At 33.4% G+C, this 57,671-nt stretch carries 45 protein-coding genes, 1 tRNA gene and 1 pseudogene (2 of these 47 running past the window's edge); 21 read left to right on the plus strand and 26 right to left on the minus strand.

Annotated features, from left to right (window positions below; genetic code table 11):
* From CHB81_RS01010 to CHB81_RS01025, 5 genes are all read left to right on the plus strand, one after another.
* Positions 1-298, plus strand: partial view of a hypothetical protein gene (locus tag CHB81_RS01010; RefSeq protein ID WP_089350029.1) — the 3' portion only. 131 nt of this gene lie to the left of the window's left edge; the window shows 298 of its 429 coding nt (coding positions 132-429); its start codon lies off the left edge, out of view; its stop codon occupies positions 296-298.
* A 51-nt stretch (positions 299-349) separates the two neighbouring features.
* Positions 350-871 (plus strand): DUF6597 domain-containing transcriptional factor, encoded by a 522-nt coding sequence (locus CHB81_RS27080; RefSeq protein WP_254920916.1) that lies wholly within the window; start codon positions 350-352, stop codon positions 869-871.
* Positions 872-909: 38 nt separating this feature from the next.
* Positions 910-1,176 carry a helix-turn-helix domain-containing protein gene (locus tag CHB81_RS27085; RefSeq protein ID WP_254920917.1) on the plus strand — a complete coding sequence of 89 codons (267 nt, stop codon included), beginning with the start codon at positions 910-912 and terminating at the stop codon, positions 1,174-1,176.
* 324 nt (positions 1,177-1,500) lie between these two features.
* The gene (locus tag CHB81_RS01020) at positions 1,501-2,460 is read left to right on the plus strand and encodes a nitrilase family protein (protein WP_089350030.1); all 960 of its coding nucleotides are present in this window, start codon (positions 1,501-1,503) and stop codon (positions 2,458-2,460) included.
* Between the two features lie 81 nt (positions 2,461-2,541).
* Positions 2,542-3,048 carry an N-acetyltransferase gene (locus tag CHB81_RS01025; protein ID WP_089350031.1) on the plus strand — a complete coding sequence of 169 codons (507 nt, stop codon included), beginning with the start codon at positions 2,542-2,544 and terminating at the stop codon, positions 3,046-3,048.
* 59 nt (positions 3,049-3,107) lie between these two features.
* Here the strand turns inward: CHB81_RS01025 and CHB81_RS01030 are convergent, their stop codons facing one another.
* A complete protein-coding gene (locus CHB81_RS01030; protein WP_089350032.1) occupies positions 3,108-3,293 on the minus strand; it encodes a tetratricopeptide repeat protein in 186 nt (61 codons plus the stop codon).
* 615 nt (positions 3,294-3,908) lie between these two features.
* On the opposite strand from CHB81_RS01030, the gene CHB81_RS01035 reads away from it, so the two are divergent.
* Both CHB81_RS01035 and CHB81_RS01040 read left to right on the plus strand, forming a co-directional pair.
* Positions 3,909-5,390, plus strand: a complete 1,482-nt coding sequence (locus tag CHB81_RS01035; protein ID WP_254920918.1) for an ATP-binding protein — start codon at positions 3,909-3,911, stop codon at positions 5,388-5,390.
* Positions 5,391-5,471: 81 nt separating this feature from the next.
* Positions 5,472-5,564: pseudogene (locus CHB81_RS01040) on the plus strand (transcriptional regulator); the annotation flags it as partial.
* 16 nt (positions 5,565-5,580) lie between these two features.
* On the opposite strand, the gene CHB81_RS01045 reads toward CHB81_RS01040, so the two are convergent.
* The 10 genes from CHB81_RS01045 to CHB81_RS01090 all read right to left on the minus strand — a co-directional run bounded on the left by CHB81_RS01045 (position 5,581) and on the right by CHB81_RS01090 (position 13,067).
* A complete protein-coding gene (locus CHB81_RS01045) occupies positions 5,581-6,171 on the minus strand; it encodes a hypothetical protein (RefSeq protein WP_089350267.1) in 591 nt (196 codons plus the stop codon).
* Between the two features lie 18 nt (positions 6,172-6,189).
* A complete protein-coding gene (locus CHB81_RS01050) occupies positions 6,190-6,630 on the minus strand; it encodes a hypothetical protein (RefSeq protein WP_089350033.1) in 441 nt (146 codons plus the stop codon).
* Between the two features lie 84 nt (positions 6,631-6,714).
* Positions 6,715-7,131, minus strand: coding sequence for a hypothetical protein (locus tag CHB81_RS01055; RefSeq protein WP_089350034.1), 417 nt, complete (start codon positions 7,129-7,131; stop codon positions 6,715-6,717).
* A gap of 62 nt (positions 7,132-7,193) precedes the next feature.
* A complete protein-coding gene (locus CHB81_RS01060) occupies positions 7,194-7,775 on the minus strand; it encodes a hypothetical protein (RefSeq protein WP_089350035.1) in 582 nt (193 codons plus the stop codon).
* Between the two features lie 65 nt (positions 7,776-7,840).
* A complete protein-coding gene (locus CHB81_RS01065; RefSeq protein WP_089350036.1) occupies positions 7,841-8,434 on the minus strand; it encodes a hypothetical protein in 594 nt (197 codons plus the stop codon).
* A gap of 326 nt (positions 8,435-8,760) precedes the next feature.
* Positions 8,761-9,339, minus strand: a complete 579-nt coding sequence (locus CHB81_RS01070; RefSeq protein ID WP_089350037.1) for a hypothetical protein — start codon at positions 9,337-9,339, stop codon at positions 8,761-8,763.
* 299 nt (positions 9,340-9,638) lie between these two features.
* The gene (locus CHB81_RS01075; protein WP_089350038.1) at positions 9,639-10,241 is read right to left on the minus strand and encodes a hypothetical protein; all 603 of its coding nucleotides are present in this window, start codon (positions 10,239-10,241) and stop codon (positions 9,639-9,641) included.
* A gap of 6 nt (positions 10,242-10,247) precedes the next feature.
* Positions 10,248-11,663 carry a hypothetical protein gene (locus CHB81_RS01080; RefSeq protein WP_089350039.1) on the minus strand — a complete coding sequence of 472 codons (1,416 nt, stop codon included), beginning with the start codon at positions 11,661-11,663 and terminating at the stop codon, positions 10,248-10,250.
* Positions 11,664-11,889: 226 nt separating this feature from the next.
* A tRNA-Ser gene (locus CHB81_RS01085) sits at positions 11,890-11,976 on the minus strand.
* 218 nt (positions 11,977-12,194) lie between these two features.
* The gene (locus CHB81_RS01090; protein WP_089350040.1) at positions 12,195-13,067 is read right to left on the minus strand and encodes a LysR substrate-binding domain-containing protein; all 873 of its coding nucleotides are present in this window, start codon (positions 13,065-13,067) and stop codon (positions 12,195-12,197) included.
* A gap of 91 nt (positions 13,068-13,158) precedes the next feature.
* Here CHB81_RS01090 and CHB81_RS01095 point away from each other — a divergent pair, with 91 nt between their 5' ends.
* Positions 13,159-14,391 (plus strand): MFS transporter, encoded by a 1,233-nt coding sequence (locus CHB81_RS01095; RefSeq protein WP_089350041.1) that lies wholly within the window; start codon positions 13,159-13,161, stop codon positions 14,389-14,391.
* Between the two features lie 119 nt (positions 14,392-14,510).
* Here the strand turns inward: CHB81_RS01095 and CHB81_RS01100 are convergent, their stop codons facing one another.
* From CHB81_RS01100 to CHB81_RS01120, 5 genes are all read right to left on the minus strand, one after another.
* Positions 14,511-15,542, minus strand: a complete 1,032-nt coding sequence (locus CHB81_RS01100; protein ID WP_089350042.1) for an asparaginase — start codon at positions 15,540-15,542, stop codon at positions 14,511-14,513.
* Positions 15,532-16,668, minus strand: a complete 1,137-nt coding sequence (locus CHB81_RS01105) for a 1-acyl-sn-glycerol-3-phosphate acyltransferase (RefSeq protein ID WP_089350043.1) — start codon at positions 16,666-16,668, stop codon at positions 15,532-15,534. The genes CHB81_RS01100 and CHB81_RS01105 overlap by 11 nt, the downstream gene beginning before the upstream one ends.
* Positions 16,669-16,731: 63 nt before the next feature.
* Positions 16,732-17,511 (minus strand): TatD family hydrolase, encoded by a 780-nt coding sequence (locus tag CHB81_RS01110; RefSeq protein ID WP_089350044.1) that lies wholly within the window; start codon positions 17,509-17,511, stop codon positions 16,732-16,734.
* Positions 17,512-17,790: 279 nt separating this feature from the next.
* Positions 17,791-18,516 (minus strand): tetratricopeptide repeat protein, encoded by a 726-nt coding sequence (locus tag CHB81_RS01115; protein WP_089350045.1) that lies wholly within the window; start codon positions 18,514-18,516, stop codon positions 17,791-17,793.
* Positions 18,517-18,518: 2 nt separating this feature from the next.
* Complete coding sequence (locus CHB81_RS01120; RefSeq protein WP_089350046.1) at positions 18,519-19,103, minus strand: RNA polymerase sigma factor; 585 nt, start codon at positions 19,101-19,103, stop codon at positions 18,519-18,521.
* A gap of 248 nt (positions 19,104-19,351) precedes the next feature.
* Here CHB81_RS01120 and CHB81_RS01125 point away from each other — a divergent pair, with 248 nt between their 5' ends.
* The 6 genes from CHB81_RS01125 to CHB81_RS01150 all read left to right on the plus strand — a co-directional run bounded on the left by CHB81_RS01125 (position 19,352) and on the right by CHB81_RS01150 (position 32,286).
* Positions 19,352-19,651 (plus strand): hypothetical protein, encoded by a 300-nt coding sequence (locus CHB81_RS01125; protein WP_089350268.1) that lies wholly within the window; start codon positions 19,352-19,354, stop codon positions 19,649-19,651.
* 201 nt (positions 19,652-19,852) lie between these two features.
* On the plus strand, positions 19,853-20,839 hold the full coding sequence (locus CHB81_RS01130; RefSeq protein ID WP_089350047.1) for a hypothetical protein: 987 nt from the start codon (positions 19,853-19,855) through the stop codon (positions 20,837-20,839).
* Between the two features lie 232 nt (positions 20,840-21,071).
* Positions 21,072-23,024, plus strand: coding sequence for a PKD domain-containing protein (locus tag CHB81_RS01135; protein ID WP_089350048.1), 1,953 nt, complete (start codon positions 21,072-21,074; stop codon positions 23,022-23,024).
* Between the two features lie 146 nt (positions 23,025-23,170).
* Complete coding sequence (locus tag CHB81_RS01140; protein ID WP_089350049.1) at positions 23,171-25,831, plus strand: CHAT domain-containing tetratricopeptide repeat protein; 2,661 nt, start codon at positions 23,171-23,173, stop codon at positions 25,829-25,831.
* Positions 25,783-26,223 carry a retropepsin-like aspartic protease gene (locus CHB81_RS01145; protein ID WP_089350050.1) on the plus strand — a complete coding sequence of 147 codons (441 nt, stop codon included), beginning with the start codon at positions 25,783-25,785 and terminating at the stop codon, positions 26,221-26,223. Before CHB81_RS01140 ends, CHB81_RS01145 begins: the two co-directional genes overlap by 49 nt.
* Positions 26,224-26,358: 135 nt before the next feature.
* On the plus strand, positions 26,359-32,286 hold the full coding sequence (locus tag CHB81_RS01150) for a T9SS type A sorting domain-containing protein (RefSeq protein ID WP_089350051.1): 5,928 nt from the start codon (positions 26,359-26,361) through the stop codon (positions 32,284-32,286).
* 445 nt (positions 32,287-32,731) lie between these two features.
* On the opposite strand, the gene CHB81_RS01155 is transcribed toward CHB81_RS01150, so the two are convergent.
* The 5 genes from CHB81_RS01155 to CHB81_RS01175 all read right to left on the minus strand — a co-directional run bounded on the left by CHB81_RS01155 (position 32,732) and on the right by CHB81_RS01175 (position 39,631).
* Positions 32,732-35,908 (minus strand): efflux RND transporter permease subunit, encoded by a 3,177-nt coding sequence (locus tag CHB81_RS01155; RefSeq protein ID WP_089350052.1) that lies wholly within the window; start codon positions 35,906-35,908, stop codon positions 32,732-32,734.
* 71 nt (positions 35,909-35,979) lie between these two features.
* Positions 35,980-37,047: an efflux RND transporter periplasmic adaptor subunit gene (locus CHB81_RS01160; RefSeq protein WP_089350053.1), complete on the minus strand. Its 1,068-nt coding sequence runs from the start codon at positions 37,045-37,047 to the stop codon at positions 35,980-35,982.
* 10 nt (positions 37,048-37,057) lie between these two features.
* Complete coding sequence (locus tag CHB81_RS01165) at positions 37,058-38,392, minus strand: TolC family protein (protein WP_089350054.1); 1,335 nt, start codon at positions 38,390-38,392, stop codon at positions 37,058-37,060.
* Positions 38,393-38,402: 10 nt separating this feature from the next.
* Positions 38,403-39,002, minus strand: coding sequence for a TetR/AcrR family transcriptional regulator (locus CHB81_RS01170; RefSeq protein ID WP_089350055.1), 600 nt, complete (start codon positions 39,000-39,002; stop codon positions 38,403-38,405).
* 107 nt (positions 39,003-39,109) lie between these two features.
* Complete coding sequence (locus tag CHB81_RS01175; protein ID WP_089350056.1) at positions 39,110-39,631, minus strand: YceI family protein; 522 nt, start codon at positions 39,629-39,631, stop codon at positions 39,110-39,112.
* A gap of 256 nt (positions 39,632-39,887) precedes the next feature.
* Here CHB81_RS01175 and CHB81_RS01180 point away from each other — a divergent pair, with 256 nt between their 5' ends.
* Entirely contained in the window at positions 39,888-40,862 is a 975-nt protein-coding gene (locus CHB81_RS01180) for a polyprenyl synthetase family protein (protein WP_089350057.1), read from the plus strand.
* A gap of 144 nt (positions 40,863-41,006) precedes the next feature.
* Here CHB81_RS01180 and CHB81_RS01185 read toward each other — a convergent pair whose 3' ends face one another.
* The 3 genes from CHB81_RS01185 to CHB81_RS01195 all read right to left on the minus strand — a co-directional run bounded on the left by CHB81_RS01185 (position 41,007) and on the right by CHB81_RS01195 (position 46,823).
* On the minus strand, positions 41,007-42,872 hold the full coding sequence (locus tag CHB81_RS01185) for an alpha,alpha-trehalase (protein ID WP_089350058.1): 1,866 nt from the start codon (positions 42,870-42,872) through the stop codon (positions 41,007-41,009).
* Positions 42,862-44,082, minus strand: a complete 1,221-nt coding sequence (locus CHB81_RS01190) for a sugar MFS transporter (RefSeq protein WP_089350059.1) — start codon at positions 44,080-44,082, stop codon at positions 42,862-42,864. Before CHB81_RS01190 ends, CHB81_RS01185 begins: the two co-directional genes overlap by 11 nt.
* A gap of 101 nt (positions 44,083-44,183) precedes the next feature.
* The gene (locus CHB81_RS01195) at positions 44,184-46,823 is read right to left on the minus strand and encodes a TonB-dependent receptor (protein ID WP_089350060.1); all 2,640 of its coding nucleotides are present in this window, start codon (positions 46,821-46,823) and stop codon (positions 44,184-44,186) included.
* Positions 46,824-46,987: 164 nt separating this feature from the next.
* Between CHB81_RS01195 and CHB81_RS01200 the strand changes: the two genes are divergently transcribed.
* The 3 genes from CHB81_RS01200 (at position 46,988) to CHB81_RS01210 (ending at position 49,607) form a co-directional block, all read left to right on the plus strand.
* Positions 46,988-48,013, plus strand: coding sequence for a LacI family DNA-binding transcriptional regulator (locus CHB81_RS01200; RefSeq protein ID WP_089350061.1), 1,026 nt, complete (start codon positions 46,988-46,990; stop codon positions 48,011-48,013).
* A gap of 41 nt (positions 48,014-48,054) precedes the next feature.
* Positions 48,055-48,408, plus strand: coding sequence for a hypothetical protein (locus tag CHB81_RS01205; protein WP_089350062.1), 354 nt, complete (start codon positions 48,055-48,057; stop codon positions 48,406-48,408).
* Positions 48,409-48,494: 86 nt separating this feature from the next.
* Positions 48,495-49,607 carry a SprB repeat-containing protein gene (locus CHB81_RS01210; RefSeq protein WP_089350063.1) on the plus strand — a complete coding sequence of 371 codons (1,113 nt, stop codon included), beginning with the start codon at positions 48,495-48,497 and terminating at the stop codon, positions 49,605-49,607.
* A gap of 61 nt (positions 49,608-49,668) precedes the next feature.
* Here the strand turns inward: CHB81_RS01210 and CHB81_RS01215 are convergent, their stop codons facing one another.
* Positions 49,669-50,181: a DUF4149 domain-containing protein gene (locus CHB81_RS01215; protein WP_089350064.1), complete on the minus strand. Its 513-nt coding sequence runs from the start codon at positions 50,179-50,181 to the stop codon at positions 49,669-49,671.
* A 138-nt stretch (positions 50,182-50,319) separates the two neighbouring features.
* A complete protein-coding gene (locus CHB81_RS01220; protein WP_089350065.1) occupies positions 50,320-50,871 on the minus strand; it encodes a hypothetical protein in 552 nt (183 codons plus the stop codon).
* 116 nt (positions 50,872-50,987) lie between these two features.
* On the opposite strand from CHB81_RS01220, the gene CHB81_RS01225 reads away from it, so the two are divergent.
* The 3 genes from CHB81_RS01225 to CHB81_RS01235 form a co-directional block, all read left to right on the plus strand.
* A complete protein-coding gene (locus CHB81_RS01225; RefSeq protein WP_089350066.1) occupies positions 50,988-53,762 on the plus strand; it encodes a 2-oxoglutarate dehydrogenase E1 component in 2,775 nt (924 codons plus the stop codon).
* Between the two features lie 72 nt (positions 53,763-53,834).
* Complete coding sequence (gene odhB, locus CHB81_RS01230; RefSeq protein WP_089350067.1) at positions 53,835-55,079, plus strand: 2-oxoglutarate dehydrogenase complex dihydrolipoyllysine-residue succinyltransferase; 1,245 nt, start codon at positions 53,835-53,837, stop codon at positions 55,077-55,079.
* A 217-nt stretch (positions 55,080-55,296) separates the two neighbouring features.
* Positions 55,297-57,671, plus strand: the 5' portion of a protein-coding gene (locus CHB81_RS01235; protein ID WP_089350068.1) for a TonB-dependent receptor. Its footprint extends 121 nt past the window's final position; 2,375 of the gene's 2,496 nt are visible here — the first part of the coding sequence; the start codon lies at positions 55,297-55,299; its stop codon lies off the right edge, out of view.

Consider the following 57,671-nt stretch of genomic DNA (forward strand, 5'->3'; position numbering starts at 1 on the left):
TAAATTTATCGTTCCCGCACAATCAAAACAAGAATTTTTAGAAAGAGTAAACATCAACAGAAAATTCATTAAAAACTTAAACGGTTTCATAAAAGACGAGGCTTATGAACGTACTGACGAACACGGAAATTTCATTTTTATGACTATTGCCATTTGGGAAAATGAAGCTGTTTTGAAAAAAGCAAAAGAAGCGGTTCAAGCTTCCTATAAAAAAGAAGGTTTTGATATTGCCGAAATGTTTGCGAGATTAAACATCACGATGGATAGAAATATCTACAAAGAATCTGCAAAACCATAATCGAAAAAATATACTTAATTTTGCAAAAGCTGGCTTTTTAAGATTTAAACAATGCAAGTTTCACCATCAGAAGAATTATCGCCTTATATCAAACATTATCTTTTTTTAGATAATGCGGCAACTGATATTCAAAAACTTCGACTGTTTTCTGATGGAAATACTGGCGTTGTATTTTCTTTTAAGAGTAAACTTATTTCCGAAATCAGCAATTACGAAGTAAAAAACTATTTGCCGAATTCTTTTTTATATGGACAACTCAATGGTTTTAAAGACATTTATTCTAACGATGAAATCGCTTTAATCATTGTCGTTTTTCAGCCTAACGGAATTCATCAATTGCTAGGTATTCCTGCCAATGAGTTTCTGGATGCTATTGTTTCTATTGATGCTGTATTTGGAAAAAACGGAGAAATTCTACAAGATAAATTATCTGAACAAAGCAATAATCAAACAAGAATTGAACTTTTAAATCAGTTTTTCAGAAATCAAATCTCTAAAAAATCACAAACAAATCAAGTCATTATAAATAGTTCATTAGATTTTATAATTTCAAACAAAGGACATTTTCTGTGACGCAATTGGTTAAATATACTGGTTATACTGAAAGACATTTGGAAAGAAAATTTAAAGAATCTATTGGGTTAAACCCGAAGAAATTTGGCAACGTTGTAAGGCTACATCATTTTTTAAAGTTATTAAAAGATAAACCTGTTGATGCAAATTTTACAAGTATTTGTTATGATGCGGGATTCTCGGATCAATCGCATTTGATCAAAGATTTTAGAAAACATACTGGAATATCTCCAACAGAATATTTGTACAATAGTAGAAAATTAGCCAACAATCTTATCAAAACACTTCCTGCTACTATATCTTAAATGGAATCAATAAGAAAAACTGTAGAGAGAGAAAAAAAAAATTACCACGGAGAACGCAAAGTTTTTTAAATATGCTAAGTTTAGTAAAACACAAAGTTCACAAAGCTTTGCGGACTTAGATTTTGTAAGCACAACTTAAATCTTAGTGAACACTGCGAATCCCGATAGCTATCGGGATTGTGTTCTCTGCGTTAAAAAATAATTAGGAGTATAATTTTTTAATGTTTCTCCACAACTTTAGGATTGATCCCTTAAATGTCGGTTTTGTACAATTTATAGAATATTCCCAATGCTACTTTTGATTCCAATTAATAGCTTCAAAAAATGGAAAATCTAAAAATAGCCACCGCTCAGTTTGAGAATAAAAGTGGCGATAAAAAGTACAACTTATCTGTAATCGAAACGCTTTCGCGAAAAGCTGCCAGTGAAGGTTGCGATGTGATTTCGTTTCATGAATGTTCGATTACCGGATATACATTTGCAAGGCATTTATCGAAAGAACAAATGTTGGATTTGGCAGAAGTTATTCCGACTGGAGAAAGCATTCTAAAACTTATCGAAATTGCCAAAAACAATGATATTGTAATTCTCGCCGGTCTTTTTGAAAAGGATCAAAACGACAATCTTTTCAAAGCTTATGTTTGTGTCGACAAAAATGGTTTGGTTGCAAAATATCGAAAACTTCATCCGTTTATAAATCCATATTTAACTCCGGGAGATCAATATTGTATCTTTGAAATTAAAGGCTGGAAATGCGGAATTCTAATTTGTTACGACAACAATATTATTGAAAATGTCAGAGCAACAAAACTTCTGGGAGCGAATATTATTTTTATGCCGCACGTTACTATGTGCACGCCTTCGACCCGACCTGGTGCTGGTTTTGTTGCACCTCAGCTTTGGGAAAACCGCGAAGCCGATCCAACTTCTTTAAGATTAGAATTTGACGGAATGAAAGGTCGTGACTGGTTAATGAAATGGTTGCCTGCAAGAGCTTATGACAACGCAATTTATGCCGTTTTCTCCAATCCGATTGGTATGGACGACGATCAATTAAAAAATGGCTGTTCGATGATTATTGATCCTTTTGGAGATATTCTGGCCGAATGTCGAACTTTTGACGATTCTTTTGCAACAGCAATAATTACTCCTGAAAAATGTATTCAGGCGGGAGGAAATCGCTACATAAAAGCTAGAAGACCAGAATTATACCGCGATATTATTGGACAAAATCACCAATCAGAGCAAAATGTAGTTTGGTTAAACTCTGCTGAAAAAAGTTAAAAGTATTACAATTCATTCCGTTTTAAGCCTCTGAAAATTTATCTTTACAGGATTGATTAATCTACAGAATACATCCCAATAATGGAATTTTTTAAAACTACAAATGAAGATATCGATGCTGTTTTCGATATTTATAATGAAGCTACGTCTTATCAAAAAACCGTCAACAATAAAAGCTGGAGAGGTTTTGAAAGAGCTCTTATAGAAACAGAAATTGCCGAAAATCGTCATTTTATAATCAAAGAAGGAAATGAAGTTGCCTGTACATTTGTACTAACCTTTAATGATTTAATTATCTGGAAAGAAGCCAGTAAAGACCCCGCTGTTTATTTGCATCGTATTGCAACGAATCCAAAATTCAGAGGACAATCGTATGTCAAAAAAATCATTGAATGGGTTAAAATATACGCCAAAGAAAACGGAAAATCATACATTAGACTTGATACACATAGCGGAAATGAAAGAATAAACAAATACTACACTAGTTGCGGTTTTGACTACAAAGGAATTAGCGTAATCGAATGGACAAGCGAATTACCGGAACATTACAAAGAAGGTTCTTTTAGTTTGTTTGAGATAAAGCTTTAAAACAAAAACCCTTGTGAATAAATTTCACAAGGGTTTTTGTTTTTAATAGAAACATTGTTTTATATACTTTCCAGTTTCTTTACTTGTTCCTGAGCATTTGTATTTTTTGGATTCAATTGGAATGCTTTTTTATAATTTTTTATAGCCTCCTTTTTATTACCCAAACTAGCCAGTGTTTCGGCATAACTATCATATGTGTTTCCGCTTTGTGGATAAAGATCTACATTTAACTTGAAGATCTTCAAGGCGCTAGCCTGTTTATTTTCTGCTAATAATTTGTATCCAAAATCGTTTAATTCATTTTACGTATTGAACTACGGCAAGCTGAAGCGCCGGAATATGGAGTTTTTGCATTTTCTCTTTCAGAAAAAGATCGATACTATCGTTAATTTGTTGGCTTTTGCGAACTAACTGTAAAACTCATTGAACCTATTAAAACAAGTATTATTACTGATTTGGAAAATAAATTTCTCATGATTGTGATTGACGTTTTTTGATTGATGATTGTTTGCTAAGTCTTTTTACTTTTTTGGCCATTTTTGCAAATCAGACAATTCGAGCATTTTAAATCAAGACGATGATAAACTAAAAATGCTACATTGTTTTTGAAATTAAGTTCAGAAGTAAAATCGAAAAAATTATATAATCCCAGCAAAAATGGTGTTTAATACTCTGTTTTTCTTAAATATAAATTTTTAACAAAAACCTTAACTATTTTAAAAAAATAAGAAAAAACTTATTTTTACAAAATAAAGATCCTGAGCATTAGCGTTATTTATCGATTATATTTTCACTTATTAGATTCAAAACAAAGCGATTAAATCCAGTTAGATTATATTTGAATAAATGCGCTGGAAATCATGAGCAAAAAAAAGATTATTCAACCTGAAAATACCACTTTTCCAGAACGGGCTAAAGCAAATCATAATGACGAATTGCTACTCGTTAACAAAAGGTTGGCGCAACAAATAGAAGAACGGAAAAAGCGTGCCGCAGAGTTAATTATTGCCAATGCGGAACTGGCTTATCAAAATGAAGAAAAGGAAAAACGTGCCGCAGAATTAATTATTGCTAATACTGAATTGGCCTATCAAAACGAAGAAAAAGAAAAACGTGCCGCCGAACTTGTGATCGCTAACAAGGAACTTGCTTATCAGAATCAGGAAAAAGAAGACCGCGCTGCCGAACTTGCTGTTGCTAATAAAGAGCTAACCTTTCAGAATAAAGAAAAAGAAAAACGTGCTGCCGAATTACTCATTGCAAACACAGAACTCGCTTATCAAAACCAGGAGAAAGAAGATCGTGCTGCCGAACTTGTTATTGCCAATAAAGAACTAACCTTTCAGAATAAAGAAAAAGAAAAACGTGCTGCCGAATTACTCATTGCAAACACAGAACTCGCTTATCAGAATCAGGAGAAAGAAGATCGTGCTGCCGAACTTGTTATTGCAAATAAAGAATTAACCTTTCAAAATAAAGAAAAAGAAAAACGCGCTGCTGAACTTCTTATTGCAAATACAGAACTCGCTTATCAGAATCAAGAAAAAGAAAAACGCGCCGCCGAACTTCTTATTGCAAATACAGAACTTATTTTTCAGAACGATGAAAAAGAAAAACGCGCTGCCGAATTAGTTCTTGCGAATAATGAATTGGAAGCTTTTACCTATATATCCAGCCACCATCTTCAGGAACCTTTGCGAAAAATACAGGTTTTCTCAGATCGTATTTCGACAGATGAACATCAGAATCTAACAGAAAAAGGAAAATATTATTTCGACCGTATAGGAGTTTCTGCTTCTCATATGCAAACACTTATAAATAATTTATTGACTTATTCCCGTACGAATGTTACAGAAAAGAAATTTGAAAATTTGAATCTTAATCATCTTATAAATAAAGTTCTGGAAGATTTAAATGAAGAAATAATATCTAAAAAAGCGGTTATCGAAATATTAGGAAATTGTACAGCTTTTATAATTCCTTCTCAGTTTGATCAGCTTATATGCAATTTAATAAGCAATTCACTAAAGTTTTCGAAGCTGGATGTAGCGTTGCATATTACAATAGAAAGCCAGTATACGAAACCCAATTCTAAAAATCTTCCATCAGAGAATGATTATTGTCACATTACGGTTAGTGATAATGGTATTGGATTTGATCCGCAATTTGAAAATCGTATTTTCGAAATGTTTCAGCAACTTCACAGTAAAGCAGAATACAAAGGAACAGGAATTGGTTTAACGATTGTGAAAAAAATTGTAGAAAACCATAAAGGGGTTATTACCGCAACTGGTAAATTGAATCACGGGGCAAAATTTGATATTTATATTCCGGTAGCATAAATGAAAACCGTATCTTACAAAAGCAAGTCTGTTTTTTACTAAAAGCTATTTTTCTCTAAAAATTTTAAATACCTTTGATGTATGAGCGCAACAATCAAACCATATCATATAGGGCGAAAAATAAGCCGTATTCGTGAACTGAAAGACATGAAACAAGAAGCATTGGCACAGGCTTTTGTTGTTTAGATAATTAGCTATAAATATAATCTCCAACTATTTTAACCACAACCCATTTATTGTTCTCTTTTTTCATAATAACAACTTGAGACGTTCCGCTACTATCAAAATATACTTTTAGATAATAAAACATAATGTATTTTTTATTCCTGTAATACATTGGTTCTGAAAGAATAATCATTTCATTAATTCTACTGTTCATATACTTTGTTAGAAAAGATCCTTTTAATGTTAAACCAATTCCTTTTTCTAAAATGAAATTGTAATGAGGAAAATCTTCTTTTTTCCAATACTTCTTTAGAGTATCACCGGCATATTCGGTATACATTTTTTTCCAGTATTTCTCAACAAACAATCCTCCTGTATTATATTCCAAAGGACCATAAGGGTCAATTATATGCTCACTCCCTTCTTCACCATTAAAAATTCTTAATGCTTGCTTATTTAATTCCTTATCACTCTGTAAGATATATTCTTTATTCTTATCCAAATTTTGCGTATCTAAAAATGCGTTTATTGGTTCGTAACTTTCTATATATAGTTTACTAGAACACGATAAAATGAAAAAAGGAATAACTAAAAATATTTTTTTTAAGTATCTCATAATATTTACCATACTAAATTAGTATGTAATAAACAGTCCCTCATCTCCTTTAAGAATATAGTCAAATGAAAAGATCTTATCATTTAATAAATAAAAATACGTTACAGGATTATTTTTACTAACCAAAATAAAAATACTATCTGGTGATTTGTTAAAAGTAACTTTAGTTCCTTCATAATCCTTATATTCTATAATGGAATAATTAGCTGAATCTATTAAAGAACTTTTTTCCTTTTTTATTTTTTTTAAATGTTTATCGAGAATCTTTACTCGATAAGCAATAGTGTATTTTGCATTATCAATTGATTCAAAGTACATATAATTATCAGCAATAAATTTCGCTTTACTTTTTTCAAAAAAAACTGATTTTACAAAATTATTTACAATTGTTTCGGGTGTTTGGGCCTTGCAGCTTGTTAATACGATGAACAATAAAATTGGTGTTATAATTTTTTTCATTTATAATAAAATAAATATCCCTGATTATTTTACTAATCAGGAATTGTTTTCTGTTTTCTATTGTTTGATTATGAGTAATTTTTGTTAATCTTTACCACTGACCCTAATTCTAATTACAGTAAAGTTACCATATTTCTCCGCATCCTCTTTCGTCCATGTAAACTCTTTTTCTTTTGGTCTTGTACCATGACTCCATTCTTTAACATCTTCTTTTACATAAACATAGAGTCCTAAAATATTCCCGTTTAATGTCTTACGACTCATTTCTTCTCGACTAATGAACCTAAAAGAAAAATAAGATGGATAATCTAATGTTCCATAAGCAATTTTAATCTCAGGTTTTATTTCTTTAAGAAGATTTTTCAATGGTTTATTAAGAAATTGCTGTTCATTTGCTTTTAATTTATAAATATCTCTAGGTGTTTGCACCATTTGTTGTCCTCTACAACTAGTGCCAATAAATAAAAATAGAATTGCGAATGTTTTTAATATAATTTTCATGATTCGATGTTTTTTGTTACTAGCCAAAAATCTAATATCATCTTTTATTTACAACAAAATTCTTAATAATAATTTCCGTCATTTATTTCTTGTACGAATTTCCATTTTTTATTTTCCATTTTCATTATAACTATACAAGTAGGTTCATTAAATTGTTTTTTAGTAGTAGTTTCAGATTTTGCAAATATTGCATATCCACCATTTTCATAAAAAATTGGATTAGAGAATGCGAAGACAATAACTTCAGCTTTTTTTTCCGTCATATATTCATCATAAATCCAAGGTTTAAGAAAATCAACTTCTTTTATAAATTTAATTTTAACATTTTTAAAATCATTTTGATTCCAAAAATCATTTTTTAACCAAATTTCATTTGTTTTATCATTGTGATATTTTTTAGCCATCACACTCCAATATTTTTCATTGAATTTCGGATCTTCTAAAAGAATGCTATTCTCAAGGGTATTCGCAGTTACTGGAATAAGAGATCTTGTTTTAAAAAGTTCTATTGCATAATTATTATTTATTTTATTTGCAATGACAATGATAGTGTCATTGTTTTTAATTCTGGAACTTACATATATATTTACAGGAGATTGTAAGCTTTCTTTGGAAGAAGAACATCCATATATTGATAAATTCAAAATTATTAATAGAATGATATATTTTTTCTTGATGTTATAATTGCTGAATATTAAATTGCTGGTATTTAATTATATATACCATTTACAGCTCCTTCTATAACCACCCATTTTCCATTCTTTTTTTCTAAAACTAATATCGAAGTATTCCCAAGAACCATATCGTTTGTATTTGTTTTTTGCAAGGTAAAAACAGCATATTTTTTATCATAATATATCGGATCAGAAAAGGAAAAAACAGTATAATAATCTTCAAAACCAAATTTTTCATATTTTCCTGGATTCGGAAACTTAGCACGTTCAAAAAACAGAATATTTTGAAGTTTAAAATCTTTAGAAGTCCAATTATTATTCCGAATCCAAAAATCTGTAATATACTTACTTTCATATTTTGATTTCATTTTTCCCCATTTTGCCTTATCATATAATGGTTCTTGTATACCTTCATCACGTTCGTATTTATTTGATAACGGCTCAAAATAAAATTTACCTTTAAAAATATCAATGGTAGTATTGTTATTTATTTTTTCTTGAATAATCATTACTTTTTGATCCCCTAGTTTTTGAGATTCCAAATAATCATTTATTGGAGCATTATTATTTTTTGTAACTGAGCAGCTACAGTATAAAATAATCAAAAACAAATATTTAATTTTTTTCATAGTAAAAATTAATTACAAGGTTTACCAATTGGGTTTTGAGGCTGTCCGGTACTATATCCAACAGCATTTCCTGTTTGTTCTGTATTAATTCTAGCGAAGATTATTAAACTGTCTTTATAGTTTTTATTGAAAATGTAAGTTTCATTAAGACCACTCCGGTACTAAGAAAAAGCTTCAGAGAAAACTGAAGCTTTTTCTTAGTATGGTTTTAATTCTTTGTCTATTCACTTTGTGTCACACGAAAGGATTCGTGCGGGATCTGGACCTTAAAAATGTGCTATTTCTTCACTTCTTCCAATAATTGTCTTAAAGCTTTCTTTTACATTTTAATTGATTTCCATAACGTTATTGTAATGATTCAATTCTACCCAAATACCATTTACTTTTTTTAACAATACCGCTTTTTCATCAGAAAAGCCTATCTCAACCGCAAAAGACCTATAAAATAAAAATGCATGTTTTTTATCTGTAGTTATTAAAGGTTTTGATAAATAAATTCCATTTTCTCCTAATTGACGGCTTCCTCGCTTTTTAATTGTTTTGTAAGGTATAATTTTTAATTTTTGGTCTTTAAAATCTGACTCTTTCCAATGATATGTAATTGTATCCTTTAAAACTTCTTTTTTTAAAACAGCTATTTCTATTGAATCGATTTCCCAAGTGTATGGAGGGTATCCATTTGGCGCAAAACGTATTTCACCTTCATAAAGATTTCGTTCATTGTAAGCATTTTCATAATATTGCAAAGCTTTAATTTTAGGTAACGATTCTTCAACTAAAACAACACTAGATTTATCTGTTTTTAATTCTTTATTTAAAAAATCATTTATTACTTTCATTTCTGTTTTTGATGATGAACAGGAAATAAAAGTTGTAACCAAAATTAACCATATTATTTTTTTCATAATTTCAATTATTTGCAAGATTTTCCTTTTGGAGTATACGCAGGGTCATTACTACCGTTGTTTTTCTCAGTCAAATAGTTATTTGAGATCCTTAGGATAGTTTTTATTGAAAATGTAAGCTTCATTAAGTCTCGCTACTAAGAAAAAGCTTCAGATTTCTCTGAAGCTTTTTCTTAGTAGGGTTTTAATTCTTTGTTTATTCACTTTGTGTCACATGAAAGGATTCGTGTGGGGTCTGGGTAGCTATAAGTACATATATTCCTAGGTGGAAGAATAAATAAACTAGATTTATTAAAATTTTATTGATATATTCCATTCCCGACTTTTTCAATAACAGTCCACTTGTCTTTGATTTTAACCATAATTAATATTGAAGTTTCATCAATATTTTTATAGTCAGTTGTAGTTGATTTTATCGAAAAAACAGCATATTTATTATTCTTATAATAAATTGGATCTGAGAAAGAGAAAACTTTGTAATTTTCTTGAAAATCAAACTTTTCATACTTCCCGGGATTAGGAAATTTTTCCTGTTTTATAAAAATGATATTCTGATGCTTGAAATCGTTTAAAGTCCAATAAATACCCTTAATCCAATAATCTTTAATGTATTTATCTTCATATTTAAACTTCATTTTCTCCCAATTTTTTTCGTCAAATAAAGGTTTATCAACTCCTTCATTTCTTTCGTACTTATTGGTTTGGGGCTCAAAATAAGTCTTTCCCTTAAAGATATCAATTGTCACATTATTATTAATTTTTTCTTGAATAATCATAATTTTATCTGATTCTTTCAAATTTAAACTAGACATATAATCATTAATAGGAGCTTGCTTATCCTTATTTATTGAACAATTAAATAAAAATTGAGAAACAATAAATATATACAATATTTTTTTCATATACGTTTAATTACAAGGTTTACCTATCGGGGTTTGTTCTTGCGGAGTACCTGCTCCTACTGTGTGACTAGTTTGTTCAGAAGCCAATCTATTATCAATTCTTAATCTTTCAGCAGTTCCTTGTGGAAACTTCTTGTCAAATATTGGCGCATCTCTTAAGCCTCCCCATGCTAAATCAGTATAAATCTGGTTAGGGGGTACTCCATTCTTTACAGGAACTCCCGTCTGAAATTCTTGCAATGCTGCTCCTATTGAATTTACATAAGTATTTGCCATTTCTTCATGTTGAGCATCTTCCTTACTTCCTGGGTATTTTGTATCTACATACTTCTGAAAAAGCGTTGGAAACTCACCAAAAACTGCTGGATTTTTCGATGCGGTATAATCATCCACTAAACTCATAAAAAAAGCGTGTCCTATCTCATGAAGCAAAATAGAAGCTTTGAATAATTGAGAGGAAGAAGTATAACTATCATTACTTAAAATTATGCTATAATTATTGTTACTAGTTCGTACAGTAGATGCAGGCACATTTCCTGAATTTCCAGAAGTAACTTTTACATTATATGTTTTGTTTGCATTCAGTTTAGTTAGAATATTTGCTATATCACAATTTGTTGCATTTTTTAACTGTTCTAAAACAGCTTTAGGACAAGGATCTAGCGCAGTACCGTCAATTTGCTTTTCTAGTGCTGCTATAATTTGATCATTTGTTGGTGCTGTAATACCACTACCGCCACCGCCACCTGTAGCATCCCAAGTCACTCCTGATACACCACCCACAGGAGTCCAACCCATACTTGAACCTGCACTTCCCCATATCGCGTCCCAATCAGTAGCATTTACGGCATTTACGGGTTTTTTGTAATAATTTATAATAAGTACTCCTCCTTCTCCGTCCTGAGGATTTTTACTTGTTTTTGAATTACTCTTTTCCTTTAGATATTGACCTATATAAATTCCATCTTTTGCTCCGTACCCAGTAATAAAATCACCCTCAAGGGAGTAAATAAACACTTTTCCAGAAAAATGATCTTGAGTAGAATTCTCCTCAGGTTGCATACTAAGAATAACACTTCTAATTTCATCATCTATCTTCACTACCAAAACACGATCATTTCGAACTTCGTTATTTGTTGCAAAAGGGATTACGGTCAATAACTGATCGCTTCCATTTAATTTTTCAAGTGTTGCTTTATCAAATTCAAGATCGCCTATTTCATTACTTGCTAATTTAGCCGTAGGATTATTAGTTGATCTTGTTAAGAATGTTTTAGCATCATTGATACTTACGGTCTTAATCCTGCTTTGTTCCTGTTCTGTTGAATTTTCACTATCCTGACAATTGGTTAGTGCCAATGTTAAAACAAAAAGAAATATTCTTTTTGTTATTTTTAATTTCTCCAGTTTGGTAGTTCTCATGGTTATATTTCAGTTTTTTCTTTCGAAAACCAAAAGTATACATTTTAGATATTTAAAAACAACCTTTTAGATATTTCTTACTAAATTTAAAAAAATAGACAAACGCACTACAATCTATTGACTATCAATATTAATTAGTTTGTACTGATTTGGTAATTGGAAAAAGTCAATAAAAAAACCCCGAAATACAGATTCCGGGGTTTGGTATTATTTAAGTTGAAATTTGCAGAGAGGAAGGGATTCGAACCCTCGATACAGTTGCCCATATACTAGCTTTCCAGGCTAGCTCCTTAAACCACTCGGACACCTCTCTAATTTGGTTTGCAAATAACACAAAAAAAATTGAGTTAGAAAAACAAAATCAACAATAGTTTAGAAGACTTTTCATTCTCTTGAGTATTTTGATCTTTCGCCACGAATTCCACTAATTTGCACTAATTTTTGCAAGCGTAAAAATATAGATAATTATAATTCGAGTAAATTCGTGACATTCGTGGCCAACTTTTTTCATTTAATTCTGCTACCACTAGTTTACATACTTTTTCTAAATTCTTCCATAAACAGTTTTACAGCCTTTTTTTGATACGCCCCTTCAATCGTTAACATAAACGATTCTCTTTGTGTGGGAACTCCTGTAATGGCTATTGCTTTCAAATTATCCCAGCCTTTTAAAGCTTTCTCGGTTACAATTGTAACCCAATCACTTTCTTCTACCAATTGCAAAAGAGCGTGAACGGCGTTTAATTCTATTGAAACTTTTGGTTTCATATTATTTTTCAAGAACAATTCATCTAAGAATTCCCTCGAACTAAATCCTCTTACAGGCAAAACAAGCGGATGTTCTCCTATTTTTCTAAAGGAAATTTTATCTAAAACCGCTAATGGATGTGTTTTTGCAACTGCCATAACCAGATTTGAAGTAAATAATGGGATTTTCTGAATGGTTTCTTTTATTTCTTTAGAAGAAATTACCAAAACCAAATCTAATTCGTTATTTAATAATTTATGTTCTAAAGGTTCTGTTGAGCCATATTCTACGACAATTTTTAGATTCGGATATCTTTTTGCGAACAAATTGACAATTGGCAAAACCAAAAGTCCGAAAATATAAGTTACGCCTATTCGTAATTCTCCACCAATCATTTCGTTCAAATCCTCAATGGCTTGTTTCCCACTCTGAACATTTTCGATGACTTGTTTGGCATGAATCAAAAAAACAGATCCAGCTTCTGTAAGCTGAACTTTCTTGCCAATCCTGATAAACAAAGGCATTCCGAGTTCTTCTTCTAGTTTTTTTATTTGCTGCGATAGCCCGGATTGCGTTACAAAACACAATTCGGCAGCTTTAGTAAAATGAAGGACCTCAGCTGTTTTGATAAAATATTCTAATTGATAAATTTCCATATCGATAAGTTTTACTACTCATTATAAGTAAAATTATTAATTTTTCTAATGAAATCATAATCCCGAACTTTGTAAAAAAATATCAGGCATCATGTTTAAAGCGTTAAAATCAAAAAACTTCAAGTTATTCTTTTACGGACAATCTGTTTCAGTAATTGGAACCTGGCTTCAAAAAACAGCTGTGAGTTGGATGGTTTACAGCGTTACGGGTTCTGTTTTCTTACTTGGCTTAGCCACATTTTTAAGTATGATTCCGTCTTTATTTCTGGCTCCTTTGGCCGGAAGTATTATTGGACGTTATGACAGACACAAAGCCATGATATTATTACAATCTTTGGCGATGCTTCAAGCCGGAGCTTTGGCTTTATTGATTTACTTAAAAATTTACAACATCAACTATATTCTGGCATTAAGTCTTTTTCAGGGAATTATAAACTCTTTTGATATGACTTGCCGTCAAACTATGATGATTGATATTGTCGATAATAAGGAGGATTTACCAAATGCAGTTGCCCTAAACTCAACCTTAAATAATTTTGCCCGAATTGCCGGACCCGCTTTGGCAGGAATCATTTTACATCAATATGGCGAAGACATTTGTTTTATTGGAAACTTCTTAAGTTATATTCCGGTTTTGATTTCTTTATTGATGATGAAAATTACACCGCATATTAAAGCAACCGACAAAATGAAAATGCTAGACGATTTTCTTGAAGGTTTGGATTATGTGAAAAAAGAAACCGAAATGGCGAAAATGCTTTTAATGCTTATGTGCAGCAGTTTATTCGTAATCTCTTTTAATACTTTAATGCCGGTTTTTGCCAAAGATATCTTTAGCGGAAACGCTCAGACTTTTAGCTGGTTCGAAAGTGCCGCCGGAATTGGTTCAATTCTATCTGCTATTTATCTTGCTAATCTTAAAAAAGCCGACAATATGGGCAAAATAATGATTTCTGCGAGTTTATTATTAGGTTTTAGCATTATCATACTTGCTTACTCTAATAGTTTGACTGTAGCACTTATTTGTATGGCTTTGAGCGGTGTGGGAATGATGGCACAAACCTCATCGATAAACATTTACGTTCAGACGCAAAGTACTGTAAAAATGCGTTCCAGAAGTATTAGTTATTATTTGATGGCATATCAGGGAATGATTCCTGTGGGAAGTTTGATTATCGGTTATGTTTCTCACATTATAGGAACCCGAGAAACTGTGGCAATTCAAGGTGTTATTTGTATTATTTCGGTAATTGTTTATGTGTATTACAAAAATCGCAGTTCTCAGGAAGAGTTTGGAACTTGTGAAGTTCGTTATAAAGATTAAGAAAAATTAAAATTCCAAATTCCAATCATCCACAATCTTGTCATCCTGAACGAAGGATGATAAAACTAGTCGTTTTTGCCTTTTTAATATGAACTTATATCACTTATATGGTGAAAAGATTAAAGTGAAATCTCCCCGCGTAAAGCAGTTTCAAAAACATTTTTAAATTCTGTTTGAGGAATATTGTGACCCAACAAATACATAAGTTTTGTAATTGCGGCTTCTGTAGTAATATCTTTTCCTGAGATAACTCCCAAGGATTTTAAAGCTGTACTGGTTTCGTATTGTCCCATATTGACACTTCCGCCGGAGCATTGTGTTACATTTACAATATGTAAACCAGACTGAATTGCTTTCTGAATTAAATTCAAAAACCAATCTTCTGTTGGTGCATTTCCAGAACCGTAAGTTTCTAATACAATTCCTCTTAAATCTTTAATTGCCAGAATTGACGATAAAACAATTTCGCTCATTCCCGGAAACATTTTTATGATGGCAACATGATTGTCTAAGTTTTTATGAACGATCAGTTTTGCATCTGTATTTACAGGAAGAAATAAATGTCTGTTTAAGGTAAGATGAACTCCGGATTCTACCAATTCAGGATAATTTGGTGCCGTAAATGCTTTAAAATGCTCGGCATTTACTTTTGAAGTTCTATTTCCTCGGTACAATTTATATTCAAAATACAAACAAACTTCGGTGATTACCGGTTTTCCATTTTCCTGCAATGAAGCAATCTGAATTGCTGTAATCAGGTTTTCTTTAGCATCGGTACGTAAATCACCAATAGGCAATTGAGAACCTGTAAACACAACTGGTTTGGATAAATTCTCTAACATAAAACTCAATGCCGAAGCCGAATATGACATCGTATCTGAACCATGAAGCACTACAAATCCGTCGTAAGCAGCGTAGTTTTCTTCAATGATTGTGGCAATTTTTGTCCATTCTTCAGGATTCATGTTTGAAGAATCGATTGGGTTTTCGAACGAAACCGATTCGATCTCACAATCTAGTTGCTTAATCTCAGGGATTTTTTGCAATAATTTACTAAAGTTGAACGCTTTGAGTGCGCCTGTTTCAAAATCCTTACTCATACCAATGGTTCCACCGGTATAAATCAGCAATATTTTAGCTTTAGATGACATCTTGGTATTTTAATTTATTGACAACTGGATTTGCATACATACATAGAAATCCTTGTCTTGTAACTGGATTATCACTTCCGATACGCATTTCTAAACGGCGTTCAAACAATGATTTCTCATTTTCTTTATACAAATGAGCGAATCGATCTGTTTCGTTTAAGATGTCGTATGCAATAAAATTAGTTGGCCATAATTGGTAATTCTTCAAAATCGAATCGTCGATTACTTGTGCCAGAGCCTGAACTTGTTTGTTGGCATTGTCATTTTCGGCAACAATCTGATCAATTTCGGTATCCAGAACATCTCCAACCGAAATGTGTATTCTCTTTTTAGTTCCCATGATACCACTTATGATGGTCATGAAATCTTCGTTTTTATCTTTTACGTAAACTTCGTTGTTTGCTTCTGCCATTAATTGTGGCATTTTTAAAACATCTGTAGGATCATACTCGTATGAAATTGAAACCGGAACGATCTTTAATTTCTTAAAATAATCCATCAAATTTGGCTCATCAGAACCCATTCCGATCATTTTTAAAACGCCTGGATTGGTTTCGTCATTTCCGTCTTTAGTACGTCCTTCTCTTTGAGCAATCCAAACCGAACGATTTTCGCGAAGCAATAATTGCCCCATATATTCAGCAAGCAATTTCGAACTTTGTAACATTTCTCTTGGTGTTAAACCTCTTAGAACCAAAAAGTTTCTATTTAGCTTTGCCAATGTGCTCAGGAATGCTTTTTTAACTAAATTATCACCAATTGCAGATGCTGTCATAACTAAACCATGTTCGAACAAACAAACATTTAGTAAAGTTGTATCTAAAAGAATATCTCTGTGATTGGAGATAAACAAATAAGAAGTGTTTTTTTCCAGTTTATCAAATCCCGAAGTTGTAAGTCCTTCAGAGCTTTTTTCTAAAACCCTTTGTATAGTATTATAAATAAAGTTGCATTGAAAATCACGAATCGAATGTGTTTTCTTAAGTTGCTCTTTCCAAACCTCATCTTCTACTTCCGGAAAAGTAAAGTTCATCATGGTTTTCATCATCGGATGATTAACAACATCATGAAGTGCTTCATTTATTTCGGAATCATAAAACGGTCGAATGGCATCAAATTTCTGCATTATAAATATCTATTTTAGTGGGCAAATGAACAAAAAAAAAATCAAAGTATTGTAAGGTATGGGTTAAATCCCAAAAACGTCTTTTGAATTTTGTGTCGTAATTGTCGTTATTTCCTCTTCAGAAACGTCATAAATATCGGCTAATTTGCTAATAACATTTACTAAATAACTGCTTTCATTGCGTTTACCACGATACGGAATTGGTGCTAAATAAGGAGAATCTGTCTCCAAAACAATATGTTTTAGATCGATTTGATTTAAAAACTGATCAATTTTTCCGTTTTTAAACGTCACTACTCCACCAATTCCTAACTTCATATTGTAAGAAATCGCCTGAAGTGCCTGCTCATGTGTTCCCGAAAAACAATGAAAAATTCCAAACAAATCATCTGATTTCTCTTCTTCCAGAACTTCAAAAATTTCGTCAAACGCCTCGCGACAATGAATCACGATTGGCAATTTGTATTGTTTTGCCAACTGAATTTGTCTCTTAAAAGCAATTTGCTGTTCTTTAAGATGGGTTTTATCCCAATACAAATCAATTCCGATTTCGCCAACGGCATAAAACTTTCGTTTTGCCAATTCAGTTTCTACATGTTTCAACTCTTCTTCGTAATTATCTTTCACGTAAGTGGGATGTAAACCCATCATCAAAAATACATAATCAGGATAATTTTGTTCTAAATCGTACATTGATTGTGTTGCAGCGGCATCAATTGCAGGAATAAAAAAACGTGTTACTCCGGCATTTATGGCTCTTTGCATCATTTCGTCACGATCCTGGTCAAATTCTTCTGAATATAAATGTGTGTGCGTGTCGGTAATTATAGGTGTTGAATTCAATTTTTGTAATTTTTAAAGGGTCAAAATTACGATAATATTAAAAACTTTCCCAATTTGAAAAAAATGGCACGCGGATGGTACGGATTCACTTCGTAAAAACGTGGATGAAAACGGATTTTTTGTCAGACTAAGCGTAGTCGAAGTCCCGTAAAGATTACACACCGTAAACCCGACAGGTTTTTAAAACCTGTCGGGTTTGAATACGCATAAAAAAATTCGCAAAGCTTTTAAAACTCTGCGAATCTTTGTGTAATTCTTTATATATCTCTACGAATATATCTAATCTAACTCGTCCAGAAGATCCTGAACATCATCGTAGTTTTCATAATCTTCAGATATAGTCCCCAAGATTTCTTTACATCCTTTATAATCTTTTTGCTTTAATTTAGATAAAGCAAGATTCCATTTGGCTTTGTCTTTATAGACAGAACTTCCGGATATTAATTCGTTAAAAACCGTTTCAGCTTTTTTATACTGGCTTTCTTCTAATAAAGAAACGCCGTAAAAATATTGAACTTCGGGTGTTTTCTTTTCTTTTAAAATTGCTTCAAAAAACGGAATTGCTTCTGCATATTGTCTTTCATTAAAGGCAATTTGTGCTTGTTGCAAATTTTCCTGTTCTTCTCCTCGCTCAGTAAAAGAAGCTTGTTCCGGATGATTATAATCTTCAAAATTTGGATTCTGATTGTAATTAAAAAAGAACAATCCAAATAAGATTATTACAGAAGCCGCAGCAGCAAAATACCAGGCATTTAAGCCTATAACTTTTGGTTTAGTGGTGTTGAAATGTTTGTCTGAAATGGTTTTCAAATTTGCTTTAAACGCTTCTCTTTCTTCTTCATGTACAAATTTATTTTCCAGTTGAACATGCAGATTCTTGAAAGTCTCAAATTCCGCTGCCATTCCGGGATCTTGAGTCAGTTGGTTTTCAAAACTATTTCTTTCATCAACCGTTAGTTCGCCTTGAAGATATTGATCGAATAATATGTAGCGTTCTTCGTTCATGACTAATTATTTTTTAGAGATTTAAAATTTTTGGCTTCCTGAATCCACTGTGTTAATTGACCAACGCATAACGATTTTTTCTTGCGGACATAGCCGTACGTTACGTTTAGTTTTTCGGCAACTTCTTCCATTGATTTAATGGTAAAACTCAACTTCAACAATTCCTGACATTTATCGCCCAATTTCTGGAACATCGTATCAAAAAGCTGTTGTTTTTCGTCAAATTCTTCTGTTTGCCCAATTAATTCCAGTGCAGATTCATTCATAGATACCGCATCTTCATTTATTGTTACCCCTTTATTTGATGTTTTTTTCAATTCGTTGAGCCATTTTCTTTTACACAATAGAAAAAAGTAAGCATCAAACGGACAAGTTAATTGTAGTGTATTGGCTTTGGCCTGATTAAAAAGTAAAATCATGACTTCCTGAACCACATCCTGCGCATGTTCTTTGTCGCCAGAGTTGTTCATAATGAACATAACGACCTTAGGAACAAACTTTTTGTAAATCGTCTGAATGATTGCCGAGTCATTTGCGGCAAGTCCTTCAATATACATTTGATCAGGATGAATTTTAGTTTGACTCATAAAAAAACATTTTGTTAGCTAATTTAAGAAAAAGAATCTGAAATAAATTTTAAACAATGGGGTAACAATTATACAATCAAGTTGATATAACGTTACAAAAGTCTTTTAGCATTAGTAAAAGTGCAAAAGAAAAGAGCACACGGGTTAGACGGATTAAACAGATTGGCACTGATTCTTGATTTAATAATTCGCGCTAATTAGTGCAATTAGTGGCAAAAAATCTTTCTGAACAATTAAAATTAAGAGAAATGGAAACGTATCAATTTACAAACGAGAAAACCTTAGATCAATTTAACGAAATGATTGCAGCAAAAAAACGCAATGGTTTTGTAATTATTGAGCACAATGAGAAGCTGCCTTATGTGGTTTTATCCAAAGAAAAAAAATCCATTAACCATTTCCTTCATCTCTTTCTTACCTGCATCACCTTTGGGCTTTGGGCAATTGTTTGGGTTTATTTAATCGTTACGCTTTCGCGGAAAAAAAACATTCTTGTTGCCGTAGACGAAGACGGAAACTTGTTTGAAGACAAATGCCTTTCAGCATAAATTAAAAAAAAATAAAAATCAGGGGTAACAATTTTATAAGCAAGTTGATATAGCATTATAAAACACGTTCAAAAAAATAATTGCAAAAACAAGGGTAACAATATCAAACCTTAATTGATATAACAACATAAATATAATTAACAACCAAATCTGAAAAACCACTTGATACTAATCAGGACAGATTTATAAAAACTAGAAATCATGAACACACACTTTAAGAAAATCGGACTTTTATTTTTATTAGTGATCACTTTTGCAAGTTGCAGTACAAGCGACGAAGGTGACAACAATCTTGTTTTGCCTCCAACCGCAGCAGCATTTAAAAGCATCAGCTCAAAAGGAGTTAAGAAAAACACCCAAAACTTTACCATTACAGCCGGAACTGGTGTTGTAACGATAACATCTGCAAAAGGAGTTAAACTGAACATTCCCGGAGATTGTTTAACCAAAAACGGAGTTGCCGTAACCGGAGCTGTTGATATCGAATACATCGAACTTTTTGACAAAGGAAATATGTTGATTACCGACAAACCAACAATGGGAATCACGCCTGACGGAAAGAAAAACTTACTAATTTCTGGCGGAGAATTCTTTATCAAAGCCACGCAAGGCGGAATTGAACTTAAAACATCCTGCTACATGACCATGGTAGTTCCTGCAGCTTTAACAGATGGTGTAGACAATACAATGACTTTATGGAATGGAGTAATTAACGACAGAGGCGATCTTGCCTGGGAACAGCCTAAACCAAACGCTGACGGTGCCGGAGGAAAAGGAGGCGTTCAAGGCGAAGGAACTAATTATTATGTAACGTTTGGAAACTTTGGATGGACAAATGTGGACCGTTTTTACAGTGATCCAAGACCAAAAACAACGCTTCTTGTGGATGCTCCTGATGGTTACGACAACAACAATAGCGCTGTTTACCTATCATACGATGGTGAAGGAACAAATGCACTTGCTAAACTCGACACTTATACGCCTGCTGGATTATTCAGCGAACACTACGGTCAAATCCCGATTGGTTTAGCTTGTCACGTGATTTTTGTAACCGAAGATAATGGACAATGGCGCTATGCAATTAAAGCTGTAACCGTTGCGGCCAACGATGTTTACACCTTTACACTTGCCGAAACAACAGTCGGCACAGAAGCTCAACTGGTAGCAGCAATCAATGCTATTCAGTAACTTACAAAATACTTTTTAAGAAAAAGTGGTGATTTGCTCATCACTTTTTTTTACATTTAATCCAGTTTTCAAATTAATTCTGATGATTTTCAGAAGCTAATCCTGCTATTCGTTGCAAACGAAGTTCACTGAACTCCGATTAAATATGAATTAAGTGAAGTAATCTTTTCTGTCCGCCGCGGCGGACAGAAAAAGGATTTCCACTACTATCAGGGCTAAAAAACCTCTAGTTATGAAACCACTATCATCTATCTTCTTTCTTCTATTTTCTATTTTCGCAATAGGACAAACCAAAGTAAAAGACACCATAACCCGAAGAGCCAATATTGGTTTTATCCAAAACGGAAACGTTGTTACTTATAAACCGGAAACTCCACCATTAATTCCGATTGCGGGTGCACCAAAACCAAGTTATTCTTATTTATGGGAACTTGGAGACGGACATTACAGTAAAGAAGCCGAACCCAAACATGTCTATAAAAACAAAGGAACATACACCACAAGACTTGCCGTAACCAACAATTACGACAACGGAAAACCTCCTGCAACGCGGCCAAAAAAAGTTGCCATAAACGACATTACCGACACCAATTATAAAGACATTGCATCAATCGAAGATCAAAATGGATTTGCGATCCTAAAAAACTGCGATCCCATTCCGGATCAGGAAATGGTAGTCGTAGTAAGTTATCAAAATCTGGAGAATTATGTAGCAAGCGGAAAACTCTATCTTTTTTATAATGAGAAACAATTTAAAAGCAATAACTTCGAATTAGTCGATTTTAGAACCTATGCAAATGAACGTGAAATACAAGAAAAAACCGTCGCTTCTGTAGACGATTTAGACGACACAAACTCTTATTTGGCTTCTGCCGAAAACAATTTCAAAACCAAAAAATACAGAAACACAACTACCGAAGAAGATCTTGACGCTTCATTATTAGAAGCCAATAAGCTATATCATAATGTATCAGTTCTGGAATTTGACGATGCAAATCCAAGCGAAACCCGAAATGTGTTTTATACTTTTAAAACTACTCCGGAAATGATCAAAGATACCAGCGCAACAGTTACAATGCGTGGTATTTTTGTCCCAAACAGAAGTTACAAAAACCACAAAATAAAAAATCTCGAAATGGAAATCGTAACTTCTCATGATCCTAATAAGATGGGCTCTAACGGAAGTTTTATCAATTATAGATTAGTTCGTTTTAAAAGAGTGAATTTTAAAACTCGTTTCCAAAACAATGGCGAAGGTCCGGCAAGAATGATCAGGCTTGAAACTGATATTCCGGATATGTTTGACAAAAAAACATTTCAGATCGAAGATATGTATCCCAAATGTCCAATTTGTCCAAAAGGCGAAGAACCAACCGTAAGTTGTCTCGATACGATTATCAAACAAAAACAGATTTTCTTTACCTTCAAAAATATTTACTTACCCGGAAGCGAACAAAAAAATGTACACGAAAAAGACAGCACAAAAGGTTTTGTCAAATATTCCATGAAATTTAATGAAGACTTTCATAAAGTAAAAACCAGAAGCCGAACCGCCATTATTTTCGATAAAAACGAACCTATAATTACCAATTATGCCACTACCCGATTCTTACCCGGAATTTCGATTGGGGCAAAAGCAGGTTATAACCTATATCCTGATTTAGAAAAATCGACGAGTTATTTTGTGGGTGCAACTATCTCGCCTTTTAAATCGTATCGTTTTTATTGGCAAGCCGAATGGTTAAATGCGCTGAACAAATACGATAGTGGCACAACTGTAGTTAGTCAGAACGTGGTAAGCCCAAATGGCGTAAAACAATTTCAACGCACTACAACAACAATCGAAAATAAAAATGTAAACTGGGAAGTTCCCGTTTTACTGCGATATAATATTAATACTTATATAGGAATTGGCGCGGGAATTCAGGCGAATTTTGATGTTTCATCTGAACAAACTCAAACTAAAAAAATTGAAAGTTTTGAAGGCGGAACAGATCAGTTTTTAATAGATACCCAGACAAAATCAAACTCAGTTAAAAACTCATTTGGTAATTTAAAAACGGGAGTTTTATTTGATTTAACAGCTGGTTTTGCCAGAATTGGTCCAAGTTTAGGCGCACGTTATGTGATTAATTTTGAACAGAATTTTAATTATTTCCAATTCTACGGAATCTGGAAGTTTTAGGACTTAAACCGTAGAGATTCACAAAGAAAAAAGTTTGCCACGAATTGCACAAACTTTCACAAATACAGGACGCAAAACAATGTGCAAATTAAATTAAAAAATAATTCGTGCAAATTCGTGCAATTCGTGGCAGAAAAAACTTTAATATGATAAAACTATATTGCTACATTTTCTTCTTCTTCACTCTGATTTCATTCGGACAGAAATCGGTATCTCAAGAAGATAGAATATACAATGCAGTTGATATTTTTGTTGCGAATCCTTCAGCGAAAGCGTTGCAAAATTTAACGAGTACAGAAACTGATTTTTGGAAAAATCCGAAACCAAAAACCAAAGATGAACTATTGGCAATTGTGGTTTTAAACTGCAATAAAGCTTATTATGAAAATCAATTCGGGCAAACCGACAAAGCAATTGCGAGTTACGAAAAAGCCTTGCAAATTTATCAAAAAAAGAAACTTTCAAATTACGATATTATTGAATTTTGCCTAAAACCTTTAGGCAATTTATATACTGTTTTGGGTGATTATGACAATGCCGAAAATACGATAAAGCAATACTTTTTTATTGTAAATACTTCTAAAAATTATCCTGAAGCGCAGAAACTAAAGTTTGCTGCGATTCTTAATCTTTCGAATGTATATCAAAGTTCCGGCAAGGTTTCTTTGGCAATTGAATTATTAGAAAGCACTTTAAAAACGGAGAAATTATCCAATTCTCAAAAGGGAATTTTATGGAATAATTTGGGGAATAATTATTTGTTGAGTTCAATAGGAAATTTGATGCGACCGGAGATTTATGAAAAAGCCAAAACTTCATTTGAATTGGCTGTTCAATATTTGAAAAATGAAAAAGATCAATCCGAATCTTTATCAAATTGTTATCGTAATCTGGCAACATTAAGTCGCAAAAGAGAAAAATTTGACCTTGCTAATTCTTATTTGGTAAAAGCAGAAAAGTTGCTTTCAGAAACGAACTTTCAACCTCGTAAAATGGCAAAACTCTATTATGATAAAGCTTTACTGTTTTTTGATGAGCAAAAATATGATGAAAGTGAAAAGCAAATAAAAGGCATTTTTAAAATTCTAATCCCGAATTATAATTCAAAAAACATTCTTCCAAACCAAAATCAATTGTATGCGGAAACGGTTTTAGTTGATGCGCTCGATTTAGAGGCAGAAATTCTGCGACTTCAGAAACCAAAAAATGCACTCACAGCTTTTGAACTTTCTTTTTACATTGAAGACTTATTGATGAATTCTTTGGTTTACGAAAATTCAAAAATTATTGCACAATTACGGGCGCGTAATCGTACTGAAAAATGCATTTCGATTTATGAAAGTTTATACAACAAAGAAAGAAAAATTACTTATTTGGAAACTGCTTTTCAATTATCTGAAAAAACAAAATCAGGAATTTTAAAAGGCTATCGCTTGAATATTAAAAATGCTACTTCAGAAGAACAACAGCTTTTTCTTGAACTTCAAAATGTAAATAATGCGATTTTAAAAGAACAGCAAAAAGGAAATTCGGCAGATATTTCAGAAATAAATGCTTTTATTAAATGGCAGAATAAATTAATGCTTGCACTTAAGGAAACTCAATCACAAAATCAAGATTATATTCCCGAAAAATGTGATTTAAAGGTGTTGTTTTCAAAATTAAAAAATGACAAAGCCATTATGGTTTTTTATTTTATGGGATTTGAGAATCAATATTACTTTACTTTGCAAAACAACTTAATTAGTTTAAATCGCCTTAATACGTCTCACGTATCAATTTCAAAAATTGCACAGTTTGTCGATTTTTTTGATTCGGCTGATGCCATTACAAATGATATTCCTGGCTATAATAAATGTGGTAAAGAAGTTTTTGATATTTTAAAATTGCCAAATAATTCTGTGTATAAAAACCTCATCATTGTTCCGGATGGAATTTTGAATTTCCTGCCTTTTGAAGCTTTAATTACGCAGGAATCTTCTACAACTAATTTTGTCAAAATGCATTATTTATTGAATGATTTCAAGATTGGATATAATATTTCGGCTAATATTTATCTGAATTCTAAACCTAATTCAAAATCAGAAAAAACAGTTTTGGGCGTTTTTCCAATTTTCGAAAAAACACCTTTTGAATTGGGTTTTTCTAAGAATGAACTGGAATCGATCCGAAATAACTTTAAAGGAAAATATTTAGAAAATTCAGAAGCAACTTTTGGTAATTTCAAAAATAATGCAAGCAAATATTCGATTTTGCATTTAAGCACACACGCTTCTTCGGGAGATATTGAAACTCCGGCAAGCATTAAGTTTTACGATCAGGAAATCTTATATTCAGAATTGTATAATCTTAATATAAATCCTGATTTAGTAGTTTTAAGTGCCTGCGAAACCGGAATTGGAAAATTGTACAAAGCAGAAGGTGCGATGAGCGTTGCCAGAGGTTTTCAGTTTGCGGGAGCTCAGAATCTATTATTTTCGTTATGGAAGGTAAATGATTACACAACATCTGTATTTATGGATGATTTTTATAAAAACATTAAAAAAGGTCTTCCTTATTTTGAAGCGAACGCCAATGCTAAACTTGATTTCCTGAACGACAAATCGATTCCAAATGCCAAAAAATCGCCATACTATTGGAGTTCATTTGTGTATTACGGATCTATTTCGGCAGAAGAGAAATCAACAAATTATATCTTTTACATCATTAGTTTATTGACTGTAATTGGTTTATTTTTGGTTTTCAATCATTATCAGAAATGGAAAATCTTCACGAGGTTCTCAAAAAAGAGAAATACAAAAAAATAAAATTCAAAGTTACCAAGACGCAACACCTTTTAGTAAAAGCCAAAATCAATGGTATTTCGGGAAACTTTATTCTGGATACCGGAGCATCAAATTCCTGCGTTGGATTTGAAAGCATTGAACGTTTTGAATTAAATGCAAAAAAATCAAAAACCAAAGCTTCAGGCGCTGGCGGAACCGGAATGAAAACACAGATTTCGGCACATAATAAGTTAGAACTCGGAAGTTGGAAAAACACGGACTTTGGTATCGTGATTTTTGATCTTTCGCATGTCAATGAAGCTTTAGAATCTTTTAAGGCAAAACCTGTTCATGGTATTATTGGCGCCGATGTTCTTCTTGAAGGGAAAGCAATTATAGATTATTATAATCATTATTTGTATCTTAAATTATAATTACAAATTCAATATACATTTGGTAATTAAGGCTTCAAAACTGAATTCCTTACTTTTTAACAATAATTATTTTATATTTATCGTAATTGAGTTTTTTACATATATTTGTTAAAACATTTTAACAATCCTATACGTATGAAAAAAACTTTACTTTTTTTTCTTTTACTGTTTACCAATTATTTTTATGCTCAGGTCAATGATATAGAGCATTGCTTCAGAGATACCCAATTTGATTTAACGGTTAATCAGTCCCTTTTACTCGGTAATTTAAACCCTGCTGAAACTACAATTAGTTATCACTTAAGTGCTGAAGATGCAACTGCCAACATAAATGCAATTGCACAACCAACAGCCTATACTAGCTCGGCATTGTCTAAAACTATTTATGCCAGAATAGATAATCAAGGAACTATTACAACAAAGTTTTTTAATATAAAGGTATATCAAGATTTAACTTTAACAACTGTTACATCACCGGCTCGCTGTAATGGGCAAAATGACGGTTCTTTAACTGTAGTTCCTTCCGGAGGTAAAACTCCTTATGCTTATAGTTTAGATGGAGGTCCTTTTACTGTTTATATTGGTAATCCAATTGGTGTTTTTAATAATTTACCAGCGGGTACTCACACGATAATACTAAAAGATGCTTTGGGTTGTCCATCAATGCAACAAGCCTTTCAAATAACAGAACCAACTGTTTTAGTTGCAACTAGTACGGTTTCTAATCAAAATGTAATTGTTACCGCTACAGGAGGAACTGTGCCTTACCAATACTCTTTAGACGGAATGAGTTATTCAGCTAGCAATGTTTTTCAGGTTATCACTCCTGGAAATTATGCTCCCAGGGTGCGAGATGTTAATGGCTGTATAGTAATGGTTCCAGTTACTGTTCTGCCTCCTTTGAATGCTACAGTTGCTGTTACTAAAGAAGTTGATTGTAATAGCGGTGCTGTATTTACTGTTACTGCATCCGGAGGGCAACTCCCTTATCAATATTCTATAGATGGAGGGGCTACATTTCAAACAAACAATGTTTTTGGTAATCTGCCTGCAAGAACTTATAATATAGCGGTAAAAGATGCTGTAAATACAGTCTCAAATGGAACTCCAATTGTAATATATCCACCTTTTCCAATAGGTGTAAATACTACAGTTTCACCTATAACCTGTTCTAATAATGCAATTATAACTGTTATCGCTACCGGAGGACAAGGCCCTTATCTTTTTTCTCTCGATGGCGGAATAAATTATAGCTCTAACAATACTTTTTCTAATCTTCTTGCCGGTACTTATAGTGTCGCTGTAAAAGATCAGAAAAATTGTGTTTCTTCAATTTTTAATGTTACAATAGATCCGTTTTTGCCTTTAAGTGCAACTGCTTCAAATACTTCAATATTATGCAACGGCGATTCTGGCTCTGTAACTGTTAATGCTACTGGTGGAAAAGCTCCGTATCAATACTCTATAAACGATGGTGCTTATGCAACTAGTAATACATTCGACGGACTTACTGCCGGGACTTATACGCTAAAAGTAAGAGATGCTGTCGATTGTGTGTCAACTATTAATCACATCATCAATCAGCCAACAACTGCTTTAACTGCACTTTTATCCATTTCAGGTGCGGATATAACCTTAACTCCCTCTGGAGGAACTGCTCCTTATCAATATTCTTTAGATGGCGGTCCTTATCAGACTAGTAATATTATTAAAGTTTTAACTTCAGGGAATTATACGGTACAAGTAAGAGATTTTAACGGCTGTATAAAAACATTCGCAACATCAATTACAGTTCCAAATCCTTTAACTTGTTCTACAATTATCACTAAAGCAATGGATTGTATTAGTGGCGCTTCAGTAACTGTTAATGCTGCAGGTGGTAAACCTCCATACATATATTCAATAAATGGAGGAATATCCTATCAATCGACTAATACTTTTACTAATATATCTGCCGGAACCTACACTATAAAAGTAAAGGATGCTGAAAATACGATTTCAAATTCAAATACAATTACATTACAAACACCTAGTCCAGTAACAGCTTCTTTTATTTATACAAATGTAAGATGTATAGGATCTAATGACGGATCTGTACAAATAACGGCAACGGGTGGAAAAGCTCCTTACACTTACTCCTTAAATAATAATCCTTATAGTTCAAGTAATGTAATCAATAATTTAGCAGCTTCAAATTATACTATAAATGTAAAAGATGATAATGGATGTCTCTTTACATTTATGGTAACAATATCACAACCAGATGCTTTATCAGCTTCTACAGTAGTTAAAGCTGCTTCTGCGAATGGTAATGATGGAGAAATAACGGTGAATCCTTTCGGAGGAGTTGCTCCATATGTCTATTCAATTGCAGCCGATCTTGGATTACCAAGTGGCCCTTTTCAATTATCTAATGTTTTTATGGGACTACAAGCCGGATCCTATATTGCTAAAGTAAGAGATGCAAATGGATGCGAGTTTAATTCTGTTACAATAATTGTTAAAAATCCAAGTCCTTTAACTTCTACAGCAGTTATTACAAAAACGTTAGATTGTATTAGTAATGCAACAATAACTGCAACAGCTATCGGAGGACAATCTCCTTATACTTATTCTATAGATGGGGGAGCAACTTACCAATCTGGCAATGTTTTTACTAATGTCGTTGCGGGAACCTATAATGTAATTGTAAAAGATGTTGCAAATACATTTTCAAACACGAATACAATTGTAATAAATCCGCCTGTTCAATTAGTTGCAACTCTTGCTATTACTAAACCTTTGGATTGTAACGGCAGTGCCAGTATTAAAGCTACTGTAACTGGCGGAACTGCTTCCTATCAGTACTCAATAAATAATGGAGCTTATAGCGCTATAAATGTTTTTTACGTATCTGCTGCCGGAAATTATATTATAAACATTAGGGATTCAGCTGGCTGTATCGTTCAAAAAGTAATCAATATTCCGTCATATAATCCTATATCTATAAGTAATATGATTACAAATGTAACTTGCTTCGGCGGCAATAATGGATCAATAAGAGTTTTAGCAAGTAGTGGAGTTTCTCCTTATACGTATTCCATTGGCACTACATACCAAGCAAGTAATCTCTTTACTAATTTAGCTGCAGGTAATTATGTAGTTTCAGTAAAAGACAAACAAGGATGTGTTCGTATTTTACCTGCAGTAATTACACAACCTGCAGCCATAGCTATTGTTACAAATATTACCAATGCAACCTGTTATGATTCCGCAACAGGAGCAATAACGGTAAATGCTTCTGGTGGTACATATCCATATACTTATTCTATAGATGATAGTAATTATTCAGCAAATAATACTTTTTCTAATTTAGCTGTCAGAGTTTATACTTTATATGTTAAAGACAACAAAGGATGTGTCGCTTCATCTTCTGCAACGATCTCTCAACCGAATGCTTTAGTACTTGATGTTGATGTAAAATCTATAAATAATGATGGATCAATTGGCGGACTTATAAAACTAAATGCTTCCGGAGGGAAAGCTCCTTATCTTTATTCTGTAAGAAATGACACAAGAGGTGTACAAGTATCCTTAAATCAAAATATCAGAATCTATAGCGGTATGGCCGAAGGCTATTATACAATTAGCGTTACAGATGCAAACGGATGTAAAGTGACTAATAGTAATGTAAATGTTACGATAACAAATCCAATTGTATTGAATGCTGCTAAAACACCTATTAGCTGTATAAAAAATGCTTCATTGGTTGTAACTGCTTCCGGAGGTGTTGCGCCATATCTTTATTCGTATGATAGTGGTGTTACTTATACAACTAACAATCCGGGACTAACCAATTTAACTGTGGGCACTTATTCAATACTATTAAAAGATGCGATTGGTAACGAAGCTCAATCTTATTTTATTGTCAAACCATATGTTCCTGTAAAAACAACTGCTACTGTTTCATATGAAACTTCTGAAGGTTATGTTGCCGGAGTAATAACAATGAGTTCCAGTAATGGTGTTACTCCATATACCTATAAAGTTAAAGATAGTGCTACAGGTAAAGTAATATTTGACAATTCACTTTCAATAGGCTATATCGGATTGCCTGAGGGAACTTATTCTATAACTGCTAAAGATGCTAATGGTTGCGAGTCTGAAAGCGTAGATGCGACACTCGTACTTCCGGAACCAATTTTAATAAGCATAAGTAATGTTACTCCTATTACTTGCGAAAATACGGGAGAAAGCTTAAATATTAGCGCATCGGGAGGTGTACCGCCTTATCTTTATTCGGTTGATTTAGGTGAAACCTATAGATCAATTACTGGCGTTGCAAATTTAAAATCAGGCTTGAATTATATTTTTTATGCAAAAGATGCTATTGGTAATACAAGTAAGTTTTATTATAAAGTAAAAACATACGTTCCATTAACACTCGATTTGACTAAAACTGATGTAAATTGTAACGGAGCTCAGGATGGGACAGTAGTAGCGGCTGCAACGGGAGGAAATGCTCCTTATACTTATTCAATAGGAAACGGATTTACATCCTCTAAAGTTTTCAGTAATCTAACTGCCGGACAATACAATGTAACGGTAAAAGATGCTGTTGGATGCACTACTACCACAACAATAACAATACTACAACCTACTCTTTTAGCAGTAACTACAAGTGTTATAAATGCAACTACTACTAACGGCGGAAACATAACTGTTACAGCTTTTGGAGGAACTTTTCCTTATTCTTATTCTCTTCAAAATAATAATGGATCAATTGTAGTCCCGACACAAACTTCTAATGTATTTACAGATTTAACACCGGGATCATATTCCGTAAAGGTGACTGATTCACGTGGATGTATAATTTTACAATCTGGAATTAATATCTTAGTAACATCACCTCTTGTGGCAACCTATACCGTAATTCCTGTGGGTTGTAGCAACCCGGCAATTATAACGGTAATTGCGATTGGAGGAACTGCTCCTTACACGTATTCTTTTGATAATGGAATTACTTATACAACTTCCAACATATTTTCTACTTTCACTTCTGGAAATTATGAAATAAAAGTGCGTGATGCTCAAAACAACATCACATCAATTGTTGCTGTTTTGTCTCCGTTAGATCCTTTAAGTTTAGTGGCGACAGTTGTCTCGTCAATAACTTGCTCTCAAAACGGAACAATAGAAGCTACTGTTTCCGGTGGTCGTGCTCCATATGACTATTCCTTGAATAGCGGTCCATTTCAAGTTAGTAATACTTTTATTGTCCCTGCAGGTACTCATACTATATCTGCCAGAGACATTAATGGGTGTCTCGTAATGGTAGCTGTAGAATTAAAACAACCGGAACCTCTTATTGCTTCTGTGGATGTAGAAGGTCATACAGCGACAATTACTGTTGCTGGTGGTTTAGGTTCTTATTTATATGCTATTTCACCTAATTTTAATGTATTTACATCAAGTAATACATTCACAAATTTAGAAGTTGGTAATTACAGTGTAATTGTTCAGGATCCAAGCGGATGTTATATAACATTAAGTTTTGTTATTGAACCTCCAGCACCTTTGGTTGAAGGAAAAGAGGCAACAACTATTGAATTTAAACCTGGACAAACCCTGGCAGACTTAATCGTTGAAGGAGAAAATATTCAATGGTATAGCAGTCAAAATCCTTCTGGTGGAAAAAATAACAAAACAAATGAAACTCCATTGCCATTAACAACTGTTCTTGTGGACGGTGTGACTTATTATGCTTCTCAAACCATAAACGGAGTGGAAAGCAAAGAACGTCTTGCTGTTACGGCTAAATCAAATGGATCACTTTCGACACCGGATTTTGTACTTCCTAATTTCAAGTATTATCCAAATCCTGTGAAGCATATATTGACGATAAACAATACTGCTCTGATTGATGAAATCGAAATATATGCTGCTTCCGGACAAAGTATTTTATCTAAAAGAATAGATAGTGATCATTCTGAAATTGATTTATCAAATGTTTCTTCGGGATTGTATTTCTTGAAAGTAAAATCTGAAGGACAAGTGAAAATTGTTAAACTTGTGAAGAAATAACGGTTTTTTTTAAATTCCAATATTTAATCCCGAGGCTTCAGGATCAAATTCCAATCTTGACTGAAATTTCAGATTGAGAAGAATCAATAAAAAAATCCAAACTCTAATTCCGAAATATCGGTAGGAGTTTGGATTTTTTTTATTGTTTAAAAGAAGCCAAATGTTTGAGGCTAGCCCAGATTACTTCACTTAACATTTATACATTTATTTTCATAGGAGTTCAGTGAACTTCGTTTGAAGCGGTATCCTTTTTTGAGATGTCCCGAGGCTTCGGGATCTTCACCGTAAAAAGATAAAGCCGAAAGCGGAAACTATGTCTATTAAAAAGCGAATTGTATTGCTTCTGAACTTTATAAATTTCAATTCTAAATTTTATAACTAATCAAAAAAAATCCCAAACTCCGTGAGGAATTTGGGATTTTTTCAATCTAAATTAAATCAAAAATTAATGGGTATGTTTAGGATTAAAACCGTCTTCGCTTAATTCTGTATGCACATAATCGGCAACCATTTCAGCTTCGTAATCAATTTTCTCTCCTTTAGAGAATTTATGAATTATTTTCTCCATGATATTATAAATTACAGGAACTACAATCAAGGTTAGGAATAAAGAAGAAATTAATCCTCCGATAATTACCCAAGCCAATCCGTTTTTCCACTCGGCTCCTGCTCCAGATGCTAATGCAATTGGGAACATACCAAATACCATCGCAATTGTTGTCATCAAGATCGGACGTAAACGAGCGTGATTCGCCTGAATTAATGCCGCTCTGATTGATTCTCCCGCAGCTCTTCGTTGGTTGGTATAGTCGACAAGCATGATCGCATTCTTACATACCAGACCAATCAACATGATGATACCTAAAATCGTAAAGATGTTTAATGAGTTATTAGTCAAAGCTAATGCTAACATCGCACCAATGAACGAAAGCGGAATTGCAAACAATACCACAAACGGGTGAACGAAACTATCATAAAGTCCAACCATTACAAGGTAAACCAAAATAATAGCGGCCAATAAAGCGATTCCTAATGTACCAAATCCTTCAGATTGGTTCTCTTGATCACCACCCCAGATATAGTTTACTCCTGCCGGTTTTTTAAGCTTGTCTAATTTAACCTGCCATTGTTGAACGATTGTTCCTGATGGTACTCCAACGTTTTGTCCCTTTACAGTTACCGACGCAGATTTATCTCTACGCTCTAACTGGCTAGGTCCTGAACCTTCTGTAATAGTAGCAAATTGAGATAATTTAATTTGTTGCCCTGCAGCATTAATAAAGATTAAGTTACTAACATCTGTAATACTTTTTCTGTCGAATGCATTATATCTAATATTGATATCGTACTCGTATTCTCCAGCTCTGTATTTACCATCTGTGTTTCCGCTAAAAGCAGTTTGCATCGTTAAACCAACAGTTTGAAGTGTTAATCCTAATGCAGCCATTTTATCACGGTCAACTTTAACGTTGATCTCAGGGTTTCCGTCCTCAACAGTTAATTTAATCTCTGTTGTCCCAGGAATAGTACGTAATTCAGCTTCAGCTAATTTAGCAAATGCCATAGCACTTTCTGTAGATGGACCTGTTACGATTAATCCTAACGTAGCATCTTCAGCAGTTCCTAAGATACCTACAGGAACGGTTTTTACTTTTGCTCCAACTAATACTTTTTCTAATTTACGTTTGATTTTTGCTGCGTAAACGTTAGCATCATCAGTACGATCTTTTTGTTCTATCATTTTTACGTCAATCTCTGCTTTGTACGCCGTTGCTTGCGATGCTCCAAAACCTTCAGAAGTTTGTCCTACAGTTGTAATTTGACTGTGAACATATTCTTGTGCTTTTAAATAAGCTTCTGCTTTTTGAGTCATGAAGTTCGTTTGTTCTAACGACGCATCTTTTGGCATTTCGATTTGAACTAAGAACTCTCCACTATCAGAAGAAGCAAAGAACTCTCCTCCAATAAAACCTCCACCCATTAAACCTATTGTTGATCCGAAGAACAATACAAGAACAACTAAAATAGTTTTAACATAATGATCCAAACACCAGGTTAATAAATGAGAAACCCAGTTTGTAAAACGTGTTAAATAACTTTCGAAGCCAAGAATAATTCTTCCAAATAAATTCTTTCCTTCAATGTGCTCTAATTTACCATAACGAGATGATAACCAAGGGATAATTGTAAATGAAGCTAAAAGCGATAGCATCGTTGAAATAATTACTGTAACACAAAATTGTGTAATAATATTTGATACCAATCCAGAACTCATCGCAATAGGCAAGAATACTACCACGATTACCAATGTAATCGAAGTTACTGTTCCACCAATTTCTGCAGTTCCATCATAAGAGGCACGGATTCTGTTTTTACCCATTTCCATGTGCCTGTAGATGTTTTCTAATACCACAATCGCATCATCCACAAGAATACCTACAACTAGAGACAATCCTAATAAACTCATTAAATTTAAGGTATATCCCATAAAATAAATTCCGATAAAAGTAGCAATCAAAGATGCCGGAATAGACACCATTACAATCAATGAGTTTCTAATACTGTGTAAGAAGAACAACATTACAAAAGCTACCAAAATTACCGCAATCAATAAATCGTGTACTACAGAATCTGCTGCTTCAAGAGTAAAAACGGTACTGTCTTTTGCAACTTCTAATTTCAACTGGTTTACTTTATAATCTTTTTCAAGAGTAGCAATTGTTTTTAATAAATGCTCACTTACCGCAACCGCATTTGCATCTGATTGTTTTACGATTTGTAAAACAATCGCACTTTTCTGGTCTACACGTGATATTTTTTCAGCAATTTTTTGAGTGTCCTGAACATCGGCAATATCACTTAAACGAACCTGAATTCCGTTTTGAGACGAAACTACAAGGTTTCTTAATTCTTCAACACTTTTATATTTACCCGCTAAACGAATTAATATTTTTTGATTACGAGTCTGGATGTTTCCTGTTGGGAAATCTAAGTTCGATGTCAAAATGTTTTGTTGCACCTGAGGAACAGAAAGTCCATAACCCTGCATTTTTAATGCATCAAGGTTTACTTGAATTTCACGTTCTGAACCACCAATGATATTTACCTGAGCCACACCTTGTACACGAGATAAAATAGGCGCAATTTTTTTGTCAATTAAGTCATAAAACTCTGCTTCGTCCATTTTTCCATTGGCACCAAGTGTCATAATTGGTAAATCACTCAGCGAGAACTTGGTTAGTGCCGGCGTTTTAACATCATCCGGTAAATCACTAATTATGGCGTTTATTTTACGCTGTGCATCATTTAGAGAGAAATCGACTTTTGCATTTGATGTTAATGTAATCGAAACGATAGACAAACTCTCGTACGATTTCGAGTCAATTTTCTTAACGTTCTCTAAGGATGCGATCGCATCTTCAATTTTCTTGGTTACGGTATTTTCTACCTCACTTGGAGAAGCTCCCGGATAAACAGTAGAAATTGTAATAACGTTTTGTTCGAATTTCGGGATCAGCTCATAACCTAACTGGCTGTAGCTAAACAGTCCACCAAGTGTTAGAATCGTAAACAATACGATTACTAACGACGGACGTTTTATGGATATTTCGGCTAATTTCATATATTTTGCTTTAGGCTGCAGGCTTTAGGCAATAAGCTTATGGCTTATGGCGTATAGCTTAAGGCTTTAAATTATTTAATAATTTCTACTGTATTACCGTCTTGTAAGTTAATTTGACCTGTAATAACTACAGTTTCTCCGTCAGTTAATCCATTGATGATTTCTACCTGATCTCCTAAAATTCTTCCAGCAGTTACTTTTCTTAATTTTGCAACACCATCTTTAACCACAAAGATTTCGTTACTGCTCACACTTCCTACGAATGCATTTCTGGGCACAACCATCAAATGTTGTTTTTGTTGGTTTGATGCAAAATTTGCAGTTCCGTACATACCTGCTTTTAGGTCGTTGTGTGTATTATTTGCGATTTCGATTTCAACTGGGAAGTTTAAAGACTCATCTGCTTTTGCAGCAATAAAAGTAATTTTTCCAGAGAAAGTTTTATCAGGATAAACACTAGCAGTTACATTGATATTATTTCCAACTTTTAAACTAGCTACTTGATTTTCGTTTACTGTAACTACTAATTTTAATTTAGAAACATTTACAATATCAAACAATGCAGTAGCTGGCGTTGCAGCTAAGATAGATCCTGGTTCAATGTATTTTTTATTGATGAATCCGTTGATTGGTGCTTTTACTCTTGTATCCCCAACATCAATTTTAGCTTGTGTGTATTGAGATTGTGCATTTGTTAAAGCTAATTTTGCCTGATCCAATTGTTGTTTGGTAACACCACCTGTTTTAAAAGCATTTTCATATCTGTTGTAATCCGATTTTGCATTCTGATATGCGGCTTCTGCAGCTTGCGCGTTTACATTAACAACATCGCCTCTTACTGTCAGTAAAGTTTGACCTACTCTTACATAGTCTCCTTCTTTAGCCAAAACACTAATTACTTTTCCTGATTTTTCAGCAGAGAAAGTCAATTGCTGAATTGGTTGAAAATTTCCATTTGCAACAAAGTCTAATGAAACATCTTCTGTTTTTACAGGAGAAACTTTAACCGAAACTGCAGCATTTTTTTCTGCTACGATATCTGTTTTAGCTTTGTTCTCTTTCTTATTGTTATTTAAGACAAATCCAATCAAAGCTAGAGCTCCAATTATGATTACGATTGTTATAATTGCTTTCTTCATTTTTTTTTAGTTATTTAATAAGAGTTTTTAGTTCGCCTTTTGATTTGATTAATGCTACTTCGGCAATTTTGTAATTCAAGACTGCTCTGGTATAGTTGTTCTGTGCTTCAAGTGATGCATTTTCAGCATCTAGTAAATCTGTTAATGATGCTAATCCCTGAAGGTAATTGTTTTTTGTATTGCTTAAAATCTCAGATGCTAAACGCATATTTTCTTTTTGATTTTCGATAGTTACAAGGTTATTCTCAATTTGAGCCATTGCATTTCTGTAATCTAAGTCAAGTGAAAGTTTTGTGTCTTTGATATCCTCCTGAAGCGATCTGATCTTTACATCGGCTTGTCTTACTTTAGCACGAGTTCCGAAACCTGTAAAGATTGGCACATGTAAATTCAATCCAATTGCAGAGTAATCTGACCAATAAACTCCATCTTTAGGTTTTGCAAACCAAGGCATTTCAGGCCCTTGACCAATATAATTGTAACCGGCAGTTAAAGAAAGTGTTGGATAATATCCTGCTTCAACAGCTTTCTTATTAAATACTAAAAGCTCTTCTTGTTTTTTCAAAAGCAAATATTCCGTTCTGTTTTCAACATTAGGAACTTCTGTTAATGAAGCAGGTATTACTTCAAATTCTTCTATCGGAATCTCAATTTGAGTTTCAATAGGCATACCCATATAAAACTTCAAAGCATTTTCCTGTAGTGTAATTTGATTTTTAATTTGTTGACGTTCTGTGTCAATATTTGACATTTTTACGATAATACGATCTAAGTCAATTTTTTTAGCTAAACCATTATCAAATTGTCCTTTTACGATATCACGAACTTTAGTTGTATTAACATAATTACTGTCTAATAATGTCAATCTTTCACGTTGCACATAAACAGAGTAATAGTTATTAGCTACTCTTTCAATTACATTCTCTTCTGTTAACTGATCGTTTATTTGATAAAACTCACGAGTAGATCTTGCAGCTCTTAATCCTGTAAAAACAGATTGATCAAATATTGCCTGAGTTAGCGAAAGCCCTGCACCTGAAGTCCATTTTTGACCAAATGCCGCTTGTATAGTAGTTCCCGGCTGACCAAAACCAGCTCCGTCAATAACCGTAGTTTGTATTACAGGATTATAAGTTAAACTTCCGTTTGCAGAAATTTGAGGTAACGCTTTTGAACGTACTTCCTGAATTTGATACTCACTATTTTCAACCTCTAATTTTGCTTTCTTAGCATCAGCTTTATTCTGAAGCGCATACGTAATAGCATCTTTTAGGGTTAATGTTTTGACTTGTGCGTTGGCAGACAAGCCAATTGTACACAAAAATATAAGAATTATTCTTTTCATAGATTGATGATTAAGTAGTAATTTTTTTAAGTTGCTTTTCTAATTCGATTATTCCTTTTTCGGTTGCCATTGCTCTGGTGTGATATTCCAGCGCTTCTAATTCTATTTTTTGTGCTTCTCTTTCTGAAATTGTAGTTTCATTGATATGAAAAATCAGCGTATAATAAAATTTGACATAGATGTCTATATTTAAATCTTTACGATACAAACCTTCATTCATCCCTTTCAAGATATTATCCTTAAAATAATGATTGCATTGGTCCATTTCATGCGTCATTAAATTGTGATAAATTTCAGGATAATGCTTTTTAAGCTGATAAAGAGGTGAAGTATCAATATTGTTTTGGAACATATTTTGAAACGATTCTCTTATCTCAAAATTTTCATGAATTGCATTATAACCTTTTGCGACAATCGTATCAATTACCTCATGCACTTGTCTGTGAACAGTCGAAGTACTCTCTTCGATCAGGACTTCTTTATTACAGAAATATTTGTAAATCGTTTTTTTAGAAATACACATTTCGCCTGCAATGTCATCCATTGTAACACTTTTAAAACCAAGTTTTAAAAATAATTCACTAGCTTTTGCTATAATTTTCTCTTTCATTTTGATTTTCAAATTGCATTGCAAATATACTTAGGAAACTAAAAACTGAAAAATAGTTTCCAATATATTTGTAATAATTTTACATTAATTTATTCACCAAGTAAGATTTATATACTAAATTCTAAATTTGCAATAAGTTTAATATCCTTGCCTAATGCTAAACCACCATTATGATTAAAAGAATTATAATCTAAACCGAAGTCCTGACGTTTGATATCGCCTTTAATTTCAAAAGCTACTTTTCTTTCTCCATTATATGTATTCACACCAATGAATTCTGCATCAAGTTCTACTACTCTGGTAACATCTTTTATCGTTAAATCACCTTTAAAGAAATTGATATTATTGTTTACTTTTTGAAATGAAGTCGATTTAAAACTAATGATTGGATGCTCATCAACATCAAAAAAGTCCTGAAGTTGTAAATACGTATCTATTTGCTGAAAGCTATCTTTTTTGTTATTAATGTCTAAAGAAAATTCTACCGAAGCATCTTCGATTTCGTTGTCTTCTATATTTACATAACCACCAAATTTATTTGTAGTTCCCCCCATATAGGCAATTATCGAATGTCTCATTTTAATTAAAACATCTGATTGGCTCGAATCTAAGGTCCATGTTGTTTTCATAAATATCTGATTTTAGTAAGGTTATAAATTACTCAAATTCATCATGGAAACTTTTACAGTGTTCAAAGTTTCCTTTTGATGGCGCAAATATAGACAGGAAACTCTGAATACCAAAAAAGTTTCCAAGTTTTTTTTCAAAATATTTTAAAAAACTCTAAATGAGCCTTATTAGATATTCCTCAGCATTTAACTTTTTCAAGAGAATTATTCATAATTGAATTGTATCTTTGAGCCTCGTAAATCAGAATTTCATTTTATGCACGATATAAGTCAGTACCAGGATTTTTTTATACAATATTTAGAAAAACAAAGCATCAACAAAGAGCCTAAAAACCTTTACGAACCAATTGAATATATTCTAGGCCTTGGCGGAAAACGCATGCGTCCGGTACTAACTTTAATGGCTTCAGAAGTTTTTGATACCGATTATAAAGTAGCGCTTCCGGCTGCAATGGCAGTAGAAGTTTTTCATAATTTCTCATTGGTTCACGATGATATTATGGACGATGCGCCTTTGCGAAGAGGACAAGAAACGGTACATGAAAAATGGGATTTGAATACTGGAATCCTTTCCGGAGATACAATGTTAATTCTTGCCTATCAATATTTTGAACAATACGAACCGAGCATTTTTAGAGATTTAGCTAAGTTATTCAGTAAAACTGCACTTGAAGTTTGTGAAGGACAACAATGGGATGTCGATTTTGAAAAAAGAAACGATGTTACAATTCCCGAATATCTAAAAATGATCGAATATAAAACGGCTGTTTTAGTTGCTGCTGCCATGAAAATGGGTGCAATTGTAGCCAAAACTTCTGAAAAAGAAGCCGATTTTATTTATGATTTTGGACTTAATTTAGGATTAGCTTTCCAACTTCAAGATGATTTTCTAGATGCTTTTGGAGATCCGGAAACCTTTGGGAAACAAGTTGGAGGAGACATTATCGAAAACAAAAAAACCTATTTATATCTAAAAGCACGCGAGTTTTCTACACCTGAGAAAGCTTCTGAATTAGAAAAATTATTCAGTTTGCAATTAGAAAATAATACAGAAAAAATAGAAACTGCAAAAGCAATTTTCAATGAATCCGGCGCTTCAAAAGCGACTCAGGATGCTATTGAAATGTATACTTTTAAAGCTTTTGAAACTTTAGAAAAAATGAATATTAACGCTGAAAAGAAAGACATTCTGAGAACTTTTGGGGAAAACCTAATGAGTAGAAAAGTTTAGTTTTTTTTGCCACTAATTACACCAATTTTCACTAATTAATTATGATGAATAATTTGTGTAGATTCGTGTAATTCGTGGCAACAAATTTTCACGTACAGTAAACCCGACAGGTTTTAAAAACCTGTCGGGTTTGTCATTTAAAATCTAAAACAAATCATCCGGATCTACCAAATCTGATAATTTTTGTTTTAGATTACCTTCTAAAATCGTCAATCCGTATTGGTAAGAAGCGTTCATCCAGCCAAAACCTTCTTCAGTTATAAAATCAAATTCGGTTCCTACGTTTCCGTATTCTGCGAAAATCTTGTGTGAACTTATCGATAAATCAAACTTCTCCGGAATCGTTCCGTTATAATCAACAGCGTTTCTGGTAATCAGCCAAAGCCAGCGATATACCATTTCCTGCGCTTCTTCGTTAAAATTATAATTCAGCAAACCCTCCCATAAAAGCATTTGGTGCGGCGCCCATCCAAAAGGATAATCCCATTGTCGAATTGGTGCATTTTCATCTACATCTGCAATAGCTTCTTTGGTACATCCCGCAATTCCCCCTTTCATTTTAAATTTCGGAAGTGTCTTTTTTACCAAAATATCTGCTTGTTCCTGTGTACTTATTTTCGCCCAAAGCGGATAAAAAGTAGTTGCAGCTTCAAAGAAATGCTGTTCCTCGGTTACAAAATTGTAATCGAAATAAATTCCATTTTCAGAATTCCAGCACATTTTATTGATTTTTTCCTTTCTCGAAGCAGCTTTAGAAATCCAATATTCACTTGAAAACGATTTGTCTTCAAAATACTGAAATTCGTTTTTAAAATATTTTTTGATTAGAAAAGCAATATCTGTTTCGTATTTATGAAGCAAACTATTGATCGCAACCGTATTTAAATTGGCGCAAATTCCGACCAATCTATTCGTTGTATCGTGACCACTTTCGCGCATACTGCGATCGTGAACAAAGTACTTATCCAATTCAGGATCGACAACTTCTCTTTCTAAATATTTCTTTTCAAATTCGCGAGTAGACAAATTGTATTTTGGTGCGTATTGCTCCAGAATATCATCAAAATGACCCTCTTCAACCTCAAACGGAAGCCCGATTCCTTCGGCTTTATAGCGATTCAATCCATTTGCCGTAAGTCGTTTTCCTTCTTCCATCCAAACGGTTTGATATTCTTTTATTGCGGTTTTTAAATGTCTTTCGATCCAGAAAATATCAGGATTTGACTTTTCTAAAACATCCATAATTAATGATGTATAAAGCGGCGGTTGCGTGCGGGTTAAATAATAACTTCTGTTAGCATTTAGAATTTTTCCGTAATGATCGATTTGATATTTAAAATTTTCTGCAATGCCTAAAGCAAGATCGATTTTATCATCTATCAAAAGTCCTTTGGCTATAAAATAACTGTCCCAACCGTACATTTCGTTGAATCTTCCGCCAGGAACTACAAACGGAACTCCTGAAATTTCATTATTCTTAATTTGAAGTGCCAAAGCCAAAATGCCTGGTTTTTGGTTCAGCGATAAAACATATTCAGGCGAAATATTTTTAGGCATTTGTACCACCTTTAATTTTGGAGTTACCGCTTCTAGTTTCTTGAAATAATCAAAAACAATTTCATCACCAAAAGGAACATATAAATAAGCCAATTCATTTTCGATCTTATTGTCTTCCAGAATTTTCTTTACACCATCAGCATCAATCGTTCGTGTAAGGCCTTTCCAATACAGATTTTTTATTTTTCCCGAAATTCGTTTTACTGGATCTTCGGTGATTTCATCTAAATTGATTTCGGCAAATTCGGTATTGTTTTTTTTTGCCAAAGCCAGTTCCTGCAATAAATTCGAAAGCTGATAAGTTCCTTCAATCAAAGCAGAATTTCCGTTTTCATCATGCAGCAAAAACTTTTTTGGACCATTATCATCGATCGTTATTTTTTTATCGCCATCAGTATCTTCCTGAGCCAATAATTTTTCGATGGTTTGGAGTATATGTAATTTAAATTTCATCTTTTGCAGTTATTTTTTTGAGAATAAAAAAGGATATTAATAATAAAGACATTGGAATTAAAGTAAAATAAAATGCGTTTTCCGGCCCTTCATTTTTAAACAGCCAACCTGTTATTCTGGAACCTAATGTGCCGCCAAGAGCAGAAAAAATCACGATTAATCCGGTCATTGAACTTTGCAGATTCTTTGGTAAAGCACTCAATACAATCGAATTTAATAAAGGATAAATAGGCGCAATAAACAATCCTATTAATGGAAATGCAAAACCAATTAAGGGAATATCTGAAAGTGTATTGATGTTTTTTACTTCTAATCCAACTGTTTTAGGAAGTACAAAAATGACAATCAGCATGGCAGAAAGTATACAAAAACTTAAAACCCAAATCCAATTTACTTTTTTGGTTACAATACCTGCAATCAATCTGCCAATTGCTAATGAAATAGCCAGAATACTCGCCATCATAATACTAATATTCTCAGGCAAATGAAGCACTTTTGTATTAAAAGTGGGCAGCCAAGAAAGGATTCCCTGTTCGATCATGACAAACAAAAAGACACTTATAACAAAAATAACGGTAAGTAATTTTGCCATTAACCGGAACATTTGCAGGAAATCATCTTTAAGGTTTGCTCCCGCGGAAACTTCAGCTTCTTCGAATTTTACAAAAAGCAAAAACAGAAACGATAAGAATGATAATGCTGCCAAAAACCAATACACATTCAACCATGAATTAGGATCTTCTTCATTATTAAAAGCTGGAAATAAAAAATAAGCCAACGCAATTCCTACCATAAAAAAACCTTCGATACTGCTCATTAATGCATTGTGTTCTTTTTTGGTTTCGGTCACGGTTCCTATCAACGAATAAACGGAAACTTTTATCAAAGCAAATGAAACTCCAACGGTTGCAAAAAGAATTTTGGCATTGTCAAATGAGTTTCCAAAATACATAGAAATACAAGCCAAAGTAACCAAACCTAAACCTATAAGCATCGATTTTCTATAGCCTATTCTAGGTAAAAAAGAGGCTATAAAAAAAGATACAATAGCAATTGGCATGTCCTTAAAAGCTTCAAGAATGCTTGCCTGAACTTCATCTACTCCGTAATTTCTTTGCGATTTTAAAATCACAATGCCTACACTATTTAACAAAATAGCGAAGACAAAATAATTAAGATAAAGAGAGATTTTTATTCCTAAGTTTTTCATTTTTCTAGATGTGATTTGTTTCCCTACAGTGTGGTTACGGTGTGAGAGACGCACTGCTGTACGCCTCTACAATACCATATACCATTTGATTTTATATAAATTTAGAAATTAATCGCTACCGAAAATCTAAAGGCACGCCCTAAAATTGGTCTTGCCATAAACACATCGCTTGCGGCAGAAGTTGTTTGTCTTGGGTCTCCTTCGGTTAAACCAATTTCATTGAATAAGTTCGATGCATCTACTGCAAAACGAAGATTATTATAAGTATAATTTAAACCCGCTCCAACCTCTTTATAAGCCGGTAAAACTTGTTTGTTGTCCTGATTTGTGAATTTTTTATCAAAATAAGAGAACTGAACATACGCTGTAAGATCTTTTGTAATATCTACTTCAGGTCTTAGATTACAGAAAAATTTAGGAATTCTTCTTGCTGTATTTCCGTTAAAATCAAAAGTAGAACCATCAGCATTTGTTCCAGTAAAATTATCATACTCCGGTTTTTGAACCGTAAATGTAAAGTTCAATTTCACCATTTTGTATCTTGCATTGGTTTCTACTTCAAGTCCAATATTGTTTACGTCAGCAAATTTATTTTCTGAAGATCCGTCAGATAAAATATCTGTAAAAGCAACGTTCTTCAAGCCCATGTGAAATAAATTGGCATTCACATTAAAGAAAGAATTAGAATATTTGTAACCCAATTCGAATTGATTTACTTCGGTATTTTCTAATTTGCTTAAATCGGCAGCATTATCATAAAAAGACTCTTCAATTGGCGATCTAAAACCGTGGCTGTAACGAACATACGAAGCCATATTGTCGTTGAATTTGTAGTTTCCTGCAGCAGTATACGACCATTCACTTACATCATATCTCCAATATGTATAAGGGTTCCCTTTTACTGTTGTTACCGCATCATCAGCCGTATTGTTGTCTAAGATTCCTAAATCTTCAGCAAAAAATCTTGCGTTATCTCTGTAACCTGAATATTTGTCTTTATTGTATCTTAAACCAGCGTTGAAAGTCAAATTATCTGTTGCTTTAATTTCGGCATCAGCATAAACATCATTCAAAAGTCCTTTGGTTTGTGCGTCTCTTTCTAACCAAGTAATTCTTTCTACACCATTCCAGGTATGATCAACTCCGGTTGTATTGTCTTTTACATTTAATAATCTTGGATTGTCTGAAACATTTACCAAATAAGAATTCCAGTTCCAGTATTGATTTGATTTCCAGTTAGAATAATAGTAACCAGCAGTTAATTTTACAGGATCTAAATCAAAGTTGAAAGAGAAATTATTGGCAAAATTGTTCATCTTTTTATCAATATGCCAAAGATCAGCTCTCATAATTAAGGCATTTGGATCCAGCGTTTGACCATTGTCTACATAAGAATACGTTAGATTACTTGCCGTCGTATTTTGAACACTTGTTGCGTAAGCATCTTGTGTCCAAGGACCTCCATTTGGAAAAATTGCATTATAATTTAAATCGATATTGGTATTTTTGAAAGCATTTTTGAACGTTACTTTCTCAGATATTTTCTTTTTGAATTCAGCTCCAATTGAGTTGATAACCGGATGAGAACCATCTTCTAAATCTGCACTAAAAGTTCCGCCACCATATTGAGGCACATTCAAATGACTGAAGTTTACTGAAGTCAATGTTCCGTAATTTGGATTAAAACCTGGGATTCCTTCAATTTTTCCGTTGTTGCTTTTTAGCGGAATTGGCAAGTAAAAGGTATTTCTGTCGTCAAGATGTTTGAAGTTCACTCTCAAATAATCGTCGTCATCAAATTTATACGTGATGTTTCCTTTTATCTGACCTCCTTTATTTGCTGTAAATCCAGTATTTCTTACGCCATTATCGGCTCTGTAGAAACCTCCAACATTAAAAAATAATTTATCCTTAATCAAAGCACCTGATAAATTAAGATCAGTTCTGAACATTCCGTAATCTGAAGTCGTGAATTTTGCTCTTCCCATAAATTCATTCTGACCCGTTTTCGAAATGAAATTGATAATTCCCCCCGGAGCATTATTCGCAAAAATAGATGCCGAACCTCCACGAACTGCTTCCATTTTACTCACGGTTTCGTCTAATCTATAAAACGTGTCGGCGTTGGCAAATTGCAAAGCTCCATCTTCAAAAACCGGTAATCCGTCTTCCTGAATTTGCACATATTCATAAGCTCCTGCTGATGGAATTCCTCTTGCAAAAAGGTTATTTCCTATTTCTCCTCCAGATGCCTCAACTACAAATCCCGGAATGGTTTGTAATAAAGCTGCCGTACTTGATGGCGCTCTGTCTTCGATTGCTTTTGCTCCCATTGTTGTGATTGCAACGCTGGATTCAAGTTTTGATCTTGGACTTGAAGATCCTGTAACCACAACTTCTTTCAAACTTTGTGATTCTCCTTCCAAAAGTAAATTTACCTCTAAGGATTCTCCTTCTTTTATTGCAATTTTTTTCTCGAAAGTTTTATAACCCACATTTGTTGCAATAATAGTATACGTTCCGGCTCCGATATTAGAGAATGAATATCCTCCGTTTTCATCCGTAATTGTACTTTTTCCTGTTTCCTTAATCGATACATTGGCTCCGGGAACCGTTACTCCGCTATCGTCGAGTACTTTTCCTGAAACAGTATTTTGATTTTGGGCAAACCCATTATTTGGTAAAAAAAATAGGCAAAACATCAAAAGTAATGTGCCTAAATAATAGTGTAGCTTTTTCATTTTTTTTGTTCGGTTAGTTAGTAATTATGGTTATCACTGTCAAACTTAGTAACTAATAATAAGGAATATAGGAATTAAAAAACGAAAACGTTTTCGAAAACACCTAAAACGTTTTCGGAACTTAAAATTTTATCAATGCGGTTTATTTTTAGTACTTTTATTTCATGAATGACACAAAATTAATAGATATAGCCTCGGCACTGGGAATTTCAGTTACAACGGTTTCAAAAGCGTTAAAAGGATATACAGATATTAGTAAATCCACGCGCGCCAGAGTTATCGAAATGGCCGAAACCATGAACTACATGCCAAACTCGGTTGCGGTGAATCTAAGAACTAATGAAACCAAAACAATTGGCGTCATTATTCCGGCTACTGTACATCATTTTTTCTCGAGTGTATTAAATGGTATTCTCGAAGAAGCCGAAAAAAGAGGTTATTTGGTCATTATATTACAATCAAATGAAAAATATGAACTCGAGAAAAAACAACTTGCTTTATTAATTCAAAAACGAGTTGATGGCGTTCTAATGTCGCTTTCGAATGAAACGGATGATTTTACTCATATTAATGAAGCAATTCGAAAAAATACTCCTGTTGTTCTGTTTGATAAAATTGCCAAAAGAGTCGATTGTTCTAAAGTAGTTATCAATGACGCCAAGGCTGCTTATGATGCCGTGACCTACCTTATTAATAAAGGATATAAAAAAATTGCACATTTTAGAGGTTCTTATGTTCCACAAAACTCTATTGATCGCTTTTTAGGCTATAAAAGAGCGCTTGAAGCACACGGAATTGAGTACGATTCGAAACTGGTGTATGTTTGTGATAATAATACCGATTTTGAAGACGGTTATGAAAATGCACAAAAAGTAATGACCGAAAATCCGGATATTGATGCCATTTTCGCCATTACTGATTTGGTTGCAATCGGGATTATAAAATATTTTAATGAAGCGGGAATAAAAACTCCTGAACAAGTTGCAGTTTTTGGATTCAGCAATTGGTTTATGAGTACGGTTATTTCACCAAAATTAACAACAATTGATCAACCCGGATTCGAAATGGGACATCAGGCGGTTTCTCTTTTAATTGATGAAATTATGGATATAAAAGAGCATCGACCAGTAACGCATCAAATTATTGAACTTCCTACAAGAATCATTGAAAGAGAATCAACCGTTAAATGATTTTTTAGTTTTAACTTTGCCTCAATTCTTAAAAAGCATCAATGTTTCCAATTCCTGAAAATACCGATTTTTTATTGGCTGATGCCGAAAAAGAAAACCTATATCTAAACTTAATTGAACAAATTAATAAGGACTTTAATTTGGCAAATGAAGGCATAGATTTTCCGTTAAGCATTTCTCCCGACGAATTAAAAATTCAGCTTCACGAAAAAATTTACCGAATGATTCAGTACAAATTCGCTGAATATTTAAACCTGCTTTATATCATCGATGTATCGGAAAGTGAAATCAAAAAACTAGACGGTTCTGATTTGGTTATTCTGGCTGAACAAGTTTCGTTTTTGGTTTTAAAAAGAGAATGGCAGAAGGTTTGGTTTCGCAACTATTACAAGTAACATTGTAGGTTCATAATGCTTTTCTATAAAACCTTTAGATTTATTCAAAAAAAATCTTAATATTTGTTGGGTAATTTCCAAAATTTATGAGAAAGATTATCCTTCTATTAGCTTTAATTATAATAACTTCCTGCTCATCAGACGAACCGACAAAAACACCTGTCCCAACTGATCCGGTAGTAGTAAAGCCTTTAGCAGCAACATTTACAAAAGTTGATGTAGCAGTTTATGGAGGGAATACCGGATCTGTCACTTTTATGCCAGCAGGAGGAACTCCTCCTTATACAATTTCACCATCACAAACTGGTTTAACTGCAGGAAATTACACATTCATCATTACAGACAGTAAAGGTCTTAGTCTTAGTGCAATTGTAGAAATAACGCAACCTAAAGCTACACTTCCACAATCGGCATTACTTAAACCGGCAGTAAAAAATATCAATAAAAAATCTGCCAGCGGAAAAAGAAATGAAACCGTTAAACATTTAGTTCAATCTATTCAATACGAAAAAGACAAATACATAATTGACCAAACATCTGACTATTCTCTAACGGATAATTTATACGCACCTACTGAGGATGTTCTAAACGCAAACACACCAAAAGGTGATGTAAGAACCTTTACCTACAATGATTTAGGACAACTTATAAGAATTGATATTTTAAAAGGCCCTAATTCTATGGGTTCATCCGGAATTGAATTTTCATACGAATATGACAGTAACGGAAATGTAATTAACAACAGCACTCCATACACTTATGTAAACGGACTTATAACGAATGTTTTAGTTGATGGTTATTCAACTACATATACTTACGATTCCAGCGGAAGAGTAATTCACCGTTCTGGCGCATTGAATGCATCAACTTTCGAATATACTGATGATGAAGTCAAAGAAACAAGATATGACGTCCTACCTGCTCAAGGAGAAGTTGCTACCGGAAGAGTGGTGATCACTAAATATGACGGTACAAAAGCCGGAATTTACAACAATGAACCTTACTATAAAATTGCAACAACTTTTTCTACTATACTTGGACAAACATTACCAAACCCATATTTGCACATAATTGAGCAAAAATTGGTAGACAATGGAGCCGTTCAAAAATCACAAACTTATAAGTATTTTTATGATACTGATGGATATTTGATAAAAGTAGATGATGGTGCCTATGTAACTATTTACATTTATCAATAATTTTATAAAAAGTCTCTATCCCGAAGCTTCGGGACTGAGATTCTAAGTTACTAAGGCTAGTTTATTCGGCAATTTCTACCTTTAAAATTTCATGATTCATTTTCCCAAAAGTTATTCTAACATTTAGACCATTTTTAAATACTCCATTTTTAGTTTTACTAAAACGATTAAAACGCCCTAACATAGCGTCATCATATTCAAAATTGATTGAGTCAATCATAAAGCTCTCAACAGTGACTTGTCCTCTCCGAGAAGCTGGATTAAAACTTTTAAAATCAGAAATTTTTCCCTCAACTTTTTCAACATATGACGAATGAAGAAGTCTTTGCACTCTTTCTTCTGAATGATCAATATTCCAAAATTTAAGATAAAAAAACATGACAGTTGAAAATAAAAAAATCAATCCTATTAACCATAATAATATTGATTTTTCATAATCTCCATTATTCTTTTTATATTTTTTAGTAATAATCCAAACGAGTAAGGATATAATACCAATCCAAAAGAAAACTTCGAAAGATTTGATCGAATTTGTTGGCAAGTCTGAAATAGACCAATATGTGTAATAATCCATGTAATCTATTTTCCCTAATTAAAAACCTTAGAAACTTAGAATCTTAACAGGCTCAGAGGTCTTTCCTTACTTTAACAAGATTTAAATGCAGATATCACAAAACCTTTGAACCTTTGTCACTCTGCAACTTTGAACCTCTTAAAAATAAACTCTCACAAAAGGCATAAATCCTGATCCATAAAGACTGGTTTCAGCATTATATAAAACATCGTAACGCGCACCAATAGTTACGCTTCCCGTTCTGTAACCTGCACCAAGATATAAGGCAGTATTCCAATAATTATCAGAGTAAGATGGTCTGTAAGGTGTCGAATCATAATCTGTGTTTACACGCACTTGTTCTAACTCTGCAGACAATTGAATTTCAGGAATTGGGTTTACAAGTGTAACCAAACTTCCACCGTAAACAAAGGAATCATAATAGTTTTTTGAAGATAAATATCCAAATTGCAGACCAACTCCAACCGCCAAAATTTCATTGACATTGTAGATTGCACTTGGCATAACCGAAATATCCGTGTAACCAGAACCAATTCCTAAACCAAGACCACCACCAAATTGAACTTTTTCCCAAAAGTGATTGCTGTTATCTATAACATATTTTTGCTGTGCAATTGTCGAACTTGAAAATGAGACTATCAAAATCACAAAAAAGGTTTTGAAAACGATTGAAATTTGATTTATATTCATAGTAAGAGCTATTTTTAACAAATTTTTACGTAAAAGTACGTAAAAAAAAGATTTAAATAAATGCGATTGTTGTACTTTTGCCTTTCTATTTAACAAAAAGTATATTCACTCATATTATGGATAGGTTTTCATTTTTAAATGCAGCGCATACAGAGTTTTTCGCACAATTATATGATCAGTATTTAGTAAATCCAGATAGCGTTGAGCCAAGCTGGAGAAGTTTCTTTCAAGGTTTCGACTTTGGACAAACGACTTATAATGACGAAAATCCAGTTCAACAAATTGTTGAATATGTGACTAGCGACAACACAGATTACAGTAAAGTTTCAGAAAAACTGCAAAAAGAATTTAACGTTCTAAAATTAATTGATGGATACCGTACAAGAGGACACTTGTTTACAAAAACAAATCCTGTTCGTGACCGTAGAACTTCATCTCCGACTTTAGACATTGAAAATTTTGGATTAACAACTGCTGATCTTTCAACAGTTTTTGATGCTGCTCAGACTATCGGAGTTCCTCCATGTTCATTACAAGACATTGTAACGCGTCTTAAATCTATTTACTGCCAACACATTGGTATTGAATATATGTACATCAGAAACCCCGGCGTTGTAAAATGGATTCAGGATAAATTAGCTGTAAATGTTAATCAGCCTAATTTCTCTTCTGAAGAAAAGAAAACTATCTTAAACAAATTAAATCAAGCAGTTTCTTTCGAGAACTTCTTACATACTAAATATGTTGGTCAAAAAAGATTCTCACTAGAAGGTGGTGAATCTATTATCCCGGCTTTAGACGCTTTGATCGAACAAGCTGCTGAAAAAGGTGTTGAACAATTCGTAATGGGAATGGCTCACCGTGGTCGTTTGAACGTTTTGGCAAACATCTTCGGAAAATCAACTCAGGATATCTTTGGTGAGTTTGATGGTAAAGATTATGATCAGGAATATTTTGATGGTGACGTAAAATACCACTTAGGTCTTACGGCTGACAAAAAAACAAGATCTGGAAAAAGCATTAACATCAATTTAGCACCAAACCCTTCTCACTTAGAAACGGTTGGAGCTGTAATTGAAGGAATCACAAGAGCTAAACAAGATAAATATTATGCTGACGATTTCTCTAAAGTATTACCTATCGCCGTTCACGGAGATGCTGCAATTGCAGGACAAGGTATCTTGTATGAAATCATCCAAATGGCACAACTTGACGGTTACAAAACTGGAGGAACAATCCATATCGTAATCAACAATCAGGTTGGTTTTACTACAAATTATTTAGACGCTCGTTCCTCTACTTATTGTACAGACGTTGCTAAAGTAACTTTATCGCCAGTATTACATGTAAATGCTGATGATGCTGAAGCTGTTGTACATGCAGTATCTTTTGCATTAGACTATAGAATGCAATTTGGACGTGACGTATTTATCGATTTATTAGGATACAGAAAATACGGTCATAACGAAGGTGACGAACCTCGTTTTACTCAACCGGTTTTATATAAAATCATCGCAAAACATAAAAATCCAAGAGATATTTATGCTGAGAAATTATTGTCAGACGGCGTAATCGATGCTTCTTATGTAAATGCTTTAGAAAAAGAATACAAATCTAATATGGAGGAGAATTTAGAAGCTTCCCGTAAAAAAGATTTGACAATTATAACTCCATTCATGAAAAACGAATGGAATGGTTTTGTTCAAGTGACAGATACTCAAATGCTTCAAAAAGTAGATACCGCTTTTGACAAAAAAGGTTTGGATTCTATCATCAATACAATCTCAACATTACCAGCTGATAAGAAATTCATCAATAAAATAACTAAAATTGTTACAGATAGAAAAACTGGATACGACAATAACACTATCGATTGGGGAACTGCAGAAGCTCTTGCTTACGGATCTCTTTTGACAGAAGGATTTGATGTTCGTATTTCTGGTCAGGACGTAGAACGTGGTACATTCTCTCACCGTCATGCTGTAGTAAAAGTAGAAGATTCTGAAGAAGAAGTAATTCTATTGGATGCTATAGAAAATAAAAAAGGAAAATTCGGAGTATTCAATTCTCTTTTATCAGAGTATGGAGTTCTTGGTTTTGATTACGGATATGCATTGGCAAATCCAAATGCCTTAACAATTTGGGAAGCACAATTTGGAGATTTCTCTAATGGAGCTCAAATCATGATTGACCAATATATTTCTTGTGGTGAAGACAAATGGAACAACCAAAATGGTATTGTTTTATTATTACCTCACGGATATGAAGGACAAGGTGCAGAACACTCTTCTGCAAGAATGGAGCGTTACTTACAACTTTGCGCAAGACAAAATATGTACGTTGCAGATTGTACAACTCCAGCCAACTTCTTCCACTTGTTGAGAAGACAAATGAAAACGAATTTCCGTAAACCTTTGGTAGTTTTCTCTCCAAAAAGTTTATTGCGTGATCCAAGATGTGTTTCTACAGTCGAAGAATTAGCAAAAGGAAGTTTCCAGGAAACTATCGACGATAATGCAGTAGATAAAAAAGCAGTAAAAACTTTAGTTTTTGTTACTGGTAAATTCTACTATGATATTGTTGCTGAAAGAGAAAACAACGGAAGAAATGACGTTGCAGTTGTTCGTATCGAGCAATTATTCCCTTTACCAGTAGAACAATTAAAAGAAATCATTGCAAAATATCCAAATGCTGATGATTATGTTTGGGCTCAGGAAGAACCTAAAAACATGGGAGCTTACAGCTTTATGTTAATGAACTTTGATCTTGTAAAATGGAGATTAGCATCATTAAAAGCTTACGCTGCACCAGCATCAGGAAGTTACACACGTGCAAAACGTCGTCATGCAGATGCAATTAGAATGGTTTTCGATAAAAATTTATTCAGATAAAAAGAATGTTTCAAGTTTCAATCCCGATAGCTATCGGGACTGAAACCATAAAAACCTTAAACAAAAAATAAGATGATTTTAGAAATGAAAGTCCCATCACCAGGGGAATCAATAAAAGAAGTTGAAATTGCAACTTGGTTAGTAAAAGACGGAGATTATGTAGAAAAAGATCAAGCTATTGCTGAAGTTGATTCAGACAAAGCAACTCTTGAATTACCGGCTGAAATGAGCGGAATTATTACGCTAAAAGCAGAAGAAGGTGATGCAGTTGCAGTAGGAGCTGTAGTTTGTTTAATTGATACTGACGGAGTAAAACCTTCAGGATCTGCTCCGGCAGCAGAAGCTCCAAAAGCTGAGGCACCGAAAGCAGAAGCTCCAAAGGCTGAAGTAAAAGCAGAAGCACCAAAAGCAGCACAGGCACCAGCAGCAACAAGTTATGCAGCTGGAACCCCATCTCCTGCAGCAAGAAAAATATTAGACGAAAAAAATATAGCACCAGCAACAGTTTCAGGAACTGGTAAAGGTGGAAGAATCACTAAAGATGATGCTGTAAATGCAGTACCTTCTATGGGAACTCCAACTGGTGGAAGCCGTGGAACTGAGCGTACAAAATTATCAATGTTACGTCGTAAAGTAGCAGAAAGATTAGTTGCTGCTAAAAACGAAACTGCAATGTTAACTACTTTCAACGAAGTTAACATGACTCCAATTAACCAAATTCGTAACGAATACAAAGATGCTTTCAAAGCAAAACATGGTGGTTTAGGATTAGGTTTCATGTCATTCTTTACAAAAGCAGTTACAAGAGCTTTACAATTATATCCTGATGTTAACTCAATGATGGATGGTGATTACAAAATTGCTTACGATTTTGCTGATATCTCAATCGCAGTTTCCGGACCAAAAGGCTTAATGGTTCCTGTTGTTCGTAATGCTGAATTATTAACTTTCCGTGGAATTGAAGCTGAAATCAAAAGATTAGCTTTAAGAGCTCGTGATGGTCAAATTACAGTTGACGATATGACTGGGGGAACTTTCACAATTACAAATGGTGGTGTTTTTGGAAGTATGTTGAGTACTCCAATTATCAATCCTCCTCAATCAGGAATTTTAGGAATGCACAATATTATTGAGCGTCCAATTGCTGTAAATGGCAAAGTTGAAATTCACCCAATGATGTATGTGGCTCTTTCTTATGACCACAGAATTATCGACGGACGTGAGTCAGTTGGTTTCTTAGTTGCTGTAAAAGAAGCTTTAGAAAATCCAGTAGAATTATTAATGAATGGCGATGCTAAACGTGCTTTAGAGTTGTAATTTTAATAATTTCCTATAATAATAGAAAGCCTGTTCATCAATCTGAACAGGCTTTTTTTTCTTAATATTGGCTTAAATCTTGCTTAAGATGTTAATTTTTTAAACAAACGTAAATTTTACCCTTTAAAAATTATTTTATTTAGAATAAATAAAAATAGCTTGCTTCGTTGTTGTTCAACAGCTAAATTTGCACTATTCAAATCAATTCTAAATAATGATGAAATATAAATTTACAATTTCTTTTTTGAGTTTTTGCTTATTTCTATTAGCAAGCACAACAATTTCTGCACAGGAAAAAGCAAGCGTTAAAGGACAAATTAGTTTAGCAAATAATCAGGCTGCAGACAATGTTTCTGTAGTTCTAAAAGGAACTAAAATAGGAACGAATACAGACAATAATGGTTTTTACGAAATTAAAAATCTTAAACCTGGAAGCTATGTAATTAAAGTTTCTTCTGTTGGGCATTCCTCTAAAGAAAAAAGTATTTCCTTAAATGCTGGTGATGAAATAATAGAAGATTTTACAATTAGTTCAAATTCTGAACAATTAGACGAAATTGTAATAAATGGTGCCAAAAAGAAAAACTCTTTTGCCCGAAAAGAAACGCAGCAAGTTTCTAGATTACCACTTAAAAATCTTGAAAACCCACAAGTTTATTCTACTATTACAAGTGAGTTACTAAAAGAACAAGTAGTTACTAACATCGATGATGCGCTTAAAAACTCTCCGGGAATAACACAGCTTTGGTCTTCTACCGGACGTGCAGGTGATGGTGCAGGATATTTCTCTTTAAGAGGTTTTGCAGTACAACCTACTATGATTAACGGCTTACCGGGATTAACTAACGGAAGTTTAGACCCCGCCAACATTGACAAAATCGAAGTTATAAAAGGACCTTCGGGAACATTATTTGGAAGCAGTTTAATATCTTATGGAGGATTAATTAATATTACTACAAAAAGACCTTACGATTACTTTGGCGGAGAAATAAATTACACTGGCGGAAGCTATGGTTTAAACCGCGTAACTGCAGACATAAACACTCCTCTTGACGAAGAACATAAAGTAAATTTAAGAGTAAACGCAGCCTATCATAATGAAGAAAGTTTTCAGGATGCCGGATTTAAAAAGTCATTTTTTATAGCGCCTTCTTTATCTTATCAAGTAAACGACAGATTATCATTCTTGATTAATACAGAATTCATGAGCAGTGAAGCAACAAATCCAACAATGTTGTTTTTTGACAGAGGTGCTCCATTAAGAGTTCATAATATTAAAGAATTAGGATATGACAACAAACGTTCTTACACTAGCAACGAACTAACATTAAAAACTCCTTCTTACAGCCTTCAGGCTCAAATGAATTATAAACTTTCAGACCAATGGACTTCTCAAACTGTAGTTTCAAGAGGTTCATCAAAATCTGAAGGATACTATACTTATTTATACGAGAGTACCAGATTTTATCCGGCAATCACAAAAGGAGTGGTTTTAGGACGTTCTCTAAACTATCAAAATGCAACAGATCTAACAACAGACATCCAGCAAAATTTTATTGGCGACTTTAAAATTGGTAAAATGAGAAACCGTATGGTTGTTGGTGTTGATTATTTTAGCAGAACACAAAATGACAACGGAACAGGATATATTACAAACGGTGATGTTTACATTGGTAACGATGATTTAAAAACAGTTAACGATAGTGTATTTAAAATTCACACGCCAAAAGACTACATCCTTAATGGTGACAGCGGAAAATTATCAAAAGCAGCTGTTGATGCACTTTTAGCAGGCGAAAACGCAAACCACAATAAAACAAAACAAGAAGTATACAGTGCCTATGTTTCAAATGTACTTAACATTACCCCTGCTTTGTCAGCAATGGCTAGTTTACGTGTAGATCGTTTTGTAAATAGTGGTGATGTTACAATAAGTGATGACGATTTTAATCAAACTGCTTTCTCTCCTAAATTTGGTATTGTTTACCAGCCAATTATCGATAAGGTTTCCTTATTTGCAAACTATATGGATGGTTTTACAAATACGGCACCAAAAGCAGATCGTGTAAACGGAAATCCGGTTCCAAGAACATTTAATCCGGAACATGCTAATCAACTTGAATTTGGTACTAAACTGAATATATTCAGAGATAAATTATATGCTACATTTAGTTACTATGATATAAAAGTAACAGATCAGGTCTATACTGTTTATTCAGACAGTGGAAATCCAACGGTTCCAAATCAAACATCTTACCAGGATGGCGGACAAAGAAATAAAGGTTTTGAAGCCGAAATTGTTTCGAACCCAATTAATGGTTTAAATCTTATTTTTGGATACAGCTATAATGATTCTCGTTTAACTGCCGGTGATCCAGATTTTGTAGGCCATAGACCAGAAAGTGCCGGACCGCAAAATTTAGCTAATTTTTGGGCAAGTTATAAATTTACTCAAGGTGATTTACAAGGTTTTGGTTTAGGTTTTGGCGGGAATTATGCTGACAAAAACAAAATCATGAACAGAACGGTTACAGGTCAATTCACAATTCCATCTTACACTGTTTTAAACTCATCTGTATTTTACGGAACAGA

Origin of the sequence: Flavobacterium sp. ov086, from assembly GCF_900187965.1 — a bacterium.
GTDB lineage: Bacteria > Bacteroidota > Bacteroidia > Flavobacteriales > Flavobacteriaceae > Flavobacterium.

Coding starts and splice junctions, on each gene's coding strand:
- CHB81_RS01210 (WP_089350063.1), top strand. CDS start 48,495: ATGAGAAAGATTATCCTTCTATTAGCTTTAATTATAATAACTTCCTGC.
- CHB81_RS01130 (WP_089350047.1), top strand. CDS start 19,853: ATGAACACACACTTTAAGAAAATCGGACTTTTATTTTTATTAGTGATC.
- CHB81_RS01075 (WP_089350038.1), bottom strand. CDS start 10,241: ATGAAAAAAATATTGTATATATTTATTGTTTCTCAATTTTTATTTAAT.
- CHB81_RS01070 (WP_089350037.1), bottom strand. CDS start 9,339: ATGAAAAAAATAATATGGTTAATTTTGGTTACAACTTTTATTTCCTGT.
- CHB81_RS01135 (WP_089350048.1), top strand. CDS start 21,072: ATGAAACCACTATCATCTATCTTCTTTCTTCTATTTTCTATTTTCGCA.
- CHB81_RS01105 (WP_089350043.1), bottom strand. CDS start 16,668: ATGCAGAAATTTGATGCCATTCGACCGTTTTATGATTCCGAAATAAAT.
- CHB81_RS01120 (WP_089350046.1), bottom strand. CDS start 19,103: ATGAGTCAAACTAAAATTCATCCTGATCAAATGTATATTGAAGGACTT.
- CHB81_RS01170 (WP_089350055.1), bottom strand. CDS start 39,002: ATGAAAGAGAAAATTATAGCAAAAGCTAGTGAATTATTTTTAAAACTT.
- CHB81_RS01175 (WP_089350056.1), bottom strand. CDS start 39,631: ATGAAAACAACATGGACCTTAGATTCGAGCCAATCAGATGTTTTAATT.
- CHB81_RS01180 (WP_089350057.1), top strand. CDS start 39,888: ATGCACGATATAAGTCAGTACCAGGATTTTTTTATACAATATTTAGAA.
- CHB81_RS01200 (WP_089350061.1), top strand. CDS start 46,988: ATGAATGACACAAAATTAATAGATATAGCCTCGGCACTGGGAATTTCA.
- CHB81_RS01050 (WP_089350033.1), bottom strand. CDS start 6,630: ATGAAAAAAATTATAACACCAATTTTATTGTTCATCGTATTAACAAGC.
- CHB81_RS01080 (WP_089350039.1), bottom strand. CDS start 11,663: ATGAGAACTACCAAACTGGAGAAATTAAAAATAACAAAAAGAATATTT.
- CHB81_RS01045 (WP_089350267.1), bottom strand. CDS start 6,171: ATGAGATACTTAAAAAAAATATTTTTAGTTATTCCTTTTTTCATTTTA.
- CHB81_RS01020 (WP_089350030.1), top strand. CDS start 1,501: ATGGAAAATCTAAAAATAGCCACCGCTCAGTTTGAGAATAAAAGTGGC.
- CHB81_RS01190 (WP_089350059.1), bottom strand. CDS start 44,082: ATGAAAAACTTAGGAATAAAAATCTCTCTTTATCTTAATTATTTTGTC.
- CHB81_RS01090 (WP_089350040.1), bottom strand. CDS start 13,067: ATGGAAATTTATCAATTAGAATATTTTATCAAAACAGCTGAGGTCCTT.
- CHB81_RS01100 (WP_089350042.1), bottom strand. CDS start 15,542: ATGTCATCTAAAGCTAAAATATTGCTGATTTATACCGGTGGAACCATT.
- CHB81_RS01225 (WP_089350066.1), top strand. CDS start 50,988: ATGGATAGGTTTTCATTTTTAAATGCAGCGCATACAGAGTTTTTCGCA.
- CHB81_RS01185 (WP_089350058.1), bottom strand. CDS start 42,872: ATGAAATTTAAATTACATATACTCCAAACCATCGAAAAATTATTGGCT.
- CHB81_RS01155 (WP_089350052.1), bottom strand. CDS start 35,908: ATGAAATTAGCCGAAATATCCATAAAACGTCCGTCGTTAGTAATCGTA.
- CHB81_RS01115 (WP_089350045.1), bottom strand. CDS start 18,516: ATGAACGAAGAACGCTACATATTATTCGATCAATATCTTCAAGGCGAA.
- CHB81_RS01205 (WP_089350062.1), top strand. CDS start 48,055: ATGTTTCCAATTCCTGAAAATACCGATTTTTTATTGGCTGATGCCGAA.
- CHB81_RS01160 (WP_089350053.1), bottom strand. CDS start 37,047: ATGAAGAAAGCAATTATAACAATCGTAATCATAATTGGAGCTCTAGCT.
- CHB81_RS01215 (WP_089350064.1), bottom strand. CDS start 50,181: ATGGATTATTACACATATTGGTCTATTTCAGACTTGCCAACAAATTCG.
- CHB81_RS27080 (WP_254920916.1), top strand. CDS start 350: ATGCAAGTTTCACCATCAGAAGAATTATCGCCTTATATCAAACATTAT.
- CHB81_RS01145 (WP_089350050.1), top strand. CDS start 25,783: ATGGAAAATCTTCACGAGGTTCTCAAAAAAGAGAAATACAAAAAAATA.
- CHB81_RS01035 (WP_254920918.1), top strand. CDS start 3,909: ATGAGCAAAAAAAAGATTATTCAACCTGAAAATACCACTTTTCCAGAA.
- CHB81_RS01095 (WP_089350041.1), top strand. CDS start 13,159: ATGTTTAAAGCGTTAAAATCAAAAAACTTCAAGTTATTCTTTTACGGA.
- CHB81_RS01140 (WP_089350049.1), top strand. CDS start 23,171: ATGATAAAACTATATTGCTACATTTTCTTCTTCTTCACTCTGATTTCA.
- CHB81_RS01065 (WP_089350036.1), bottom strand. CDS start 8,434: ATGAAAAAAATTAAATATTTGTTTTTGATTATTTTATACTGTAGCTGC.
- CHB81_RS01055 (WP_089350034.1), bottom strand. CDS start 7,131: ATGAAAATTATATTAAAAACATTCGCAATTCTATTTTTATTTATTGGC.
- CHB81_RS01220 (WP_089350065.1), bottom strand. CDS start 50,871: ATGAATATAAATCAAATTTCAATCGTTTTCAAAACCTTTTTTGTGATT.
- CHB81_RS01195 (WP_089350060.1), bottom strand. CDS start 46,823: ATGAAAAAGCTACACTATTATTTAGGCACATTACTTTTGATGTTTTGC.
- CHB81_RS01150 (WP_089350051.1), top strand. CDS start 26,359: ATGAAAAAAACTTTACTTTTTTTTCTTTTACTGTTTACCAATTATTTT.
- CHB81_RS01125 (WP_089350268.1), top strand. CDS start 19,352: ATGGAAACGTATCAATTTACAAACGAGAAAACCTTAGATCAATTTAAC.
- odhB (WP_089350067.1), top strand. CDS start 53,835: ATGATTTTAGAAATGAAAGTCCCATCACCAGGGGAATCAATAAAAGAA.
- CHB81_RS01165 (WP_089350054.1), bottom strand. CDS start 38,392: ATGAAAAGAATAATTCTTATATTTTTGTGTACAATTGGCTTGTCTGCC.
- CHB81_RS01025 (WP_089350031.1), top strand. CDS start 2,542: ATGGAATTTTTTAAAACTACAAATGAAGATATCGATGCTGTTTTCGAT.